This is a genomic window from Anaerostipes stercorihominis, from assembly GCF_057535655.1.
This window is the reverse complement of record NZ_BAAJCL010000001.1, coordinates 57,672-115,342: the sequence shown is the minus strand read 5'-3', so window position 1 is coordinate 115,342 and position 57,671 is coordinate 57,672. Positions and strand designations below refer to the sequence as shown.

Below are 57,671 nucleotides of genomic sequence, written 5' to 3'. Positions count from 1 at the left end.
CAGTCGGTCTGTTTACCACAGAGGTGGCAGTGATTTTGCTGGGAAGCCAATATCTCCGGGGCTATATATGGGACTGTATGTTTGCAGGAATACATTTTAGTTTTAGCGGATATTTCTGTGCCTATGGGCTGTCCGGAATATCCTTTTTCCATAATATAATGTCAATTCTTCTGGTACGGATTCCAGGAGCCTATTTTACATCAAAATATTTTGCAGATACATTGCTTCCGATGGGACTTACGGCGCCGGCAGGCTCTTTACTTTCTGTTATGATTTGTCTTCTTGCGTTTCTGTGGCTCAAAAACAGGCAGAAAAAACAGCGTTATTTTTTATAAAGTTCCATCTGCGATTTCTTGTTTTAAGACAAAAGAGAATATACTATATCGTAGCCATAAGACTTATGATGGCTGAAGGAGGAAAAATATGAATAAGATAAAGAAAAACGGAAAAGGAATTCTGTTATGTTTCCTTTTGGCAATTCCGGCTGCAATTTTGGGAGATTTGTTTCCGGTTGTGGGAGGACCGGTATTTGCAATTCTCATTGGTATGCTGTTTGCATCATTGATAAAAAAGCATCAGGATTTTGAGAGCGGCATCAAATTTACATCGAAAAAAATATTGCAGTATGCGGTGATTTTGCTTGGATTTGGAATGAATTTAAGAGTGGTTTTTGAGACAGGGAGGCAATCTCTTCCGATTATTTTCTGTACGATCACTACCTCGCTGGTGATTGCCTATGTGCTTCACAGAGCTTGGCATATTCCGGGAAATATTTCAACGTTGATTGGTGTGGGATCTTCCATTTGCGGCGGTTCTGCCATTGCTGCCACAGCTCCTGTCATTGATGCAGATGAAGAAGAGGTCGCCCAGGCAATTTCTGTGATCTTCTTGTTTAATATTTTAGCGGCCTTAATTTTTCCTGCCATTGGAGGGGCCATTGGATTTTCTACAACTTCCGGGGAAGCCTTTGGAATTTTTGCGGGAACCGCAGTCAATGACACGTCTTCGGTAACCGCAGCGGCCTCCACTTGGGACAGTATGTATCATCTCGGAAGCCAGACTTTGGATAAGGCAGTGACTGTAAAGCTTACGAGGACACTGGCGATTATACCGATTACGCTGGTTCTGGCATTTTTAAGAGTCAGAAAAGCTGAGATGAAAAAAAGCGAACGTGTTTCGCTGAAAAAAGTTTTTCCGTTCTTTATTCTGTTTTTTATGGGAGCCAGTCTGATGACAACCATAGCGATGGCAGCAGGAGTACCGGCAGAAGTGTTTCTTCCTTTAAAAAATTTATCAAAACTCTTTATTGTGATGGCGATGGGCGCCATTGGACTTCATACAAATCTTGGAAAGCTGATAAAAAACGGCGGAAGACCAATTCTTTTAGGCTTTTGCTGCTGGGCAGGAATTACAGCGGTGTCTCTTGGACTGCAGCATATGATGCAGCTTTGGTAAACGGGAAGAAATCGGCAACCAGGCAGTTTCTGTGGACTTGTTGATCTGATTCTGTTATACTATCAACAAAGAAATGATTTGAATCAAAGGGGGATTATACGATGGACTATAGACAAACGATTGCAAATAAATATTCTGTGCGCGATTACAAAGACAAGAGCATTGATGCAAAGACAGCCAAGGAGATTCGGGATTATGCGAAAACCTGCCCCAAGCTTGTGGAGGACATTGCAGTTGATATTCGATTTATGGATCATGATGTAGTGTATCGGCAGTTGGATGGGTTTGCAGGATATCAGGGAATTTTGATTGATGCGCCTCATTATGCGATTTTATTATCAGAAAAGAAAGAGCACTTTATTGAAAATGCGGGCTATGTCGGAGAGGGAATTTGTCTGAAGGCTCATGAACTCGGAGTTGATTCTTGCTGGATTACGTTTGAGGACAGCAAAACGGTCATTCATAAACTGAATATCGTGACAGATAAAGAAGTTGTGGGAATTCTTGCGCTGGGTTATGGAAAGAAGCAGAGGAAAATCACAACCGGAGGAATGCAGACCGGAGGAAATTATACGCAGGCAGATATGAAGAAGAAATCACTGGAAGGAGCTGGAAGAATGCCTCTTCAAAAGATGGTTTTTGTGGACCGATGGGGAGAAGAAGCAGATGTAGATACATTGACAGAGCGTGCTCTATACGATCCGATGGATTATGCCAGAAGAGCTCCTTCGACTTTAAATCGTCAGCCATGGAGGTTCATCATAGACGGCGCTAAAATTATTTTAACAGTCAGAGATGATAAGGAAACCAACGAGTACGAAGAACAGATTGATGCCGGAATTGCAATGCTGTATTTTGAAGGAGTGATCGAACAGAGTTTGTGTCAGATACAGTGGAAGCTTGGAACGGTGGAAAATACTTATGGAATTCCGCAGGAATATAAAATTGTAGCTGTTTGCGAAGTATAAAAAAGCAATGAAAATCTGTTTGAGGGAGAAGAAAGTGTAGAGATCGGAAGATCTCTATGCTTTTTGGTTGTTCAAAATGAATACTTTGAGTATGATGCATTGCTCGAAAAAGAAAGGAATCCAATGATAAAAGCGGTTTTTTTTGATGTCGACGGAACACTTCTGTCACATGAATTGGGAATGGTGCCGGAGAGTACCAAAAAAGCATTGATGCAGCTGCGCCGGCAGGGAATTAAAATTTTTATGGCAACGGGACGGCATACAACAGAATTTTTTGATCTTCCGTTGGAAGGACTGGAATTTGATGGCTATATTATTTTGAATGGTCAGATTTGTCTGGATCAGGATGGGGAAGTATTGGATCAAAGAGCCATACATTCAGAAGATGTGAAGAAATTGCTGTGGGAATTTGAGAAGAAAGAAGTTCCTGTAATGATAATAGAAAAAGACCGAATGTATATAAATAAGGTCAATGACAGAGTACGCACAGCACAACAGGAGATATCCACGTCAATCCCTAATATTGGGAAATATCAGGGGGATGTCATCAGTCAGTTTGTGATTTATCTGGGGGAGGACGAGGCGAAAGAACTTTTAAAATCGTTATCTCATTGCAAGATGAGCCGCTGGAATTCTTATGGATTTGATATCATTCCAAAAGAAGGGGGGAAGGTCTCTGGAATTGAGAAAATACTGGAACATTATGGATTTGGCAGAGAAGAAATCATGGCATTTGGCGATGGAGAAAATGATATGGAGATGTTAAAGTATGCCGGGATAGGAGTTGCCATGGGAAATGCAGAGGATGAAGTAAAACAGTGCGCAGATTATGTAACGACAGGCGTCAGTGAAGACGGAGTTCAGAAAGCGCTTTGTCATTTTCATTTATTAGAAAGCTGTGAGGAATATATTTTATGAGAAAAAAAGCGCTGCGGGCAGCATTTCCGCATACGCTTCCGATTATGGCAGGATTTTTATTTCTGGGAACGACCTATGGAATTTATATGAATGTTCTTGGCTTTCCCTTTTACTATCCGATGATAATGAGCGCGGCAATTTTTGCCGGTTCAGCAGAATTCGTCGTGGCAAATCTTCTCCTTGAATCTTTTCATCCAATCCATGTTTTGATGATGACTCTGATTTTAAATGCAAGACATTTGTTTTACGGAATTTCAATGCTGGATCGTTTTCAAAATACAGGATGGAAGAAATATTATTTAATTTTTGGAATGTGCGATGAGAGCTTTTCTGTAAACTATACGGCAAAAATACCGGAGGATGTTGATCATGGATGGTTTATGTTTTTTGTGACGCTGCTCAATCAGGTGTATTGGATTGTGGGAGCGTCGCTGGGCAGTGTTTTCGGATCACTGCTTCCAATTAATACAGAGGGGCTTGAGTTTGTCATGACTGCGATGTTTGTTGTGATTTTTATGGAACAGTGGCTGAAGGAGAAGAACCATACTTCGGCAGTTTGGGGAGTTGGAGTTTCACTCTTGTGTCTCATAGTGTTTGGTGCGGAATATTTTATGCTTCCTTCCATGATCGGAATTCTTGCAGCTGTCCTTTTATTGAGAAGAAGATTGGAAAGAGAAGAAAAGGAGGAAGAGTTTTCATGTCAATCAAACAACAAATCATTACCATCTTAATGGCTGTGGCAGGAACGATGCTGACACGCTTTCTTCCGTTTTTTCTTTTCCCTTCCGGGAAAAAGACGCCTAAATATATTCAATATCTTGGAAAGGTACTTCCAGCGGCAGTTTTTGGCATGCTGGTGATTTACTGTCTGAAGGACGTTCGTATTTTCTCGGGAAACCATGGTTTTCCGGAGATGCTTGCTATCGGATTGGTGGCGGTTTCCTATCTTTGGAAACGACAGATGCTTGTTTCCATTGCAGGAGGAACTGTGTTTTATATGTTTCTAATTCAGGCGGTATTTTGACTTTTATTTTGTGGTTAGGAGGAATATTTTGACTTTTTATCAGGAATTGCAGCTAAGCTCTGCGGGATCGAAACAATTAATTGATCAGACCGAGGATGCCAGGGAAAGGCGACGACACATCCTCCTTTATAATTTCAAAGTTTATCTTGTGGTTGCATTTTGTTTTGCGGTAGTTACAGCGTACAGTCTTGCTTTCGGAGCAAAAAACAGTGTCGTTGGTGTAGTGGTTTTGCTATCAATTATGATTTTGCGGCAGGTAGATTTCGGAATTCAGACATCTCATAGCATCGGCGTGATTTTTATGATTTTTGCAATTTTGGCATTGGGTCCCCAGTTATCCAATATGGTTGGTCCGATTCCTGCGTTTTTCATAAATTCTTTCGGGATACTCGGTATTTTAGTTTTAGGATGCCATAACGTTATCATGTCCAATCAATCTACCTTTGTTCTTTCCTATCTTCTGCTGCAGGGATATGAGGTGACCGGGCAGGATGTGGTTTTCAGACTGGCGGGATTGAGTCTGGGAGCAGTGATCTGCGCGGTCATATTTTACCGCAATCACAAAAACAGAGTTTACAAGAGAGGATTTCCAGATCTATTCAAAGAATTTCGTCCCGTCTCTCTGAGAACCGGATGGTACTTAAGATTTACTTTTGGAATTTCCACTGCAATGTTGATTGGAGATTTGCTTCATATGCAGAGAGTTATGTGGATCGGAATTGCGGTGATGTCTGTGATGCTTCCATTTTCCAAGGATATGAAAGACAGAGTGAAAAGAAGAGGTCCGTTCAACATTTTGGGATGCTTCATTTTTTCCATTTTATACCATCTGCTGCCGGATAAGATTTATGCATGGATCGGTTTGATCGGCGGAATCGGCGTGGGGTATTCTGCGGGATATGCCTGGCAGACTGTATTTAATACCTTTGGTGCGCTGGCAATCGCAGCGGAACTTTTTGGATTAAAAACAGCGATTTTACTTAGAATTGCAACAAATCTTTTTGGGTCATTGTATGCGATGGTCTTTGACAGAATCTTGCGGAAACTCTCAGAATGGTTGGAAACCTTACGAGCTTCGGTTTTTTTGGCAGAGGAAAGGCGTTAAAAACGAAATCGGAAATGAAAAATATCTTATTTGCATAAATTGCTGGAACCATTCGCTTCCTTGTTTTTTCGACTGTTACTCTTTATTGTAACAGTCTTTTTTTCGTGTATCCAACAAAGCCGCATGCATGGTTTAGATCGGGGGAAAACGTAGATGTTTTTACTATTTTAAACAGATCTTTTTCGTTGACAAAAAGAATCTTATCTGTTATTCTCTTTTGGGATTAGAAAAAACTAATCACCTCAAACGAGGTATTTTTCTTTTGTCTGTGGTTAGTTTTGACTAATTAAAAATCGGGATTGGATAGGTGAAGGGTATGATGATTAACAAGAGATTGATCGGTACGGTTAGAAAAAGTAAAAAATATATTGTCGGAAATGTATTCAGTCAATGGATTTCTTTGGTGGCGAATCTTAGCATGATGGCAGTTATTTCGAAAATGCTTCAAAGTTTATATGAGGGAGGCATTGAAGAGAGACAGCTGATTTTGACAGCAATTACTGCTGTCGCTGCGGTTGGTGTCCGCTTTCTGTGTTCGGTTATTTCCAGCAGACTGGGATACCTTTCTTCTAAGGAAGTGAAGAAAATCCTCCGTCAGATGATTTATAGGAAGCTGCTGCGACTTGGTTCTTCTTATAAAGAACAGACAAATACTTCGGAAGTCGTACAGGTTGCAGTGGAAGGCGTGGAACAGCTGGAAACATATTTTGGGGCATATTTGCCGCAGTTTTTTTATGCAATGCTGGCGCCGCTGACGTTGTTTGCTGTTTTGAGTTTTATAAATTTCCCAAGTGCACTGGTACTTCTGATATGTGTTCCGATGATTCCGGTGACGATCATTGCGATCCAGCGATGGGCAAAGAAACTTCTGGCGAAATACTGGAGTCAGTACATGACCCTTGGTGATACTTTTCTTGAAAATCTTCAGGGGTTGACAACTACAAAGATTTATCAGGCAGATGAGTTTAAGCATAAGGAAATGAATGAGCAGAGTGAGCATTTCCGAAAGATTACCATGAAAGTATTAACCATGCAGTTAAACTCCATCACGATCATGGATCTGATTGCTTATGGAGGCGCGGCCCTGGGAGTGATTTTGGCAACAACACAGTTTGGAGCCGGAAGAGTGGATTTGTCCGGCTGCATTATGATTGTCTTACTGGCAGCGGATTTTTTCTTACCTATGCGGCTTTTAGGTTCTTTTTTTCATATTGCGATGAATGGCATGGCTGCTTCTGATAAGATTTTTCGTTTACTGGATCTGCCGGAACCGGAGCAAAAAAATGCGGTTGTACCGGAGGATCCTTCGATTCAGTGTCGAAACCTTCGGTTTTCTTATGAGGAAGACCGGGAGATTCTTCACGGTGTGGATATGAATTTTCCAAAAGGAAGTTTTACTGCCATCGTGGGGGAATCCGGATGCGGAAAATCTACCATTGTAGCAATCCTTACGGGGAGAAATAAAGGCTATACTGGTGAAATCAAAGTTGGAGAAACGCTTCTTTCTGAAATCAGGGAAGCCAGCCTGATGGAAAAAATTACTTACATTTCACATCAGAGTTATCTGTTTAAAGGAACAGTCCGGGAAAATCTGTTAATGGCACAGCCTGATGCAGAAGAGGATGCTTTGTGGCATGTGTTGGAGAAGGTGAATCTTGCTGATTTTTTGCGCAGTGAGAAGGGACTGGATACGATGTTGAATGAAAAAGCGTCGAATCTTTCCGGTGGGCAGTGTCAGCGACTTGCTCTGGCAAGAGCTCTGCTCCATGACAGCCCGGTGTATATTTTTGATGAAGCCACTTCCAATATTGATGTGGAGAGTGAAAATGATATTATGGCACAGATTTATGAGCTTGCAGCAGCAAAGACCGTGATTTTGATTTCTCATCGTCTGGCAAATGTGACCGGGGCAGATAACATTTATGTCCTTGATCAGGGGAACCTTGCGGAAACGGGGAATCACAAAAGATTGCTTGCACAGTGCGGCACTTATGCAAAGCTTTGGAATGCACAGCAGGAACTGGAAAATTATGCGGAAGGAGGAAGGTACAATGAAACGAAGCGGATTTAAAGTAATGACCCGGTTGTCTGGTCTGGTCAGACCTTTGACCGGGTATATGATTCTGGCAATTATGATGGGGGTCATCGGACATTTATGTGCTTCTTTTATCACAATATTCGGAGGTTATGCAATTTTGCAGATTCTGCACCCGGAATGGTCTTTGCATTTGGGTGTTCTCTTTGCTGCAGTATTACTTTTTGCCTTACTTCGTGGATTTTTACGATATGCAGAGCAAGCGTGCAACCATTTTATTGCGTTCAAACTGCTTGCAATGATCAGAGATAAGGTATTTGATGCGCTGCGGCGCTTATGTCCGGCTAAGCTGGAAGGTCAAGATAAGGGGAATCTGATTTCGATCATTACCTCAGACATTGAACTGCTGGAAGTGTTTTATGCACATACAATCTCTCCGATTTTTATTGCAATTCTTTTCGGCATTGTTATGGTTTCTTTTATTGGAAGTTATCATGTAGTGCTTGGCGTGGTAGCTTTGACTGCATACGTGGTGGTTGGGGGAATGATTCCGCTGATCACATCAAGGCTTAGCGGTGATAGTGGCGTTCGATTCCGGACAAAATCAGGAATGCTTTCCGGATTTGTTCTGGATAGTCTGCGTGGTCTGTCAGAAACCATTCAGTATGGGCAGGGGGAGAAACGCATGGAAGATATCAACAGGCAGACAGAGCGTCTTTCGGAGGATGAGGAGCGGATGAAACAGACTGCCGGTCGAAATACTGCGGTAACCAATACGGTTATTCTGATTTTTGATCTGATCATGCTATTTTTGTCTGCGGTGCTCGTCGGTTTTGAAGGATGTCTGATTGTAACGCTGGCGCTGATGAGTTCCTTTGGACCTGCTGTTGCACTGGCATCTTTGGGGGCAACGTTACAGAATACATTTGCCGCAGGCAATCGTGTTTTGGATCTTTTGGATGAATCTCCGGTTGTGGAAGAAATTGCAGGGGAAGAGGAAATTGATTTCCATGGAGCTGCCGCCGAAAATGTTACATTTTCCTACGGTGAGGAATTGATTTTGGATTGTTTTTCTGTGAAGATTCCTGAAAATAAGATCATCGGAATCAATGGTCGGTCCGGTTCCGGGAAATCTACCCTGCTCAAATTATTTATGCGGTTTTGGCAGGTACAGCAGGGGAAAGTAGAAATCTCCGGCAGAAACGTTGAGAAGATTAATACGACAAATCTGCGTGATATGGAAAGTTTTGTAACGCAGGAAACATATTTGTTCCATGATACGATCCGAAATAATCTCCGCATAGCAAAGTTGGAGGCAACAGATGAAGAAATTATTGATGCCTGTAAAAAGGCGTCTGTCCATGATTTTATTATGAGTTTGCCGAAGGCGTATGATACGGAGGTTGGCGAGTTGGGCGATACGCTTTCCGGAGGGGAACGTCAGCGTTTGGGTTTGGCGAGGGCTTTCCTTCACGATGCGCCATTTCTTTTGTTGGATGAGCCTACTTCCAACCTGGACAGTTTGAATGAGGCAGTTATTTTGAAATCGCTCCACAAGGAATGTTCCAATAAGTCGGTTGTGCTCGTCTCCCATAGAAAATCTACCATGGGAATTGCGGATACTGTATATTCCGTAGAACACGGGAGAATGAGCTGATAGATGAAAAAGAAATGGAGGTTTGTCAATGAAAAAAATTTTGTATAGTATTCTTGGCTGTGTGGGTGTAGTTCTGGGAACAATGGGGGCAGTGCTTCCGGTGTTGCCCACGTTTCCATTTTTGATGCTGGCTGCGTTTTGCTTTGCGAGATCTTCAAAAAAGTTAGAAACTTGGTTTAAGAATACGAAATTATATAAAGATAATTTTGCGGATTTTGCGGCAGGTAAGGGTATGACAAAGAGAACGAAATTCAGGATCATGGCTACGGTAACTTTACTGATGAGCATTGGTTTTCTTATGATGGGATTAAAGGGGATTGTTACCGGCTGCATTGTGTTGATCGGTGTGTGGATCTTCCATCTGGTATACTTTATCTTTAACGTTAAGACAATTCCTGCGGCGGAGGGAAAGAATGTATGAAGAAAATGCTAAATATTTTATTACTGATCAGCCTTATCATTACGATGATGGCGCCGGTTACAGGAATTTATATTCATAAACTGGCTTCGACAGTATTTCTTCTGTTGAATGTAATTCATGTCATTATTTACCGAAAGAAGTTAACTTGGAAGCGATGGCTGCTGTCAGCGACAATCCTGATTTCCTTTGTCAGCGGACTGCTTGCTATGATTTTAGAACAGTATCCAGTTGCCCTTAATGTACATCGTGCGATTTCTATCGGAGCGATATGTTTCCTGGCGCTTCATATATATGCAAGGAGAAAATCTTTTTATAGACAAAACTACTAAAAAGTAAGTTATATATTTGTGTAAAACGCTAAAAAATAGTTATATTATTGAAAAGTATATAGAAACAAATTATAATATTTATAATCAAAGTTAATAAGCAGGGGAGTTCGTCACTACAATAAGATTAAGCCGGAAGATATCTGATGTAGGAATTGTTATAACAAGGATGGAAAACTTTTGAAACAGTAAATTGCCAAAAGCAGGAGGATCTTTATGAAAAAGTATTGTAGGATGTTCGCAAGTTGGCTGTTGACATTTGCTATGGTTTTTACATCAATCGAGTGGTCTGCAATTGTAAATGGCAACAGAGTGATAAGTGCGGCAGAAAAAACGGAGAAACAAGAAGAACAAAGAAAAGTTCTTGGAAAAGAAAGCACAAAGGATTCGACGACATTTCAATTGCCAGATGGAAAGAAACAGACCGTATTTTATGGACAGGATGTTCGTTTTGAAGATGAAAATGGAAAACTTCGAGACTATGATCCCAGTCTGGTTCAGGTAAAAGAACAAAAAAGTAATCAGGGTGAGGACTTAAGCGACTATCAGTATGAAAATAAAGAAGGAGATAAAAAGCATTATCTTCCGAAGAATCTGACAGAAGAAACTCCTATCTTAATGGAAAATGGAGATTATCAGATTTCCTTTGCACCGATTTATGGGAAGGATGTAAAGGAAGAGAAAGAAACGAAAATCAATCATTCAGTGACAGATTCTGTGGAAGATGCAGTCTCACAGGCAGAGAAAGCAGTCAAAGGTATTTCGGGGGATGAACCATCCGGGAAAGAAGGATCAGAAGCTGCAGAGGATATGGAAGATGCACTGACATCCGTCAAAGAGCTGGAACGAAAAGAGCTGGAAGATGCCCGTGTGGAAGATGCCGAGGAGAATCAGGAAGAAAAACCAGTGAAGGTCTCCTATGAATCCCAAAAGAAAGATTGTACATTTTCTTACCAGTCTTTAAATATGGGAGTGAAGGAAAGCATCGTATTAACAAAAGCCCCAGAGGGAAATGCACTAAGATTTCGCTTTCAGGCAAAAGGACTGGTTCCAAAGAAGAATGTAATGGACGGTGGAATTAGTTTTCTGGATGAAAAAACAGAAGACCTTGTTGCAACTTTGGAAGCTCCAAACATGAATGATAACACAGGAAAAGCATACAGTGAGAAACTTTCTTATGAGATTGAACCAGACGGAGAAGAAGATTCCTATCTGTTAACTCTTCATCTTGATGAAGATTATTTCAAAGAGAAGGATCGAAAATATCCAGTGACAATTGACCCCACCGTAACATGGACGGGATCTTCCGATTTTTGGGATGTCTATGTGATTAATGGATCTTATAAAGATACGAATTTTTATGATAGCGGAGTTACTGTCATGATGGCAGGAAAAGCAAAGCAGGGGGTGTATCGTACCTATCTTCGTTTTAAAGATTTTACAAAAAAGATTGATGGAAAGTATGTAGACAGTGCTAAACTTACGATGTATGAAACTGGAAGCAGCCAGAGTGGACAAACAATTGAGGCAAGAAGGGTTACGGAAAATTGGTCAAGACCAGGACTAAAATGGAGTAATCGCCCAGGGTATAGTACGAACTATGGAAGTGTCAAGACAACAGGGACAGCGAAAAAAGAGCGGACCATTAACTTGACTCAATATGCCAGGGAGTGTGCTTCTGGAAAGATCACGTCTTATGGAGTAATGTTAAAGAATGCTGATGAAACAAAAAGCTATGGACAGTTTTACAGTTCCAGAGCATCGGCAAACCGACCAAAGATGTCTGTGACATATTACGATGGACCAACGACTGCAAGCAGTGCAACGGTAACCCCATCCTATGTAGGAAAAAATGCACATAGCATTAAGCTTTTCTGGGCAGGAATTCAGTCAAAATCTTTAAACAGAGTAGAATATCGCCTTGCTACTTGGGTAAATAATGCAGAAGGAAATTCCAATTATGTTCCATATTCTTCCGCTACAAAGATCGGAACAACATCAAGTGGATCAGCAAATATCAATTGTGATAAATGGGCAGAAGGAAACTATAAGATTGTTGTTCGAGGAGTGGATAATGGATATATTAATGGCTATGGAAAAGGAGCATGGTTTACGATTGATCGAACGGCTCCAAAGATTACAGCCAAAAGTCTGGATTCTGGAAGAGTAAGCAGTGAACCATCGAGTTCAACGACTCCAAAATTAACGGTAAAAATGGATGATAAGAATGCATCTTATTTTAAATATAAAGTGGATGGTAGTTCATCTTATTTAAAGAGCGGGACAGCGGATGCGAATGGATCAGCAACAGCAGATGTTAAGATTCCGGCAGATGCAACAACCGGAAGAAAAGAATTTAAAATTTCTGTGATCGCAGTTGATAAAGCTGGAAATGAAAGTACTGCACAAACCATTACCTATTATTATACAGATGCTGCAAAAGCACGGGATTATACACCGGCAAACCTAAAGGTCAGAAAATCTTATGGAAAAACAGTGATTTCATGGGATAAGAAAGATCTTCCAGACAGTATTTATTATGCGGTTTATCGCGGAGAAAGCAAAGACTTTACGCCGGATGATACAACATTTGTGCGTGGAGCGATCAAAGATTCTTACTGTATGGATCCGAGAACAGGGGATGGAAAAGATTATTACTACAAAGTACGTGCACAGAAGCTTTCATCTGGCGGAAATGTCAATGAACAGAGTGATACGATAACATCTGAGAAGATGACACAAGATGATAAAAGTGAATATGAAAAACGCCTTGGAAGCAAGGATTATCGGGATACGATGGAGATCAGTACACCAAATGGAACTGGTGATGTCGAAAAATCAGAGGGAAACTTGATGTATGAAAATACAGATTTTTCAATCCCATCCTTCTTACTGGATTTGGGGCTTACAAGAACCTATAACAGTCAGTCAGATAAAACGGGAATGTTAGGACTTGGATGGTATGATAGTTTTCATAAAGAATTATATCAGGTTGGAGATAAGATCATCTTTCAGGATAGTGATGGAAGTTATCTTACCTATCGAAAGAGTACAGCAAAAAGCAGCCACACAGAATATGAAAATGAGGAAACAAAAGATTATCAGCTTGGATTTGAGCAGACAGAGTCTGCCAAAAAGTCTCAGGATAGTGACCAGAAAGCCATCGCTTATGTAAGCAGTATGGAGATTTCTTCTGAAAATGTGTTTGCAGCAGCAGTACCTTCAACAAAAACATACACTCCAGGACAGAAAGAAAATTCAAAAACAGAAACACAGGCAGGAAATGGCAACGAAGCAGTCTCAGTTTCAAAAGTTGTTCAGATCAAGATGAAAGATGGAACCCAATATGAGTTTGATGCCAATGGACAGATCACAAAGGCAACGGACAGCAATGACAATTATGTGATCTATCAGTATGATGACAGGGGAAGACTACATAAGATCATATCAAATCTGAAGAAAGAGCTTGCTTTTACTTATTATGAAAGTGGAGAAAGGGAAGACCTGGTAAAAGAGATCCAACTGCCTGACGGAACAAAAATGGTCTATACTTATGATGGAACAAAATTGATCGGAGTTTCTCACAAAGACAGCAGCGGATCTTCTTCCGTAGATCAGACATATGTTTATGGAAGCAACGGAAAAATGAATAAGATCCTGGATGCGAAAAAGAATGAGTATCAGATCATATATACAGGAGAAAAGGCAGAAAAATTTATCCGGCCAAATGGAGAATATCAGCAGCTTTCCTATGGAGATGGAACAACAACGGTATCGGTTCATAAAGCTGATGGAACAAAAACAGCACAAGATTCTGTAATCTTTGATAAGAGTACGGGAAAAATCCTAAAAAAAACGGATGCCAATGGAATGGAAAGCAGTTACAGTTATGAAGACGGAGTCGAAGATGGGAAGCCTGAAGACTGGGAAAATGAATATCTAGTAACAAAGATCAAAACAGAAATCAATTATCAGGATTTAGATGCGAATGGATTGGTACAATTCTTAAAATCGGAGAAAGAACAGGAAACGACATTTGCCATTGCAAGCATAACGTATAATCAGAATGATGATATCATGAAGGAAACGGAAGAAAACGGGGATGTTACAGAAATCGAGTATGGGGATTCTGATGATCCATATCTTCCAACTAATGAAATCACAACCAATGGAGATGAGTTCATTTCAGAGACAGATTATGAATATGATGACGACGGAAATGTCACGAAAGAAACGGATTTTGGAGAGAACCAAAAAGAAGAAACAAAGACAATCACATCTTATGATGATCATGGACAACCATTAATAGCCACGACAACGCAGGAAGGCAAACCAGATTCCATAGAGAAAAATACATATGAGGACAGTGTACAGGGAACAACGCAGATAACAACGATAACACAAGGAGAAGAGAAAGAGACATCGGTCACAAAAACGGATGCCATGGGGCGTGAAACAGAAACCGTCCATAAAGACAGCAAAGGAAATATTTTAAGCAGCACCGCAACAACCTATGACTTTATGGGAAGAGTGCTGCAGACAAAGACAACATCCTCTGGAATCACACAGACAGAATCAAAAACTTATGATGCAAATGGTACGGTACAAACAGAAACGAATGCATCTGGTGTCACAACTACTTACAGCTATGATTCTCTGAACCGTGTGATCAAGGCAATAGAATCTGCAGATGGAACAGATTCTGTAACAGAAACATCTTATGGATATGAAGATGCACAGATTCATACGTTAAATGGAACAAAGGATTATCAAAATTTAAGTGTCCAGACAATAAAGAGGAATGGGCGGGTCAGTGAAAAGACTTGGACGGATGCAGTTGGACGGACAGTGAGAAGTTTTAGCAATGGGCTATATACAGATCATGTGTTTACCGGAGATGGAAAAGAGATCGCAACGATCAGCCTTGGAACAAAGCCTTCCGGAGATGGAAAAATTTCTTTACAGTTATATGATAAAGAAGGGAAACAGACGGCAACGATCCAGAATCCAGAAATCACAAAGGGAACTTCGGATCCTGTGGTGAAGGCTGGAAACAGTTCCATCCTGCAGAAAACAGAGTATGACAGCAAAGGAAATGAGACAGCAAAAACCGACGGAAATGGAAATCAGATCTCCTATACTTATGATGATCAGGATCGTGTGACGGAGATCACACAGGGAGAAAAAAAGACAAAAGTTTCCTATCAGATCAATTCGGATGGTTCAACGACAACGAGTGTTACAGATGCAAATGGACATGTGAATCAGGAAGTGGCAAGTGCAGCCGGGTCTGTGACAGAGACGAAAGATCTTGGAGATGGCAGTGAATCCATTATAACAACATATGCTTATGATGATCGTGGAAACAAGCTATCTGAAACCTATGCAAATGGTGCGAAAAAGACTTATGAATATGATAATCGGAATCTGATGGTAAAAACACAGTCTTATGATAAGGAAGGAACGAAAACCCTGATCAGTAAATACCGTTATGATGATCAGGGGCAGCTGTCAGAGATGACAGACTACAGAGTATCTTCCGAGACAGAGACCGCTTATCGCTATACGGAATACACCTATGATCAAAGAGGACGTATTTCAGCGTTTGCGGAGATCAGCCGAGCACTCAGCCAACAGAAGATGATATCAAAGATCATCAAATCCGATATACTTATGATAACGATGGAAATCTCAGGAAAGTATCTTATCCAACAACCAAAGATGGCATTCATGCATTATCTTATGTTTATGATCAAAATGGCTGGCTCAACGAGATCAGAGGAGAAGTACACTCCAAAGGGCAGACAACAGAAAAGAGTATCCGAAGTTACAGCTACGACGCCTATGGAAAGGTAAAAGAAATCAAAGATCACAGGGATCTGTTAGACAGCAGTGACAAGGCAGTGAAAAAAGTCTATACTTATGATAGTTTTGACCGTGTCAAAGAGATGACTTATACAGATCTTGAGACAGGAAAAGAGATGGAATCTTATCAGTACAGCTATGATAAGAATTCTAATATCATAGAAAAAACAGAAGTTAATAACTATCCAAAGGAAGATGCAAAGAAAGTCCATGAGACAAAAGCATACACCTATGATACACTGGGACGCCTGGTCAAAACAGTGACAACCGATCATAAGAAAAATGACCAGGAAAAGACGGTCATATATACCTATGATAACGTTGGAAACCGGATCAAAGAAGATGATGGAACAACCAGGACATCGTATACTTATAACGGGCTGGATCAGTTAAAAACAGCCACCAAAGAAAAAGGAATTGCGGTGGAAGAAGTCCGTCAGTATGATTATGATGTCAATGGAAACCAGACGGATGTGAAGAATACAAAGACCGGAGAGATCCAAACCTATGCATATGATGCAGAAAATCGTTTAAGTCAGGTATCTGTGACAAAAGATGGGCAAACAGCTGTGCTCCAGCAGAATCTCTACAATGGAGACGGACAGCGGATTCAGAAGATGGATGGAGATGAAACCACTAACTATTATTATCAGGATGGAGTTGTAGCTTACACAACGGATGCAGCCGGAGAGCAGAACTCTCAGAATCTGATCGGAACAGAAGGGAACATCCTTGCGACCCAGAGATATCAGAAGGATACGACCCAGTATTATCTCTATAACAAAGATATCCAGGGAAGTACCACAAGTCTGATCAGAGCAGATGGAAGTGCTGATGCAACGTATCAGTATACAGATTTTGGAGAAACCACAATTTATGGAGATGATCAGGCGAAAAATGAAGTATGTTATACGGGCGGGATCTATGATCAGAGTACAGGACTATATTATCTGAATGCCAGATATTATCATCCGGAAGACGGAAGATTCTTAACAGAGGATACCTATCGTGGAGAGGTGAACGAGCCTGATACACAACATTTATATGTATATTGCGCGAACAATCCAGTGAATTATGTGGATCCTAGTGGGCATTGGATGGAAACTGCACTTGACATAGCGAATTTGGGCTATAGCATAGCCAAATTTATCAAAACGCCATCATGGAGTAATTTTGGATATTTGTTATGGGATGTAGGAGCAACAGTTATTCCGTTTGCGCCTGGTTCATATGTTAAAAGAGGAGGGAAAATAATATTAAAAGTTGCTAATAAGACTAGCGACTTTAAAAAAGGAAAAAAATGTTTAACCGTAGGAAAATATAAGGCATTGGCTAAATCAATAAAGAATCGGAAGAAATCTGGAATAGAGATTCATCATATAATAGAAAAACGATTTGGGAAATTAGATTTAAAACCAGGAGATTATCCGTCTGTACCAATAAGTAAAGAGTTGCATAGAAAGATAACTAACAGATGGAGAAAGGTTCAACCATATGAAAGAGGTAAAAAGAAATATAAAAACTTGACCAAAAAAAAGCTATTACAAGATGCACGTATTGTATATCATGATATGCCAGAACTTAGAAAAATAGCTACAGAAATAATTAATAAGTATTATAAATAAGATAAAGCAGCATCCACTATTATAATTAATATTGGATGCTGCTGAAAGGAGATAGAATTGGATATTAATGTTGAAATTATATTAACTTATGATAATGAAGAAGTAGATTGGAAAATAAAAAAACATATTTCTAGATTTTTATATAAATTAAAAAAATTTAAAACAGGAAATCGTTTTGCTGGATCATTTATATATAAAATCAATCAAGATTCAGAATTATATAAACAAATAGTAGAGTTTTATAAATTAAATAGGAAAGATGTAGAATTTATTTGTTTAAACTATGATGTTAAAGTTTCATATGAAGAGTTTGAAAAAGCAAAAGCATTTGTCTTATGTTTTCCGGAGTATTATTGTGAGGAGTATGAAGATATAGATAATGAGTATGATGAATGTGACGTATGTTATAGCAAAAGAAAAACAGATACAATATTTTATGCACAACCCAAAGGTTATATAAGAAAACATAAAAATGAATATGGAATGGCAGGATTAGATGGTACAGGAGAGATATTATTATTACCAAAATTGGCAGAAAAATTATGGGAAAATGGAATAAGTCAAAAGTATTTTCAACCTATTGTCAGTAAAAGTAAAAGTATACTAGGATATACTCTTATCACAGATAATATTTTGCCAAAGAAAAGTTATATAGACTATAATTATAAATTTAAAAATCAATGTAATAAATGTGGAAGAATTATTATGGAAGAAGATGAAGACGAATATATGTTTCAACAAAAATATATTACCAAGGATGGAATAAAAGAATTAGAAGACGTCAATTTAACATATGAATTTTATGATGAATTTCAGGAAATGATTGTTAGTAAAAAAGTTGCAACAATAATAAGAGAAATTGTTCCGTATGCAGAATTTTATCCGTTGTTTTTGAAAGATAATTAAAGAAGGTGATGAAGGTGAAATCACTAACTATTATTATCAGGATGGAGTTGTAGCTGGAAGATTCTTAACAGAGAATACCTATCATGGAGAGATGAACGAGAAATGATGATGTTGGAAATGTTCATTTTGGTTATGTAGGTACAGTATTATTTTCTAAAAACTTTTTATGTGCAGGAGCTGGAGTATATCAAATTAAATCAGGAACATCGAAATGGAAATATGCATTGTCGTATGGAGATGATCCTCACGATACAAGTATGATTAAGTTTGGTGTAGATTTATACAAAAGAACAAATAAACCTGTATATGGTAAAAAAATAAAAAGTATCTTATATTTAAACCTATGTTAGTTAAAGCGAGGAGATAAGAATGAAAAAGATTATTATAATTTTAATTTTTATAGTTGGAATAATATTTTTCTTATTTTATCATTTTATGTGGGATACTCAAAGTATTCCAAAAGGTGAAATGATTGAAAAGATAAATTCTCCTGGAAATAAGTACTGTGCCTACATATATCATGGGACAGGAGGGGCAACTGTTGACTATTCTACGATTGTCGAGATAAAAAATAATAAGACTCATCGAAAAAAAATTATTTATTTTCAATATCGTCAAGAATATGTAAATGTAAAATGGGTGGATGATACAAGGATAAAAATTGGAAATAAAGAGTTGAATGTTTTAAAAGACGTATATGATTCGAGACATTAAATAAGAACACATTGAATACGGGTGTTACAGAAATGCTTACAAAATATGCACGAGGGACCATAAAAGGATCTAATAGGGGTAAAAGAGGCTGCGCACTAATTACTGATATGCTCCCTTCTAGGTAGACAAGTGAAATAATAAAAATTTTCTAAAGATAATATTTAATTTTATAATTACATGTTATTAATGAAAATATTTGCGAAAGAATATATATGAATATAAATTTAGAAAGAATAATGTTGAGAAAATATATAAAATAGTGGTATGGTAATAAAATGAATTATTGTGATTTGAATGAATATGAAAATTATATTGAAAATATCGAATTTTTTTTCAAAGAAAAATGTTTGCAAATTTGTATCATAAATTCAGAGTTGAAGAATAGGAAAAAAATTTACATAAAGGATATTGAAGAGATATATTGGGAAAAGTATTTTTTTGATCAACAACAAAATAGAAAGATTAAAAGCATGTGTGATGAAAATTCATATAGCTTGGTGGTAAATAAAAGTAAATTAATATTGTATACATTAGAAATTGAAGAGATTAATGATAATAAAAAATTAATGAATGATTCAAGAAAATTTTTAAATAAAAAGGGAGATAATAATAAATTTAATTATGATGTATGGAATGGTATTTTTATGTTTAATTTAGAGGATGGAAAATATATATTTAAGAATATAGAAAAAGGGAAAGTTCATTATAGAAAATATGATGAACAAAAAGTTTTATTAAAAATTAGACCATTAAAAGATCCTCAATATAATATACTACTGTACAGTTCAACATGGGTATTAAAAGTTAAGGCAATATATTTTCATTGATTTATAATAATTCGTATATTATAATAAATATACGGAGGAATTGCTATAAAGAAGATAGGATTAATTGATGAGGGAAAGTACAAAGCTTTTTATTCCGCCAAAGGAAAATGTCTGTGGAAAGACTATGGAAAGAAATATCAGAGGAAATATATCTTTTTCATGCTTATCATATTTTGGCCAGTCAGTGTGTATTATGGAGTGAATAAAGATAAGTATATGAGAGCTGTGACAGGAAATATGAACTGGGCCGGAGGTATGAAATACTTTCATATTCTGGCAACATGGTTTTTTAGTATCTTTATGACTGTTTTATGGATATGGATTATATGCATCATTTTCAATATGATATAAATACAAAAAGAAAAGGCATTGAAAAGTGCCTTTTCTTTTTGTATTTTTGAAAATGAAAAATTTCTATACTATTGGTAGAGTGATAAAAATAAAGGATAATTATTTTTTGTATATCAATATTGTTATACAGTTACAGTGATTTGTATCGTGTCGGATGGAGAAATATTGAGTAGTTGAGAAGTTTTCTCAATAAGGATATATAACTGGATTAACCGCAGAGAAGGGCTTATAATAAACAAAGTTACCACAGGAAAGCAGAACACATGGAGGTGTTTCCCAATGAAAAAGCACAGATGTTGGGCATGGGCAATGATCTTTTGCCTGTTCATGACAATGTATACCGGGTACAAACATCAATAGAGTTACAGAATGAGGAGGACAAAACCATGGATTGTAAAAAGATTTTATCAGCGCTTCACAGCAAAAAGACAGGATTTTTTGCAGCCGGCGTATTATTTGGAACTGCAGGAGTAAAGCTTTTGGCAAGTAAGGATGCCAAAAAGGTGTATACCAATTGCACTGCTGCGATTTTGCGTGCAAAAGAATCTTTGATGAAAACTGCAGCAACAGTACAAGAAAATGCAGAAGATATTTACGCCGAAGCACAGCAGATCAATGAAGACAGAATGATGCAGGAAGAAACCTTTGAAAATGAAGAAGAAGTCGAAAAGGCTGCCGAAGAGGAAGCGTAATCTCGTACTGTGAAAAGCGCCTGCAGCAGAAGCTGCAGGCGCTTTTAAGAAAGAGGGAAGTTTATGAAATTTGTAATAAAACATGAAATCAGGGGAAGAATTCGCATTCATATTTGTCAAAAAGAGAAATTTGACCCAAAGACAACGGATGAACTTCAATATTATTTATCCTCTCGAGATAATGTGATTTCTACAAAGGTTTATGACAGGACGCAGGATCTTGTGATTTGCTATACAGGATCAAGAAAGGAAATTTTAAAGCTCTTAATCTTTTTTCAGAAGGGAACCGTTCAGATCCCAGAACATTATCAGGAACATAAAAGTCGGAGACTGAACCAGCAATATTGGGATCAATTGAGCAATCAGATCCTTTTTCATTATGGCAGCAAACTTTTTCTTCCGTATCCAATCCGGGCGGGGATTACAGTCATAAAATCTGTTCGCTATATTTATGAAGGAATCAAAACTCTTGCAAAGGGGAAAATTGAAGTTCCGGTATTGGATGGAACTGCCATCGGGGTTTCAGTTTTTCGAGGAGATATCAATACGGCGGCATCCATTATGTTTCTTCTGGGAATCGGAGAAACTCTGGAAAAATGGACTCATAAAAAGTCAGTCGATGATCTTGCAAAAAGCATGTCTCTGAATGTCACAAAGGTATGGAAAATCGAAGGAGACCATGAGGTTCTCGTTTCATCCGCCGATATACAGCCCGGAGATCAAATCTATGTCCATATGGGAAATATGATTCCTTTTGACGGAATTGTCGATGAAGGAGAGGCTCTCGTTAATCAGGCGTCTTTCACGGGAGAATCTCTTCCGGTCCGAAAACAAAAAGACGGATATGTCTATGCGGGAACCGTTGTGGAGGAGGGAAATCTGGTTATTCAGGTAAAAGAACTCAACGGAAGCAGTAAATTTGAGAAAATTGTTACGATGATTGAGGAGTCCGAAAAGCTGAAATCTTCGGTAGAAAGTAAAGCAGAACATTTGGCGGACCGCTTGGTGCCATACACTCTTCTTGGCACTGCCGCTACATATTTCCTAACTGGAAATATAACTAAGGCACTATCTGTCTTAATGGTGGATTTCTCATGTGCATTGAAGCTTGCGATGCCGATTTCTGTTTTATCAGCCATAAAAGAAGCCAACGGACGTCAAATTGTTGTCAAAGGAGGCAAGTATTTAGAGGCAATGGCAGAAGCGGAAACCATTGTTTTTGACAAGACAGGAACTCTGACGAAAGCCCAGCCGACAGTGAAAGACGTCGTATCATTTAATGGACAAAATTCAGAGGAACTTTTAAGAATTGCAGCCTGTCTGGAGGAGCATTTTCCGCATTCTATGGCAAAAGCAGTCGTTCAGGCCGCCAAGGATCAGGGATTGATTCATAAAGAGCTGCACTCTAAAGTTGAATATATTGTGGCCCACGGAATATCTTCTACCATAGATGGAAAAAAAGTAGTCATCGGTAGTCATCATTTTATATTTGAAGACGAAGCCTGCGAAATTCCAGCGGGAATGGAGTCTGTATTTGAGCAGCTTCCAGATGAGTGCTCTCATCTCTATATGGCGATGGAACAAAAGCTCGCAGCAGTCATTTGCATTGAAGATCCATTAAGAAAAGAAGCGGGAAACGTTATTTGCCGATTGAGAGAGGCAGGGTTCTCTAATATTGTTACGATGACCGGAGATAATGAGCGAACGGCAAGTGTCATTGCCGAGAGCGTCGGGGTAGATGAATATTATTCAGAAGTTCTTCCGGAGGACAAAGCAGCTTTTGTAAAAAGAGAGCGAAAGAGGGGGCGGAAGGTTGTTATGATTGGAGACGGAGTGAATGACTCTCCGGCGCTTTCAGCAGCGGATGTGGGAATCGCAATTAGCGATGGAGCTGAAATTGCCCGCGAAATTGCAGATGTAACCATTGAGGCAGACAGCCTTTACGAATTAGTTCGTTTGAGACAGCTAAGCCGGCAATTAATGAAGAGGATTCATCAAAATTACCGGGTAATTGTAGGATTTAATACGGGACTGATTGGAGCCGGGGTCATTGGCATGATTCAGCCAACAACTTCAGCGCTGCTCCATAATACATCTACCCTGCTGATTGGACTTAGAAGTATGAAAAATTTAATTCCGCAGGATCCCAAAAGGGTTCGTTTTGAGTAAGGAAAAATTTCAACGCTCGTATCGTCAAATATGTTTTGACCGGTACGAGCGTTTTGTTTCTAATATAGAAAACGTTCCGCGTTTTCTAATTCGATATAGTGGGGAATAATATCATCATAGGTTCCGTCATTTTTTTGAAACCCTTTGGGAATGATTCCCAGTGGAAGAAATCCAAGTTTTTTATAAAGTTTTAAAGCTGGGCGGTTGCTCGCAACAACAGCATTAAACTGTAAAATACGAAATCCGTGCTTGGGAGCTTCTTTTAAACAGTGCCGTACTAAGGTCTCTCCAATTTGTTTCCCGCGCTGGGAAGATGCGACGGCGTAGCTGGCATTGCAAATATGACCGCAGCGTCCGACATTATTGGGATGAAGGATGTAAAGACCAACCACCTGATTGGTATTTGTCTCCAATGCAACTGCGGTATAGGTTTGTTCCAGAAAGAACGAAAGACCGGTCTCTTCAGTCAGCAGTTCCGTTTGAGGAAACGCCTGTCCCTCAGATACAATCTCATTCCATATTTTTATGGCAGCGCTCCGGTCTTTTGTTTCAAATCTTCGTATCATAATCATTTCAAATTCGCCTCGTTTCTATCAGATCTCATTATTTTATCACGAAAAAATAAAAAATCCAATGACATGACAAAAAGATAATTCGGGAGATGATGAAAAAATTGTATCTTCACAACTCTTATGTTATGATAAAGTCGATAAGAAAAAGAGGGGGCACGTTTATATGAAATTTTGTTTGAAACAGGATGGAAAACGGCTGCTGATTGTCTGCGTTGTGTCATTTGTTATGGCGCTTAATATCAAATCCTTTGTAAGAACAGGCGGACTGTATCCGGGAGGCGCAACCGGTCTTGCACTTCTGATTCAGAGAAGTGCGGATTTGTTTTTTCATTGGGGCATTCCTTATTCTGTCATTAATATTCTTTTAAATGCAGTTCCGGTTTATATTGGCTATCGTTTTATCGGAAAAAAATTCACATTGTATTCCTGTCTTACCATCGTTTTGACGGGATTTTTAACGGATGTTCTGCCAAGCTATGCCATCACATACGATACGTTGTTAATCAGTGTTTTCGGCGGCTTGATCAATGGATTTGCAATTAGCTTTTGTCTGATGGCAAATGCAACCACAGGCGGAACAGATTTCGTTGCCATCTTTTTATCACAGAAAAAAGGAATTGATGCATGGAATCTGATTTTCGGTTTGAACAGTTTAATTTTGATTGCCGCGGGGCTTCTTTTCGGATGGGATAAGGCACTCTACTCCATTATATTTCAATATACTTCTACGCAGGTGCTTCATATGCTTTATACAAAATATCAGCAGCAGACTTTGTTTATTATTACCAATTGTGCATGGGATGTTTATGAAGCCATTTCAAAGGTTTCCAATCATGGGGCAACGATCATGAATGGAGAAGGACCATATGAACATCAGCAGAGACAGGTTGTTTATTCTGTGGTATCCAGAGCAGAGAGTAAAGCTGTCATCCGTGAGATTAAAAAAGCAGATCCGTGTGCGTTTATTAATGCAGTCAAGACGGAGCAGCTGGCAGGAAAATTTTATTTTAAGCCAAACGAGTAGGAGGAGATGAACATGATCATTGAAGGAAATCAGAAGGAATTGGATGCAATGAAAGAATTTCATCGAGGAAACCGTCAGGAGGGATTGAGATTGCAGGAAGAATTTGCAGCGCAGTTTCGAGAAGAATACAAAGAAAAGGATCACTGTTCCTGTCAAAAAGCCTGCCGGTATCATGGAAACTGCAAAGAGTGCGTGGCAATTCATCGGGCTCACCAGGAGCATGTTCCGAATTGTATGCGGCCTATTTTGAATCAAAAAATTAAAATTCTTTCTGAATTAACCGAACATACCATCGCCGATGAGATTGAAGCGCCAAAGGAAATTTTAAGAAAATAGCAGTATAAAGTTGTGATTCCAAAGGAGGGTATCAATGAAAATAGCAGTTGTTGGGAGTATCAATGCCGATATGATGGTAATTGCCGAGCGGATTCCGGGTAAGGGAGAAACTGTTTTTGGGAAAGATCTTTGTTACAGTCCCGGAGGGAAAGGCGCCAATCAGGCAGTGGCAATGCAAAAACTGGGAGCACAGGTTGAAATGTTCGGATGTGTCGGGCAGGACGAGCAGGGGAGACGAATGATTGAGAACTTGCAGAATATGGGAGTAACGACAGATCATATTGAAATTTTGGATCAGGTACCAACAGGGCTTGCAGTCATTACAGTGGGGGAACACGATAATTCCATTGTAGTGATCAGGGGAGCCAATGAAAGAGTGGATTGTGCTTATGTTGACCGTATAAAAGGCGCACTTAAAACATATGACATGGTCGTATTGCAGCATGAAATTCCATTTGATACGATCCATTCTGTGATTGAATTTTGTCATCAGGAGAATATACCGGTTGTTCTAAACCCGGCACCTGCGGCTGAGGTCCCTGTGGAACTGATGGACAAGATTGCTTATTTAACACCGAATGAACATGAGGCAAAACAGATCTTCGGGACAGACAGATCTTTGGAAGAATTATTGAGAGCATATCCGGAGAAGTTAATTGTGACACGAGGTTCCAGGGGAGTTGTGACCTGCTTGAAATCCGGGGAAATATTAAATGTGCCTGCGAAAGCCGTCGAAGTTGTTGATACGACCGGAGCAGGAGATACTTTAAACGGTGCCTTTTGCGTTCAAATTGCAAAGGGTGCGGGCTTGAGGGAAGCACTTTGCTATGCAAATACAGCAGCAGCGCTGTCCATCGGGAAATTAGGAGCTCAAAGCGGAATGCCAATGGCGGACGAAGTGGAAGAGGCTTTGAGGGAAGATTAAAGCAAGATTGTGAACTTGCTATTTCCATGCGAAGGGTATATAATATCTCAAGAAAAAGAAATCAAAGAGCTTGTGTAGCAGGCTGAACGGGAAACTGTCTGTCAGTTTCCCGTTTCTTTACGGTAGTAGGAAGGTTTTCCGTTCCCTACACCGCTTTGTTCGCGACAGATTGGGGGCACCACCTTCTGCCGCTTTATAAAAATAATGCAGATCAGATGAGAGAAAGGAAGAGAGACATTATGAAAACAGCATTATCAATCGCCGGAAGTGATTCTAGCGGAGGCGCCGGAATTCAGGCAGATTTAAAAACAATGACCATGAATGGCGTGTTTGCCATGAGTGCGATTACTGCCCTAACGGCACAAAATACCACAGAAGTTACAGGAATTTTAGAAGTAGAACCTGAATTTTTACAAAAACAGATCGACGCGGTCTTTGAGGATATTCGTCCGGATGCAGTGAAAATCGGCATGGTCTCTTCGATCGAATTAATTGAAAGAATTGCCGAACGCCTTACATTTTATCAGGCAGATCAAATTGTGGTGGATCCGGTGATGGTTGCAACCAGCGGGGCGCGGCTTTTGGATGAGGATGCCGTAGAAACTCTGAAGAAAAAATTACTTCCGATGGCCTCTGTGATTACTCCAAATATTCCGGAAGCGGAGATTTTATCAGAGATGGAAATACATACAGAACAGGAAATGACCATTGCGGCAGAAAAGATTTATAAAAATCTTGGCTGCTCCGTATTATTAAAAGGCGGACACAACGTCAATGATGCCAATGATTTGCTGTTTACCGACCAAGGCGCCTTTTGGTTTATGGGAAAAAGAATTAAAAATTCCAATACCCATGGAACCGGATGTACATTATCCAGTGCCATTGCCGCAAATCTGGCAAAAGGGTTTGATTTGAAAACCTCGGTTTACAATGCAAAAGATTATATTTCAAGAGCACTGGCAGATATGCTGGATCTTGGAAAAGGAAGCGGACCGATGAATCATGCATTTGATTTAAAAGATGTATGGAAAAAGGAGGCGGGAGAATCATGAAACGAAAAACTTCCGTTTTTGAAAATGGACTGATCTGGTTTGGAGCAGGGGTTTCGCTGGCTGAAATTTTGACAGGAACATATTTTTCCTCGCTGGGATTCCAAAAAGGCCTTCTTGCAATTTTAATCGGACATGTGATTGGATGTGCTATGATGCTGTTTGCAGGATTCATCGGAGGAAAATCAAGGAAAAGTTCTATGGAAACTGTAAAGATGAGCTTTGGAGAGAAAGGATGCCTGTTTTTTGTTGTTTTAAATATTCTGCAATTGGTCGGCTGGACTGCCATTATGATTTACGATGGCGCGCTTGCGGCGGAGGGCATCTGGAAAAGCAGCCACTGGATTTGGTGTCTGCTAATTGGCGGATTAATTCTATTTTGGATTTTTGTCGGTGTGGAAAACCTAGGAAAAATCAACACCGTTGCGATGACAGCATTGTTTATCTTAACGATCATTTTAAGCTATTTGATTTTTGGCGGAGATACGATGAGATCTGTTTCAAACGACGGTTTTACTTTTGGAGCGGCGGTAGAACTTGCCGTTGCAATGCCGTTATCCTGGCTGCCATTAATTAGCGACTATACGAGAGAGGCTGAGAAACCAGAAAAGGCTACGATAGTCAGTGTCGCAGTCTATGGTCTTGTCAGCTGTTGGATGTATGTGATTGGAATGGGAATTTCGATTTTTACAGGGACATCAGATATTGCGCAAATCATGGTAAAAGCAGGTCTTGGGATCGCCGGACTTTTGATTATTGTATTCTCGACGGTGACAACGACTTTTTTGGATGCATGGTCAGCTGGAATTTCCAGTGAATCCATCTCTAAAAAAATAAATGGGAAATGGGTTGCTGTGGCAGCGACAGTGATCGGGACCGTTGGAGCCGTATGTTTCCCGATGGACGACATTACAGATTTCTTATATTTCATCGGGTCTGTGTTTGCACCAATGATTGCGATTCAGATTGCAGATTTCTTTTTCCTAAAACAAGATTTCACAAGAAAAACCGTTTGTATCAAAAATATGATGCTTTGGGTGGTTGGATTTGCGATTTACCGTTGGCTCATGGGAGTGGATACCATCGTTGGAAATACCTTGCCGGATATGGCAATCACCATCTTTCTTTGTGTCATTTTAAATTTATTGATTGGAAATAGAAATGGAAACAAATATTTTAATCGTAGAGGATGATGCTGATATTCATCAGCTTTTATGTACAACACTTAAGAATGCCGGATATAAGGTTATTGGAGCATATTCCGGAACAGAAGCGGAATTAATTTTGAGAATTCAGGGCAAGCAAATAGATCTTGTACTATTGGATTTGATGCTTCCTGGAATTTCGGGAGAAGAAGTACTCCAAAAGATTCGCAAAATGGGGAATCTTCCGGTGATTGTTATTACGGCAAAGGATGAACTGGATGAAAAAATTTCTCTTTTGACTTCTGGAGCAGATGATTATATTACCAAGCCCTTTGAGCTGCCTGAGGTTCTTGCAAGAGTTCAGATACAGATTCGCCATGCGTCGGCTGGAAAAGAAGCAGATGCAAAACAAATTGTTTATCGGGATTTTATGTTAGATCCGGCAACTCATCATGTTTGGATCGGAGAAAAACGTCTTCCGAATATGACAAAACAGGAGTTTGCGATTCTAGAACTGCTTCTTAGACATCCCAATCAGGTATTTGCCAAAGAAGATATCTTTGAATATGCATGGGAAGAACCATATATGGGTGAGACAAAGACGCTGGATGTCCATATCAGTCATATCCGTAAAAAGATAAAAACTGTGACCGATGAAGAATATATAGAAACCATCTGGGGAATCGGTTATCGGATTGGCGGATAAATCTTTACTCTTTTTTTACTGTTTCTTTGCGTTTGATTAGGATTTCCCTGATACAATGATCTTAAATCAAAAAAAGGAGTGAGAAACCATTGAGTGAATTACTATTAGAGACCAGAGGATTAACCAAACAGTATGGTCATCAAAAAGCAGTAGATCACATAGATCTTCATATACCAAAAGGTGCGATTTATGGATTTATCGGAAGAAACGGAGCGGGAAAAACAACATGCCTTCGTATGATTTGCAATCTCTCCAAACCAACCGGAGGGGAGATTCGTGTGTTTGGATACAGCGGCAGGGAGCTGCGTTCTATGCGTTCAAGAATTGGCTGTTTAATTGAAAATCCCGGATTATACGGAAATATGACAGCCTATGAAAATTTAAAAATAAAATGTCAGCTGTTCGGCATTCATAAAAAAAATTATATTGAAACGATTTTAAGTCAGGTTGGATTACAGCATACCGGAAGAAAAAAAACGAAACATTTCTCACTTGGTATGAAGCAGCGTCTGGGGATCGGACTTGCACTGATTGGAGAGCTGGATCTCTTAGTTCTTGATGAACCGATTAACGGTCTGGACCCTCAAGGGATAGCCGAAATTCGGGATATTATCAAAAAACTGCAGGAAGAACGAAATATGACCATACTGATTTCCAGCCATATTTTAGAGGAACTTTCCAAAATTGCGACACATTATGGGATCATTCACAATGGAATGCTCTTGGAAGAATTGACGAGAGATGAGCTGATGAAGCGATGCAGTGAGAGAATTGAAATTTCATTAAAAAATCCCAACAAAGCACTTCCGGTTTTGGATCAGCTGGGGTTTTCCAACTATCAGGTGGTGGATTCAGAACATATTTATGTATTTGAACGGCTAAATGAGAGTGCCGCGCTGAATATGGAACTAGCCAAGAATGGAGTTTTGGTGGACGGAATTTCCATTGTCAGTGAGGAATTGGAAACCTATTTCTTAAAATTGACAGGAGGTGATTTGAATGCTGAACATCGTTAAAATGGAGTTGTATCGACTGCTTCATACAAAATCACTTTATATCATATGGATTGTTCTCGCGGCTGCCGTTTGGTTTAGCACAGCCATGTCCAAGGAAGACTATAAGATGATGCAGAAGGAAACTTCCGCGCAGACGGTTCAGGAAGAATCAATAAATCTCGGAATGAGCGTAACTCTGCCTACAAAAATCGGACAGAAGGTAACTTTCTTTGATCAGGTTTATGCGAATTTGCAGGGAAAATTTGTTTCTTTATTTCTTGTAATATTTGCGGTGATTTTTTCTACCGCGGATTTCAAAAGCGGATATATAAAACACATTGGAGGTCAGATTCACAGGCGATGGTATCTGATTCTTGCAAAATCAATGGTACTTATGGTTTATACGGCCTGTTCTATGATTTATTATCTTCTGGTGCAGGCATTGTTTCAAAGGATTTATTTTTCTGCGTGGGAGTTGGGAGATGTATCGGATTTTTGGAGCTATGTTGGAACACAATTTCTTCTTAACACAGCCCTGGTGTTCATCTGTATGGTGCTTGCAATACTCCTTGCCTCCAATGTATTTAGTATGACGTTGTCGGTATGTCTGTGTATGAATGTGCTGATCATTTTATATAGTGGAATTGACAAAATTCTGATGGCTGTAGGAGTAAAAGATTTTCATATGATTTATCACACGGTAACCGGAAAAATGTCATTGCTGCCAATGAATGCCGGGGCTTGTGAGTTGTATAGGGCAGTGGGGACAGCTCTGGTATTTGGAGCGGCGGCAATTTGTTTGTCCTGTATTGTATTTGAAAAACGGGATATTCGGTAAAGGTTTTGGGTACGATGATAAGGAACAAGAGGAAAGACAATGAAATTTTGGATTGGATTATGTTTGATTGTGATCATCATACAGTGGAGTATCTGGATTCAATACCGGCGGCAGATAAAAAAAATCTGCCGCCAAATGTCGTTTTTAAAAAAACATGACAGCAACATGTTGATTCAAACGGAAATTCGTTGGGGGAATCTGGGAGAACTGTCAGATCAGCTCAATGAACTTTTGGCGCGGCAGCGAAAGGAACATCAGGAATATTTAAAAAAGGAAGCTATGATCGCCGATACGTACACCAATCTTTCCCATGACATTCGCACGCCGCTGACATCTCTGGACGGATACTTTCAGTTGTTGGAGGAAACTTCTTCAAAAGAAGAACAAAAGAAATATTTGCATATGATTCAGGGGCGCATCCATAGTCTTAAAGAGATGCTGGAAGAACTTTTTTTATTTACCAAAGTAAAAAATACGGCATATCATTTGGAGTTGTCTGAGGTATGCATTGATTCCCTTTTAAAACAGACGATTTTCTCTTATTATGATGAGTGGACCAAAAACAAAATTCATCCTGAAATAGATCTTCCCAGTCATCGGCTGTATGTAATTGGAAATGAGGCGGGTCTTAGAAGAATTTTTGAAAATGTCATTAAAAATGGTCTGGATCACGGCATTCATCAGATTCGGATTCGGATGCGTGAAGATCAAGACCATGTTTATTTAAAAATCAGCAATGAAGTTCAGCGTCCGGAAGAAATTGATATTTCTCAGGTGTTTGAGCGGTTTTATAAGGCTGACGCGGCACGGAGCAAAACGTCCAGCGGGCTGGGGCTGTCCATTGCCCGGGAATTGGCGGTTCGGATGCAGGCAGAACTTTCTGCCGGGATGGAAAAGAATGAATTTTACATTCAGGCAATGTTTCAAAGGATTCGTCATAAGAGATCTGAATTGACGAATTGCAGCGATTAATGGTATAGTAGTTCTAACAAAAAAAGGAGGTCTGAACAATGGAAATGGAGAAAATATATTTGACGATGAAACGGACAGGGGCAGGAAATATTGTCTTGGGAGTTCTGTCCATTAGCGTTGGAATTATATCCGGGGTTATGCTGATTATATCCGGCGCAAACCTGTTAAGGAAAAAGAAACATTTGAGTTTTTAGGATGAAACTTACAAAATGTGTTTCCTCTTGTATAAGGAGGCATCATGGCATTTGAACAGATTCCGGTTTTGGAGTTATTATGGAATTTTATTCGACGAAAAACTGAAAATATCAGCAGGGTTACGTATTTCCCGCAAAAACCTGTGTTTCCCGGGGCGGAAAGAGAACAGGAAAGCCGCAACACATCTCCGGAGTCGCAGGGAGTGGAATCTCGAAGGCTGGAGCAGATGCTTGTTGAACTGGAGAGAGAAGAAGAGGTGAAAATGCATCAGATCACGGTAATGCGCCATGGAAAACTTTTGATGCAATGTGGATTTGCTCCGTATCACGCCAATCTTTGGCATGCTTCCTATTCTCTTTGCAAATCCATTACAGGACTTGCAATCGGAATGCTGATAGATGAGGGGCGGCTTTGTCTGGAAGATAAACTTTTGGATGTGATGAAAGGACCCAAAAGTTTGATGGGGTATGTTCGTCAGAGGGAAATTCGAATCAAACATTTACTGACCATGAGCAGTGGAGTGGCATTCAATGAAACCGGAGCTGTTTCCGGGAATGATTGGGTGAAAGGATTTTTAGAATCGCCTCTGCATTTTTCACCGGGAAGTTCTTTTGAATATAATAGCATGAACAGTTATATGCTTTCAGCCGTTGTCACTGAGATCACCGGAGAAACAATGATGGAGTACTTAAAACCAAGACTTTGGGAGCCTCTTGGAATAAAGGAGGTTTTCTGGGAAACCTGTCCCAGGGGGATCACCAAAGGAGGATGGGGGCTTTTTCTTTGTCCTAAGGATGCGGCAAACATCGGACAGTTGTTTCTTCAGTATGGAACATGGAATGGGAAATCTCTTGTTTCCGAGGAATGGATCAGGGCTTCAACATCGGAACAAATTCAGGTTCCCGATCATATGGGATATTCGGGATACGGTTATCAGATCTGGATGGGAGAGCGAAAGGGAAGCTTTGTTTTCAATGGAATGTTAGGACAAAATGTTTTTGTTTATCCGGATCTGGATATGATAATTGTGACCAATGCAGGATCTGGAATCCTGTTTCAGAAGTGCAGAATGCAGGAAATTCTTAAAAAATATTTTCCTTTAGAAGATTCTCTTCATAAAGTTCTTCCGGAAAATCCATCGGCATACAAAAATTTAAAGCGAACCATTCAAAGGATGGAAAAAGGAAACAGTCGGCCTTTGATTCAGAAAGATTTTTTTGCCTGGCGAAGATATGGTAAAAGAAAAAAGCATTTGATAAATTTATGTCAAAGACTCCATCAAAAAACATATCAGCTGAAAGAGCAGAATGTGGGAGTTTTTCCTTTGATGATGCAGGTATTTCATAATAATTATACGGATGGCATTTTAAAACTGGGATTTGAATTTTATGATTCTGATTTTTATGTAACTTTCTATGAGCGAGGACAAACCTATCGGTTCCCGGCAGGACTCATGGAATGGCGAGAAAGTACGATGGATTTTCATGGCGAGAAATATCATACGGCAGCCATGGTACAGGCGGCAACGGATGAAGACGATCGGGAAGTTCTGAAAATAGAAATTGCATTTTTGGAGGATGCCGGAAACCGCAATTTAAAAATTCATTTTACAGGAGAATCCTTATCGGAAATCTTAGTGTACTGGAATGAAACTCCGGGATATTCCTTAATTTTAAATGGATTACATTCTGTTTTGATGTCTGCCGGAGAATCTTCATTTATGAAAAATCTCCAGAAAAAAGGAATTACAGATGTTTTGTGGATGTTAGTAAAACAAACGATGGAGCCGGTGACCGAAGGAGTTCTGGAAACTGAGGAGGTCATTGAGAAACGGCTGTAGGTGGGGAAGAACCATTTACAGCCGTTTCTAAGCGATCCTAAACTATACGCGAAATACTGATTTAAATTATAGTTTAAGAGAAATCAAAGAAAAGCTGAGAAATTTCTCAGCCTCTCTCTGATTTTATAACTCTTTGGACGGGATTTGCAGCAAACAAATTCCTACAAAGAAAAAAGAAATCACGGTTAAAATCACTGGGAACATTATATTTTCTCTCAGAGAAATTCCCCCGATGTTTCCCTGCAGAAGGAAAATTAATAAAAACGATACAATGACTGCAGATTTGGAAGAGTTTAATTTTAAACCCACTGCCAGCGCAAGAAAACTAATGCTGATGGTGGCTGCGGATTGTAAAAGCATGATTCCATAAAAATGTAGGTCTGTCAGACTTACATCCATAGGAAACGCCGGATTTTCAAAAAATAATCCTCCTAATGCAATGCTTCCGTAACAGGCAATCTTCGCAATGATTAGTCCCCAAAAACAAAAAATCCAGACTGCCATCATCTGAGATGCAAGGATTTTTCTGCGATCTATGGGATAAGAAAACATTAATTCCATAGTTCGATTTTTTCGTGTGCTGATAATAAATGTTCCGTGCATGACCGCGGAAAAAATTAAAAAAGAGATTCCCGACAGCAATTCTACATTGGATGAAACTCCCATGTTGGAAAATGCCCGATCAGGGACTCCGGTATCCGGATCATTTGCGATTCCTAAATACGTCATGGCGAAATTAAAGCAAACCAGTATAAGGATTAAAATTCCTGCATTTCTTATATATTTCAAGATCTGGTGTTTTTGATATTCTAATTTTATTAATTGTATCATAACAGCTTCTCCCCCATTCTCTGTTTGGCGCCTGTGATCGTCAGGAAATAATCTTCTAAAGATTCATGAATTTTTTGCAATCCCTGAATATCTATGTCATGTGCCGCAAAATATTTAGAAATTTCGGATGGCTGTGCGGTTGTATCATAGATTCGGAAAGTTTCATGATCCATCAATTTAAAATTTGAGAAGTTCATTTGATCGGAAAGCAACCATGCAGCCCGCTTGGTATCTGTTGTTTTCAATTCCAAATAGGTCAGACTTTTTTTGGAAATTTCATCCATCGACAATTCATCCGCCATGGTTCCCTGATAAATAATTCCAATCGTATCTGCCAGATGCTCTACTTCTGATAAAATATGACTGGACATTATGATGGTAATGCCATATTCCGTACACAGGCGTTTCAAAAGATCGCGGATTTCTTTGATTCCGGAAGGGTCTAATCCATTGTAGGGTTCATCCAGAATCAGTAATTCCGGTTTCGTTAGAATGCTTCGGGCGATACCGAGTCTTTGGCGCATTCCAAGGGAATATTCTCTTACTTTTTGGTGGGCTGCATGAGTCAAATTAAGAAGTGCCAAAGCTTCCTGAATACCTTTTGGACGCTGGTATCCCATATATTCGCAGTGGAAATATAAATTTTGACTTCCGGTCAAGTCCTCGTAAAATACAGGAAAGTCGACCATACACCCCATTCTTTGCAGCAGGGAACGGTTGTTGGACAATGGTTTTTCAAATAATTCGATGACCCCAAAATCCGGTTTCCAAAGACCTGTCAACAGTTTCATCGTAGAGCTTTTTCCTGATCCGTTTGGACCGAGAAATCCGTAAATTTCTCCGGGTCTGACATGCATATCTAATGAGTTCACAATGGTTTTGGAATGAATTGTTTTTGTAATCCCTTCGGCTTTTACAAGATACTTCATAGATTTCTCCTTTTTTCTTTTTACAGAGATCATTTTTCAAAACTCTTGAATAAATCTTACGTTTTTCTTTCTTGGGAGAATCTATCGGGCAGCTCTCTTTAACTTTAGAAGGAAGCTTGTTTTCTGATTCGGGATACTGGATACTTCAAGATCCCCCTTCATCTCCAAAGCCAGAGCTTTGGAGATTGCAAGACCCAAACCACTTCCTCCCGATATTGGGTTTCTGGAATCTTCCATAACATAAAGGCGGTCAAAAATATAAGGAAGATCTTTAGCAGGAATTCCTTTTCCATGGTCAATTACTTCTAAAAAGACAGACGCTTCTTCTTCTCTGATGAAAAATCCCAGATAGTTTCCGTCAGCGCCATATCGCAGTACGTTGGTCACTAGATTGCTTAGAATACGTTTGACTGCATCGGGATCTGCGGAAACAAAAATGGGCGTTTCCGGGATGATAAGATCAACCTCAAAGGATTGTTTCGTGAGAATTTCATAAAAATCAAGAAGCGTTTGACGGCAGAGCTCGCAGATGTCTTGTACAGAAATCTTTAAATTTGCATCACCGGACTCCAATTTGGAGAGCTGAAAAAATTCATCGACTAACTGATAAAGCTGCTGTGATTTCTTTTGAATTTTTATTAAATTGGGTGTTTGAGAAGACGATTCTCCGGTTAGAAGTTCTAAATATCCTAAAATAACAGTGAGCGGAGTTTTGATGTCATGAGAAATATTAGAAAGCATTTTTTGGGAAGCATCCTGGGATTTTATAAACTCAGCCTTGATTTTTTGCCGATCCTCTAAGATATTATTTAATTGACCAATGAGAATCTTGATTTCTTGTGCATCTGTAAATAACATGATTTTTTGGCTGGTCCGATTTTTTGTGATTTCGGAAAGCTGTCTGCTGAGATTTTTCAAATTGCTCTGGTACTTCTTCTTTTGATGTATTTGCCAGAGTAAAAAAAGCAAAAGAATTCCGAGAATCAAATATAACATTGGATCTATCATAAGTTTTCTCCTAATTTATATCCGATTCCCCATACCGTTGTGATATAGTGTGGGTCTTTAATTTTATTGCGCAGACGGCTGATGTGAACATTGACTGCATTTTCATCTCCGAAGTATGTGTCGTTCCAAACCAGAGAATAGATTTCTGCCTTTGTAAATACCTTTTTCGGATGGCGCAGAAATAACTTTAAAATCTCAAATTCCTTCTGCGTTAAATCAATAAATTCTGAGCCCTTAGAGACGGTATGTTCTTCAAGACTCATAACAAGAGTTCCTGCTTTCAGGCATTTGATTGTCTGGGAGGGGGGAGAGGAATATTGAGTATTCCGCCGGATATTGGCACGGATTCTTGCCAGAAGTTCTGTCATGGAAAAGGGCTTTGTAAGGTAATCGTCGGCTCCCAATCCCAAACCGAGACTTTTGTCAAGATCTCCATCTTTTGCAGAGAGGATCATAACAGGAACGGTACTGGTTTCTCGGATTCTTGAAATAACCTCCATTCCATTTAGTTTTGGCATCATCAAATCCAAAAGAACCAGATCATAGGGCTTCTCAGTAAATTTTTGAAGCCCTGTTTCTCCGTCCAACACAAAATCCAGTTCAAATGCTTCTTTTTCTAAGAATTCCTGCAGCATCTCACATATTTCGATGTCATCTTCGATCAAAAGAAGTTTCATTCATTCTTCCCCCTTGTGTTTATGATAAAATCGCACTTCCGATCTGATAGATCAGAAAGGTTATAATCCATGCAGTTGCCAATTGAAAACAGGCAGTCAAAATCATCCATTTTGTGCTGTTTGATTCCCTGCGAATGGTGGCAAGTGTTGCCGCGCATGGGATGTACAGTAGGCAAAAAACCATAAGACAAAATGCATGAAGCGGACCGAAGCCCTTTGTTCCGAGTATTTCAGTTAAGGCCTGCATGCCGGATGCGGAGTTGATATTGGAAATTCCAAAGAGAACTGCAAAGCTTGAGACTACCACTTCTTTTGCCGAAATGCCAGCAATCAAAGCAACCGTAATCTGCCATAATCCAAGCCCCAAAGGTGCAAAAAACGGTACCAGAAATTTCCCGATGACTGCGCCGAAGCTGTCAGCCATATTTGCTGTATAGCCATGAACTCCGAAGTTTAGGATCACCCACATGAGAATAGAAGCAATAAAAATAGTGGTCCCTGCTTTTGTCAGGTAATCTTTGATTTTTTCCCACACATAAATTGCAACCGTTCTGGCGCTTGGCGCCTTATATTCCGGAAGCTCAATCAATAAATAATTTGGTTCTGCTTTTCGGTCTATGAAATGAAGAATTGCTGCAATCAGCACCGCCACAATTAACCCGATAACGTACATAGAATAGGCTGCCAGCATTGCATACTGCTGAAAAAACATACCGGAAAACAAGATGTAAATGGGAAGTCTCGCACTGCAACTCATAAATGGAGTAATCAACATCACTTTATAGCGGTCTCTTGGGTTTTCCAATGCTCTGGAAGCCATAATTGCCGGTACCGTACATCCAAATCCCAGGATCATAGGAATAAAGGCGCGTCCGGAAAGTCCAAGTTTACTCATAATTCCTTCCATAACATAGGCGACTCTTGCCATATAACCGCTGTCTTCCAGAAAAGCCAGCGCTAGAAATAAAATAAAAATATTCGGCAGAAATGTCAGGATTCCACCGACACCTGCAATGATTCCGTCAACAACGAGAGATTGCAGCACATTTCCCACGTGGGCCGCAGAAAGTCCATGAGAGACGACATTTGAAAACCAATCCAGCCATAGTTCAAAATAACCTTTCATCCAGTCTCCAATTACAAATGTGAGGCAAAATACCAATGCCATAATTCCAAGAAAAACAGGAACCCCAAAAATCCGATGAGTTAAAATATGATCAATTTTTTCCGTCAAGGCTTCCTGCCGGCTTTTGTTCACAAGAACTTCATCAATGATTTCCTGAATAAAGTCATATTTTTCATTGATGATATCTGATTCATAATTACGGTCTAAAACTTCCGGAAGATTTAGGGGATATTTTTTTATAATTTCCTGATCCTGCTCTAACTGTTTTAATGCCAGCCACCGATAATTCTCCAATCCAGGATACATCGCCTGCATATGCTGCATGACCGCGTCAATTTTATCTTCCAGTTGATCAGAATACACCATAGCAAAGTCTTTATGATGATTATGTATATGCCCGAAAGAGGGATGATCATGGTGATTGTGAATCAAAATATCAGGTTTCACGGCGTTGCGGTGATGAACCGCCGCGTGTAAGAGAATATCCAAACCGGTTCTGTTTCTTGCAGACACCGGAATCACTGGAATACCAAGCATTTCCGGGAGTCTGTGGGTATCAATTTCCATACCGCGCTTTGCCACAATATCCATCATATTCAATGCTAAAACAACTGGTTTTCCAAGTTCCAGCAATTGAAGCGTCAAATAGAGATTTCGCTCCAAAGAGGATGCATCCGCTACGTCTACAATTACATCCACTTCATCACTTAAAATAAACTGCCGCGATACCTGTTCTTCCATTGTATAGGAAGTCAAACTGTAGGTTCCCGGAAGATCAACGAGACGAATGTTAATGTCGTGGTCTTTGATGGCGCCCTCCATTCGCTCTACAGTAACTCCCGGCCAATTGGCAACCTTTAAGTTTGCTCCGGTATAAGCATTAAATAACGTTGTTTTTCCACAATTTGGATTTCCAATAAATCCGATGGTTAAATCTTCTTTCACTGCTCACACCTCACTTGTATGTTCTTTGTAATATTTTTTCCCAATGCGAATCTGGTTCCGCGAATTTTTACTATTAAAATTCCGTGATGTTTACTATTTAAAACAGTAATCGTGGTCCCCTGTGTCATTCCCAGCGCTTCCAATCGCTTTTCTATTTTCAAAGGAAGATGGAAGGACAGGACCCGATAGTCGGCTCCAATCCTCCCATGGCTCAGTGCTATTGTTTGCTTCAAAATTTCTGCCTCCTAACAAATTAAGATAAACTAACTGTATTATATCAGATTTCGGCAATAATTGATAATTTTTTTCAGTGATTAAGGAGGATTTTGACAATCAATTTAAAGAGTATAAAAGAAATTAACTCTTCTATACTCTTCATCTGCCTTTTGATTCACAGCACGTTGATAAATAAAATATAACAATTTTGATTTTATCTTGTCTGTTTTTGTTTTAAAATCTTATTTTTTATAACAATCATTGTAAATCCTAATCAGACGATTTTGGAACGGAAATCTTTTCTACTATGGTTCCTTTAATTCGATGGCCGGATACCTCGCAGATTTTAATTTTAATATTTTCATATTCACATTCAAAGGATTCTCCGTCATCCGGCACCCTTCCGATCAGTCCGCATAGAAATCCGTTGTAGGTGTCATATTCTTCAATTGGCATCGGCACCCCGACTTCTTCCTGGACATCTTCCAGATCTGCTGTTCCCTGAATTTGCCACTGGCTGGCGCTCATCCGTTCAATTTCAATTTCATCGTCATCAAATTCACCTACCAGTTCTTCCATCAAATCATGTAGTGTGATAATTCCGGTAACCCCACCGTATTCATCCAGAACGACCGCAAAGAAGTGTTGATTTCTTTTCATATTTTGAAACAAAATATTTGCCTTCATATTTTCCGGAACATAAAAGGCTTTTTCAACGGCTTCGCTCATAATCGTTTGTTTATCTTTTTGATCTAATCGAAAATAATCTTTTGTATTTAAAATCCCCAGAATGTCATCTTGATTTTCACCGCAAATCGGATAATATGTATGTCGGCTGTTATGAATATCATTTTCCCAGACCTCCACATCATCTTCATTGCGCAAGAATACGACTTCTTTTCTGTGCGTGCAGATTTCTTCTAAAGAAAGATCGTCAAATTCAAAAATATTTTGAATCATTTCGTTTTCTTCTTTTTGAATGGTTCCTTGTTTCTTTCCTTCTGCAAGCATCATTCGGATTTCTTCTTCCGATATGGTCTCATCTTCCTGAGTTGGATCAATTCCGAACAGTTGTAAAATCCCATTTGTGGAAATTGTCAGCAGCCACACAATCGGTGCAAAAACTTTAGAAACCGAATATAAAACTCCGGACATTCCAAGCGCTAATGTTTCTGCTTTTTTCATAGCAATTCGTTTTGGAACGAGCTCGCCGAAAACCAGACTGAAATATGCCAAAATCAGTGTGATTGCAAAAACAGAGATGGTATTTAAAATATGTTTTGGAATCGAGGCACCGTGGTCTGTGAAAAACTGTACCAGCGGTTCCGCAAAGTTATCTGCGGCAAAGGCACTTCCTAACAATCCTGCCAGTGTGATGGCAACCTGTATGGTTGCGAGAAATTTAGCGGGCTGCTGTATAAGAAGGTTTAATTTTCTTGCTTTTTTGTTGCCCTCTTCTGCCATATTTTTCAATTTTGTTTCATTTAAAGAGATTACCGCAATCTCAGCGCTAGCAAATGCAGCGTTTAAAAAGATTAAAAGAATTTGTAAAATGATTGCTCCGATCATAATGTGAATTTCCTCCATAAAAAGTATGATACATAGTATAAAAGCATGAAAGGGTACAGTCTGCATAAAATACAGACTGTACCCTCTATTGATTCATAATACTACATGGAGCCCATCTCATGGTCGAGACAGTATCTGTCTCGTCTTTTCTGTTGTCTGCCATGTATTTCATCACATCCTTCCTGTCGATGTGATTAAGATAACATATTTTATAGTTAGAGGCAAGAGATTTTTGCATGACGGAATCATTGAATTTTCAATACGTTATAATCTTTTTCTTCCACCGCCTTTTTTAACTCTTCATTGGAAACTTCTGCAGACATCTTCACTGTGGCAATTCCGTTTTCATGGCTGACAGACGCTGTTTCTACGCCGGTTAATGCCTCCAGAGCCTTTTTGACCGCTGCTTCGCAGTGTGCACACATCATTCCTTCAATTTCCATTGTTTTTTCCATAAGAAAGTCCTCCTGTTTTGTTGAATTGTTTTTATTGTTTTCCTGAATTTGTTCAAGATCTTTCAATGTAACGCCATGTTTTTGTTTTTTGTCCTTCTTTGCATTGTGTATTTGAAACAGATTTAGTCTTAAAGCATTGGTTACAACACAAAAGCTTGAGAGACTCATGGCTGCCGCGCCGAACATAGGATTTAGTTTCCATCCAAGTAAAGTATACCACACACCCGCTGCCAGTGGAATTCCGATGATGTTATAAATAAATGCCCAAAATAGGTTCTCATGAATGTTTTTCAAGGATGCCCGGCTCAGGCGTATGGCAGCCGGAACATCACTCAGGCGGCTTTGCATTAAAACAACATCTGCCGCGTCAATGGCAATATCGGTTCCGGCGCCAATGGCGATTCCCATATCTGCTCTGGTAAGCGCCGGCGCGTCATTGATTCCATCGCCGACCATTGCCACTCTTCCGATTTCCTTTAATTTGCGAATGATTTTTTCTTTGCCTTCCGGCAAAACTCCGGCAATGACTTGATTTACTCCCGCCTGTCTTCCGATTGCTTTGGCAGTCCGCTCATTATCTCCAGTCAGCATTACAACTTGAATTCCCATTTCCTGAAGTTCTTTTACCGCCTGAGGGCTGTCTTCTTTGATTATATCTGCGACAGCGATGATTCCTAAAAATTCGTCTTTCCGACTGAAAAATAAAGGAGTTTTTCCTTGCTCAGCCATGGCAGCTGCGGTTTCTTTCGCTGTTTCTGGCACAGAAGCATATTGCTCAATATAGTTTAAATTTCCGCCGTACATCGACATGCCGTCAAGAAACCCGGATAGACCGTTTCCGGGAACTGCCTGAAAGTTAAGAATTTCTTTGGAAGTTTGTATGCCGGCCGCTTCGGCTTCCTGCAAAATGGCATGGGCAAGGGGATGTTCACTCTTTCGTTCCAGAACATATGCCAACGCTAAAAATTCTTCTTTGGAAAGATCTCCGGACGAAGGCAGAATATCCGTAACCTGAGGTTTTCCGCTGGTGATTGTCCCTGTCTTATCCAGCGCCACAATCTGTGTTTTCCCGGTTTCTTCCAGAGAAACCGCAGTCTTGAACATAATACCATGTTTTGCACCCATTCCGCTTCCAACCATAATGGCCACCGGAGTTGCAAGCCCCAGAGCACAGGGACAGCTGATCACAAGAACGGAAATTCCTCTTGCAAGAGCGAACCCGGCGGTCTGTCCTGCTGCCAGCCATATAAAAACAGTTGCCAGAGAGATGGCGATCACGGTTGGTACAAAGATTCCAGATACTTTGTCTGCAACCTTAGCAATGGGAGCTTTGGTTGCCGCAGCATCACTGACCATCTTAATAATTTGAGAAAGTGTCGTATCTTCTCCGACTCTTGTTGCCTCACATTGTAAGTATCCAGAAGTATTTAAGGTTGCTGCCGAAACCAGATCGCCTTCTTTTTTGTCGGCGGGAATGCTTTCTCCGGTTAATGCCGCTTCATTGACGGCACTGTTTCCTTTTACAATAACGCCATCAACTGGAATGGTTTCTCCCGGTTTTACGAAAAAAAGATCTCCGATTTTTACCTGTTCAATTTCAACCTCTGTCTCCATATTATTTCGCAAAACCACCGCAGTTTTCGGAGCTAATTTCATAAGACTTTTTAGAGCATCTGTAGTGCGTCCTTTTGATCTTGCCTCCAGCATTTTTCCAAGTGTAATCAATGTCAGAATCATTGCGGCAGATTCAAAATAGAATTCGTGCATATAAGCCATAACTTGAGTCATATTTCCGCGCATCTGCGCATCAGTCATCGCAAACAAGGCGTAGACACTGTAGCCATAAGAAGCACCGGCGCCAAGAGCTACCAGAGTATCCATATTCGGAGCACGATGCCACAGACTTTGAAAGCCGCTGATAAAAAATTTCTGATTTATAAGCATTACAGCTGTTGTAAAAAGTAATTGAAATAATCCCATTGCCACATGATTTTCAGCCATGATTTTCGGCAGAGGCCAATTCCACATCATATGTCCCATTGAGACATACATCAGGGGAACTAAAAAGCAGAAAGAAAATGTCAGGCGTTTTTTTAAGACTGGCGTCTCCCGGTCCTTTAATAGATCATCATTTGATGTTGTCTGTTGTTTTGTTCCTTTTTTTGAAGCGCCATACCCTGCTTTTTCTACGGCAGAAATAATGGCAGCAGGCTCCGCGCTTCCTTCCACTCCCATTGAATTGGTTAATAGACTGACCGAACAGGATGTAACTCCTTCCACATTGGAAACCGCTTTTTCTACGCGAGTGCTGCAGGCAGCGCAACTCATACCTGTAATTTGATACTGTTCCATTGGCTTCCTCCTTTTTCTATTTCATTAATTTTTGCAGAACTTTCACAAGTTCATCCACAGTTTCTTCTTTTCCCGCGCGAATATCATCAGATACGCAGGTGCGAATGTGGTTGGCAAGAAGAACTTTATTAAAGCTATTTAACGCTGCGTTCACAGCAGAAACTTGAATTAAAATGTCGGTACAATAAGTATCGTTTTCTACCATCTTTTTTATTCCTCGGACTTGACCTTCTATTCGGTTTAGTCTGTTTATTAAATCTTTATACTCTTTATCAGGGCGTTCTTTTGATTTATGCGAACAGCAATGTCTTGTATGATTTTCCATAAAAATCTCCTTTCTATGCGATATTATATACCTTGGCGGGGTATAATTCAATAGAAAAATATTAAATGAAAAAAATTTTTATTTAGAGTCATTTTTTATCAATTTTTAGTCATCAAAGAATGCAAGAATTAATAAGAAAAGTTTTAAGTGTATACCTTATTTATAAAGAATTTATAAAGAAAAGACCAGAAGATTATCTAATCTTCTGGTCCTTGGTTTGAAGAATTAGAGAAGATACACTTAAGTGCCTCTCTAAATATATCTTTTTGTGTTATATTTCAATCGTCACAAAACAAAAATACATAAAGGAAAGTGATTTTATTAGTTTTCTTCTTTTTCGATCGGTCGGCGTTCCTTCTCCTCAATTTCCTTTTGAATAGAATTTAAGAAATCCTTCAGCTTCATCTGACCTTCATCCCCTTGAAAGCGGCTTCTGACAGAAACGGCATTCTTCTCTTCTTCTTTCTCTCCGACAATTAGCATATATGGAATCTTATGAAGCTGTGCTTCACGGATTTTATATCCCATTTTCTCTGCGCGCGTATCAATTTCCGCACGAATTCCAGCAGCTTTTAAAGTTTCCAGCACTTTCTTTCCATATTCCAGATGTTTGTCGGAAATCGGGATGACTTCTACCTGAACCGGAGACAGCCATGTCGGGAATGCTCCTGCAAAGTGTTCAATTAAAATACCGATGAATCGTTCAATTGATCCAAATGCAACACGATGAATCATGATTGGGCGATGCTTTTCTCCATCTGCTCCGGTATAGTGGAGATCAAAACGAAGAGGAAGCTGGAAGTCAAGCTGAATGGTTCCGCACTGCCAGGTTCTTCCAATGGAATCTTCCAGATGAAAATCAATTTTTGGTCCATAGAATGCGCCGTCTCCTTCGTTGATGACATAGTCCAGTCCGAGATCATCCAGAGCGCCTCTTAAAGAATCTGTTGCAAGATCCCAGTCTTCATCGCTTCCCATACTGTCCTCCGGGCGAGTAGAAAGCTCTACATGGTATTTAAATCCAAATAGGTTATAAACCTGATCGATCAGTCCCGCAACGCCTTTGATCTCATCTTTAATTTGATCTGGCGTCATAAAAATATGTGCATCATCCTGTGTAAAGCAGCGAACACGCATCAATCCATGTAACTGACCAGATTTTTCATGACGATGAACCAGTCCAAGTTCTCCCATGCGCAGCGGAAGATCACGATAAGAACGAGGCTCTGACTGGTAAACCAAAACTCCTCCCGGACAGTTCATTGGCTTAATTGCAAAATCTTCTTCGTCAATGACCGTTGTATACATATTCTCTTTGTAGTGATCCCAATGACCGGATGTTTCCCATAAATGCCTGCTTAACATAATCGGAGTTGCAATCTCAACATAGCCTGCTTTGGTATGAATTTCACGCCAGTAGTCAAGCAGCGTATTTTTCAGAACCATTCCTTTTGGAAGAAAGAATGGAAATCCAGGTCCTTCTTCCCGCATCATAAACAGACCCAGTTCTTTTCCCAGTTTTCTATGGTCACGTTTTTTTGCTTCTTCCATCATTGTAAGATATTCTTTTAACTCTGCTTTTTTTGTAAAAGCAGTTCCGTAAATTCTGGTCAGCATCTGATTGTGTTCATCACCGCGCCAGTAAGCGCCGGCAATGCTGGTCAGCTTAATTGCTTTGACGGGTTTTGTACTCATAAGATGTGGTCCTGCACAAAGATCCACAAATTCACCCTGCTGATAAAAACTGATGACAGAATCTTCTGGAAGATCTTCAATCAGTTCTACTTTATAAGGCTCTTTGCGTTCTTTCATAAAAGCAATCGCTTCTTGTCTCGGTTTTGTAAAACATGTAATTTCCAGATTTTCCTTTACAATTTTTTTCATTTCCGCTTCGATTTTTTCCAAATCATCCTGTGTAAAAGGAGTATCCTTTTCCATATCATAGTAAAATCCATTGTCAATGGATGGTCCAATGGCAAGCTTTGCTTCCGGATATAAACGTTTGACCGCCTGAGCCAAAATGTGAGACGCTGTATGGCGGAACGCATGTTTTCCTTCATCGGAGTCAAAGGTTAAAAGATTCAACTCGCAGTCCTCTGTTAAAATGGTTCTTAAATCCACAACCTCTCCGTTAACCTCACCTGCGCAGGCAACTCTTGCAAGTCCTTCACTGATATCTTTTGCGATATCAATGACAGACATATTGTTTTCATACTCTTTTATAGATCCATCTTTTAATGTAATCTTCATTTTTTTCATCCTTTCTTGATATACAACGTTTTACTTCATCCTCCAAATAAGGAAATCTGGACTTTAGCTCATTGCTAACATAAAAAATCCCATGGATTCATTCAAAATCCATGGGACGAGTTATCGCGGTTCCACCCAATTTACCTGTCTTTGATAAAACAGATCGCTCATTATGACAATAACGGCGTCAACCGGGCTGGTTTGCAGCCACTTGGAGGTGGTCTTCCCATATCCCGATACTTAAGATGCTCGCAGCAACTGCATCTCTCTCTGAAAGCCGCAGATAAGGTACTCTTCTCTTCAACGTTTTTTCTTATTTCTAAGTTATTATAGCAAAGCTGTTTTGTAAAATCAATAGGAAGATGCAAAAACTACAATACTTTAAAAACAGATGCCTGATGGTTCATTGGATTTCGTTTTTGATAGTCAAACAAAAGAATGGTTTCCTTCTGTCTGAAATCTCCTGCCACATCGAATGAAAATCGTTCCATATGGATCATTTTTTTCATATGCTTTTGTGCATAATGTTTCAGGGTTGCATGCTTGGGAAGAAAACTTTCATAAAGCCCCCTCAGATCTTCTTTTTTCAGAGAATATTCTCCTGCAAATGCCGGACGGTTTTTAACATTTTCTCTTAAATAAAGGTCATAAGTCAAAAGCTCACGATAGAGAGCTAAAGTTTCTTTTCTGCCGCGATACTGACAAAGAAATTCATAAAGGATTTCGTACCGGGCAATTCTTGTATGCTTCACTTTGTCATATCCCTGTTGTTCATAAAATTCTCCCAGCGTGCGATACATGGAAAATGCCGATGGAAACTCGTGTTCCATCTGACGGATCGTATGGGTAAATTGTCCGCTGTTGTAATAAACCTCTACCATTTCTTCTACTTTTTTTAAGATTAGCACATCGTCGTAGGACAACCATTTTGTAGAAAGGACTTCGTAGGGAGGGGTGTCTTTGCAAAGCAATCCGTAAGCTTCTTTTTGCTCTTCTATATAGGAGCCTTTTAGAACTTTTAAAAATCCAAGCTGCAGCTGATCCGGTTCGGCTTCGTAAACATCCTGAAAAGAACGTTCAAAGCTTTCAAGATCTTCATAAGGAAGTCCGGCAATTAAGTCTAAGTGCTGATGAACATTTCCATTTTTATGAATTCTTTTGACAATTTCAGCCACTTTTGAAAAATCCATTTTTCTGCGAATTTCTTCGATGGTGTATGGATTGGTGGACTGAACTCCAATTTCCAGTTGAATCAATCCGGGACGCATCTTGGCAATTTGCACAAGTTCTTCTTCGTTTAACAAATCTGCCGCAACTTCAAAATGGAAGTTGGTCACTTGATTATCATGTTCTGTGATGTAATTCCAGATTTCCATTGCATGACGATGATTACAGTTAAATGTCCGGTCGACAAATTTTACCTGGGGGACCTTGTGATCCAGAAAAAATTGCAGTTCTTGCTTTACAAGAGAAAGCTTGCGGAATCTTAAACATTTGTCAATAGAGGAAAGACAATAGCTGCAGGAAAAAGGACAGCCCCGGCTGGATTCATAATAAATAATTTTATGCTGAAATTTTTCAATCGGTTCATAAACAAACGGCACTTTGCTTAAATCCATGACTTTCCGCCATGGAAGTTCCAGAATTCTGTTATTTTCCCGGTAACTAATTCCCTTGATTTTCCTAAGGGATGGTATGTTGCCATGGTAATAATCCAGAACCTCCCGAAAGGTTTCTTCTCCCTCTCCCTTCATAATTCCGGTGACTTGAGGAAGCTCTTGCAAAATTGTCTTTGCATCATAAGAAACCTCCGGTCCGCCAAGCCAGATCGGCGTTGACGGAAATAGCTTTGCAGCTTCCCGAAGGATTCGCTTTACAGATGAAATATTCCATATATAACAGGAAAAACATAAAAGCTCCGGCTGCCTCTTGTATAGATCCATCAAAATTTCATCTTCCTGTTGGTTGATCGTATACTCCGCAATGGAAATTTCCGATTGATAAGGCTGCGCGTAAGCCTTCAGACAATACACTGCCAGATTTGAGTGAATATATTTTGCATTGATTGCGGCTAAAACAATGTTCATCTCCGGTTATCCTTCTATAGCTTCTCAAAGTCTTCTGCACCATGCTTGCAGATTGGACAAATAAAATCTGCCGGAAGTTCTTCCCCCTCATAGATATAGCCGCAAATTTTACATCTCCATCCAGTCTTTTTGGTTTCCTGTGGCTGCGGTTTTATATGTTTATGATAATATGCATAAGTGACCGAAGGAACATCATTTAATAGATCTCCGTCTGTAACATCCGCAAGAAACAGCGTGTGACTTCCAAGATCTGTGGTTTGTGAAACCTTAGCGCTGATATAGGCGTTTGCGCCTTTGGTCAGATAAATAATACCGTTGTCTGCACGATCATAGGTTTTCAGACCTCCCATCTTATTTACATCCCGGCCGCTTTGGAATCCAAAATGCTGAAAGATATCAAAACCGGCGTCCTCAGACAAAACAGATGCATTGAACTCACCGGTTTTTAAAATCATATCATGGGTATAATTTCCTTTGTTAACTGCCACAAGAATCCGGTTCGGAGAAGTTGTAACCTGTTGGACTGTATTGACAATACATCCGTTATCCTTCGTTCCGTCCTTAGCGGAAAGAACAAAAAGACCATAACTTAATTGGAACATCGCTGCTTGATTTTTCATAATTGCCTCCTTTTGTGCAATGCACGTTGATTTGTAGGTTTCTTTTTTCTGCTATGAAAATAAAGAAATGAATCCGCCGCATTGAGAATATCCTGAAAGTCTTCTCTTGGCGCCGTTTGAATATATCTCTTTAATATTTCCTTTTCTTGCTGTTTGTAAGGTCCGTAAAAAATATCGAATAAATTATGACCTCTCAGATAAATTTTTATTTCTTCGATATGCTGCTTCATATCTTCCGGTGATTGAAAATCTCTCCCCAGAATTTTCTGAAGGTGCTGACCGCTTCTTAGACGGTGAAGGTACTCCTTCCATTTTTCAAATAAGATTTCAAAAAATGAATCTTCCGAAGACAAGATCCCAATTTTTGTCATCACCGATGGGTTTAAAAAATAATTTTCAAAAGAATAATACTTTAAAATCAGCACATTTTTTCTTGTAACCTTCGGAAGCTGATCCGGATCTGTTAAATTTCTCTCATCGTAATAGCGGCAAAGTTGTTTTCCAAGCTCTTCCGGGTCTTTTCCGTCACTGTCCCGAATCATTAAAAACTGATCCTTCATATAGATCTGATTCATATATTTCAGATTAGCATAAGTTTTAATATTCGTACAGCTATTTGTAGTAATAATTGCGATTCGGTTTAAATTTCCTTGCTCATCGTACATCTCCGAATAATAATGATTTAAAAGCATTGGAAGTCGATATTTATCTTGCTTCCCTTCCACAATAAAAACAAAATTTACATTTAAAAGATCTGCAGCGCTATAGCCAAGATCGCAAAGAATTGCGCTAAGATCTGTTTTTTGTTTGGCAGTGGAACAGAAATTTTCATCCAGTACAATTTGACGTATTTGGCGGCTGTTAAAATTCGACAGCAAATGAGGCGAGTGGGTGGTAAAAATAATCTGGTTTTTTTGAGACAGACGATAGAGAATATCACTGGAGGTTTTTTGAAGCTGTGGATGAAGGAACATTTCCGGTTCTTCCATCATAAGAATGGACGGAAGACGGTTTTCATCGGTTACATAAGCTTCCAGCAATGAAAGCATATAAATGCTCTTCATGCCTCTTCCGAGACGTTCCACCGGAATGGAGCTGTCTTTTTCCTGATTATAAGCGTCTGCATTGACTTGGAGCATTTCATTGACATCGCAGTTCATGGAGAAAAGAATATCTTCATACCCACCGTTTTTATGAAAACTTTCGTTGATTCTTTTTTCAAAATAATCAATGTTCATTCGGTAGAGTTTATACTCAAATAATTTTGCAGCTTCAAAAGCATTGAGCTCCTGAGGGGTCTTTTGATTAATCAAGCCGATACAGTGAAAACAGTGCCTGCATGGTTTTGCTTGATCAAACATACAACAGTTGGTTCGCATGATTTTCAGAAGATTATTTTCCTGTAATAAAAAAAGATCGTCCTGAATTTGTTTTAAATTCCTTTCAGTACCGATAAAATATATGGTTGGAAAAATTTCCCGAATGTATGGATTGTGTTTTCTCGTCCCATCATGAAATCGTTGTTTGCCTTCTTTATTCGCGATAAAACAAAAGGAAAGGACACCGTCTCGATAGGACGGCAGTTTCGTGCAGAAATCTTTCTTCCAAAGGTCATATTTTTTATATTGACTGACAAAGCCATTTTTGTGAAGAATCTGCAAGTCCTCTTCGGTAATGGATAATTTTACTTCAATTTCGATATTTTGCATGGTCTCATTAAAGTCATTATGAGTAATCTCATAAGATCCTTCGACTGCCCGAAGAGCATGCAGAATGGAAGATTTCCCGGCGTTGTTCTTTCCGACTAAAATTAAAGCATTTTCAATGGAAGAAAGCTCCAAAAAGTGTATGGATTTGAAATTTTGAATCGAAAGATAGGCAAGTTCCATAAGAAGCCTCCTTTTCCGGATATTTATGTTATTTTCATTCTCTCATATTTTCATAGGATATTCAAGTAACAAGGAGCAACAAAAAATATTGCGTTCATCCAGCTGTATTTGATACAATAGAAAGCAGAATAGAAAGAAATCAGGTGAACTATTTATGAATTCATTATCATATTATGATGCTTTAACTGCAAAACAGACCTTAAAACTTCGAGAGGTCTTAAAGACACTTCCTCCGTTTGCAAAGGATTTCTTCCGTGCCATTGATTCCACGACTCAGGTGCGAACCAGAATTGCCTATGCTTATGACCTGAAAGTTTTTTTTCATTTCTTGATGGATGAAAATCCCGCTTACCGAAATTATTCCATTCAGGATTTCAAGGTTACAGATTTAGATTGTATTGAATCTGTGGACCTGGAAGAATATATGGAATACTTAAAAATTTACCAGTCAGATGAGAAACATATGCAAAATACAGAACAGGGAGTTTTCCGAAAAATGTCTGCGCTTCGTTCCTTCTATGCTTATTTTTATAAACGTCAAATGATTCAGAAAAATCCAACCTTGTTTGTCGATATGCCCAAAATCCGCGAGAAAGAAATTATTCGTCTGGAGGCAGATGAGGTGGCTCTGCTTTTGGACTATGTAGAACATGCGGGGGATCAATTAACCGGTCGGCAGCGTTCTTATTACGAAAAAACCAAAGAACGAGATTTTGCCATTATCACATTGCTTCTGGGAACGGGGATTCGTGTTTCAGAGCTAGTCGGATTAAATTTGACTGATATTGATTTTAAAAATCAGGGACTGCACTTGATCCGAAAAGGCAGGAAAGAAATGACCGTTTATTTTGGAGATGAGGTTGCCGATGCATTGCTTCAGTATATTGAAGGAAGCAGAAGTCATATCATTGCTTTGGAGGGACATGAGGATGCCTTGTTTTTTTCCATGCAACGAAAAAGGATCGGTGTGCAGGCGGTACAAAACTTGGTAAAAAAATATGCCAGGGCTGTAACTCCTCTGAAACGAATTACACCTCATAAACTACGCAGTACTTATGGAACCGCACTGTACCAGGAAACAGATGATATTTATTTAGTTGCGGAGGTACTGGGACATTCTGATGTCAACACCACAAGAAAACATTATGCGGCGATGTCAGATGCCAGACGCCGTCAGGCAGCAGGAAAAGTCATTTTGCGCGAAAAAAAATAGGCAGATATTTATCTGCCTATTTTCTGCCCTAACTCTCAGCCTTGCTTATTTTCCGGTATCTCTCATGGCTACAACCTTCTGAATCAATTCAACGCTGCCTTCAATGCCAAGATAGCTGCTGTTGATGCACAGATCATAAGATTTAGCGTCTCCCCATTTATTAGAACTGTAATAATTGTAATAGCTGGAGCGCTGTTTATCTTTTTTCATAAGCATTTCTTTGCTTTTTTCCTGCAAAATTCCGTATTCATTCTCAATTCGTTTGATTCTGTCTTCAAATGGCGCATGAATATATACACTTAAACAGTTGTCAAAATCTTCCAATGCATAATCCGCACATCTTCCAATGAAAATACAGGGACCTTTGGATGCCAATTCTTTGATCGTATCAAAGGCAGCTAAAAATACCTTATGATTTAATGGGAGATCAAAAGAATTTGAATTATATCCCAGTGAATATGGGTCCATAACCAACGAGTAAAGAAAGCTGGTCGTTGGTTTTTCATCAAAGCTTTCAAAAATCTCTTCACAGATACCACTTTCCTTTGCGGCAACTTTGATCAACTCACTGTCATAAAAAGGGATCCCAAGAGCTTTGGAAAGTTTCTCTCCGATGACATGTCCTCCACTTCCATATTGCCTCTCAATTGTTATAATTGTATTTGTACTCATATGAATCGCTCCCTTCCCCAAAAGGGTAAAATCAAGATATTCCTTGTTAATATTAGTATACAATATTTTTTGTTTTTGTACAAGGAAATAAAAGAATCATGAAAAATGTTTTTTTACATAAGTTCTTGCAAAATCAGCATCTTCATGCATTTGTCGAGCTAAGGAATCCAAAGAATCAAATTTCATTTCCGGGCGTTTATAGTAAAGTAGCTCCACTGTAAGCTCCTTATGATAAATATTTTTATGAAAGTCAAAGATATAGGTTTCCACTCCCATATGTTTTTTCCCTTCGATGGTTGGTTTTACGCCAATATTACTGATTCCATAATATATTTGCTCTTTATAATAAATCCGTGAAATATACACCCCATTAGGAGGAAGCAGTTTTTCTTCTTCCGGAATTTGATTGGCTGTAGGCATGCCTAAGACTTCAGCTCCAATTTGATTTCCATGTACCACAGGACCACAAATCATAAAAGGTGTCTCCATCAGCCGATTTGCTTTTAAAATCTCTCCCTGCGCAATTAAATTCCGAAGCCTTGTGCTGGATACAATTTCTCCTTCAAGCTCAAGTTTTGAAATTACAATTAACTGAAAATTATACTCTTTGGACATTTTCTGTAAAAGCTCTACATTTCCCCGGCGTTTATATCCGAAGCCGCAGTCATCCCCCACAACTAAGATCTTCATTCCGGTCTTTTCAAGTAATACTTTGATTACGAAATCCTCTGGAGACAGGTGGGAAAACGCATCTGTAAATGGATGTTCAATATAAATATCAATCCCCCGTTTTGAAAGGAGTTTTGTTTTTTCCTTTGTGGTATAAATGACATTAAAATTCTGATGTTTTAACATCGTAAGCGGCGGACGGTCAAACGAAAAGACCGTTGCCCGATATCCTAATTTTTTATATTGAATCAACTGATCAAAAATTAACTGATGTCCTTTGTGCATTCCGTCGAATTTTCCAAGGGCAACCACTGTATTTTGAAATTGAAATTGTTCTGTATTATGAATGTATTCCATGGCTTCCTCTCATTGGTTCTTGTCATAAAAAATTTTATCAGGGAAAAACAGATGGTTTTTCCAGTAATAAACGCCGATAAAGTTCTCTTCTTCGTCATATACCCGCAATTTTTTGTCTGTGTTCAGAGGCTGTTCCCAGAAAGCAGAAAGCTTCAATGGATTTCCATTGAATAAAATTTTGTAATATTGTTTCTTTACCGTACCCTTTGGGAGATCGAAAAAAATGTTTTCAACCGGAAGAATCAAAGATTCAATGGTTTGATTTTTTACCGCTGCTTCAATTTGCCCCAGAGTATAGGAATCCTCAACAGAAAAACCACTGGATTTTGTTCGGATCAGACTGGTCATACAGGCTCCATTTTGAAGTTTATGACCGATGTCTCTGCAAAGACTGCGGATATAAGTTCCTTTGCTGCATGTTACCGTCATTTTTATTTGAGGATAGGAAATCGAAATGTCTGAAATATCATATATTTTGACATTTTGAGGGGTTCTTTCAATGGTTTTTCCTTCCCGCGCAAGTTCATAGAGTTTTTTCCCCTGCACCTTCTTGGCAGAGTACATCGGCGGAATTTGAGCGTAATCTCCGACAAAAGATAAGATCGTCTCCCGAATTGGTGCGTCATTTTCTAAAGAGGGATATGTTTGAACTACAGTTCCCCAGATATCTTCCGTATCCGTTTCTTTTCCCAGCTGAAATGTAACCTCATATTGTTTCTGGGTACCTGTCAGCATGTCGCACAACTTGGTTGCCTTTCCAAGACAAATGGGAAGAACTCCCACTGCATTTGGATCCAAAGTTCCGGTATGCCCAATCTTCTTCTGCTTTAAAATTCCGCGGAGTTTTGCAACAACATCGTGAGATGTATAGTTTTTTTCTTTATAAACATTCAACAATCCACTGTACATAAAAACCTCTACAACTGCTCTTTTATGTTTTCTATGAGCTCTGCTAAAATTTCATCTTCTGTGCCGCTAATACTAAAACCTGCCGCTCTTTTGTGTCCGCCGCCGCCGAAAGACTGGGCAATGTCTGCGACATTGACAATCTCGTTGGAGCGCATACTGACTTTCCATTCCACTTCTGACAGAGGATAGAGAAGAACGGCCGTTTCGATCCCTTTTGTGATACGTAGCTGATCAATGATGCCGTCGGTATCTGAATGATGTGCCTGACATGCCCGAAAATCCGCCTGTGTTAAAACAGAAACGATAATCTTTCCGTCAGCCTCCAATCGGCTGTTTTGCAGAGCATTTCCCAACAAACGATTCTGAGAAAATGTTTTCTGATAGAAGGTTTCATCAATAATTTTCGTATTGGATGCTCCGCGTTCGATTAACATCCCGGCATAGGACATCGTAGCCCTGGTGGTGTTGGAATGTTTAAATACACCAGTGTCATGTACGATTCCTGTAAAAAGACACTGGGCACAATTTTCTGAAATTTTCTCTTCTTCAAAAAGATCGCATAATATTTGGCTGGTAGCGCTTGCGTCTGAATCAATCAGGAATTCATCTCCATATCCGGAATTACTGATATGATGATCAAAACAAATCACTTTGGATGACTGATTTACCATTGACGCAAATGGTGCGAAGCGATCCTCTGATCCGCAGTCCAGTACAAAAAACAGATCGTAAACGATATCTTTAGGCTGGGATAAAATTTCCTCTGCATGGCTTAAAAAAGTAAATTCCGGGTGAATGGGCTCCAGATACACGTCGACTGATTTTCCGGGATAATTATCTAAAATATATTGTTTCAGAGCCAGACAGCTGCCAATACAGTCCCCATCCGGATGGATATGGCCTGTAATGGCAATTGTTGCTGCCTCCACGATTCTTTGATTAAAACGTTTCATTTTCACTCCCATGATTCAACTGGTCGATTTTGTGAGACATTTCGACTCCATATTCAATGGAATCATCTAAAACGAAAGTGATTTCCGGTGTGTTTCTAAGATTTATGGAATGTGCCAGTTCCCGGCGGATATACCCGACGGCGCTCTGCAGACCTTTCATAGTCTCTTCTTTTTCTTCTTTGGTTCCGAGAACGCTGATATATGCCTTGCACTGTTTCAAATCAGAAGTTACAACAGCATTGACAACCGATGTCATCGGCGCGATTCTTGGATCTTTGATCTCACGACTGATAATCCGGCTTAATTCTCTTTGAACTTCACCGTTAATTCTTGTATTTTTGATACTGTTTTTTCTCATAGCTGCTTCCTTTCCGGAAGTTATCTTGGAACTTCCTCCATAACGAAGGATTCAATCTGGTCTCCTTCTTTGATGTCATTAAAGTTTTCCATAACAAGACCGCATTCAAAGCCGCTGCGGACTTCCTTAACCGCATCTTTTCCTCTCTGAACAGAGCCGAGTTTTCCTTCATGTACGACAATTCCGTCACGAATAATTCTGGCGGAGCTGTCGCGCCGAATGGTTCCGTCTGTAACATAAGATCCTGCGATGGTTCCGATACCAGATGCTTTAAAGATCTGGCGGACTTCCGCATGCCCTGTGACTTTTTCCTCAAACTCAGGATCTAACATTCCCTTCATCGCAGATTCAATATCTTCAATCGCATTATAAATTACACGATAGAGACGAAGATCTACTTTTTCCGCAGAAGCTGCTTCTTTTGCCGCAGGTTCTGGGCGGACATTAAATCCAATAATAATTGCATTGGAAGCTGAGGCAAGATTCACGTCAGATTCCGTAATTGCACCAACGCCTCCATGAATCACTTTTACGGCGACTTCATCATTGGAAAGCTTGGTCAGGCTTTGTTTTACTGCCTCAACAGAACCCTGTACGTCCGCTTTGACAATAATATTTAACTCTTTAACACTTCCTGCTTGAATTTGGTTAAACAGATCGTCCAGAGATAACTGAGATTTTGTCTCAGATAACATTTTTTCCCGTCCATAGGCGATGAATTTTTCTGCCACAGATCTGGCTTCTTTTTCACCATCCATTACCATAACAACTTCACCGGCAAAAGGAACTTCACTTAATCCAAGAATTTCGACCGGTGTAGATGGTCCTGCAGATTTGATTCTTTTTCCCTTGTCATTGATCATTGCACGAACCTTCCCGTGGGCGCTGCCAACTGCAACAGCATCTCCTACATGAAGCGTACCTTTTTGAACCAGAACCGTTGCAACCGGACCTCTTCCTTTATCAAGCTGCGCTTCTAAGACAATTCCTCTTGCCTTGCGATTTGGATTTGCTTTTAATTCCAATACTTCTGCAGTCAATGATACCATATCCAAAAGTTCCTCAATTCCTTCTCCGGAATGGGCAGAAACCGGACAGAAAATAGTACTGCCGCCCCAATCCTCCGGAACTAATTCATATTCAATCAATTCCTGTTTTACGCGCTCAATATTTGCACTTTCTTTATCAATTTTGTTGATTGCAACAATGATTTCAATTCCTGCAGCCTTGGCGTGATTAATTGCCTCGATTGTCTGCGGCATAACGCCATCATCTGCGGCAACTACCAAAATTGCAATATCTGTAGACTGAGCGCCTCTCATACGCATAGAGGTAAACGCCTCATGTCCCGGCGTATCTAAAAATGTAATTTTTCCATTGGATGTTTCAACCATATAAGCGCCGATATGCTGTGTAATTCCTCCGGCTTCTCCGGTTGTAACATGCGTAGACCGAATTTTATCAAGAAGAGAGGTTTTTCCATGGTCAACGTGACCCATAACACAGACAACCGGAGGTCTCACTACCATATCTTTTTCATTTTCCTCGTCTTCTTTTAAAATTTCTTCGATAACATCAATTTGTTCTTCTATTTCGACTAGACGGT

50 protein-coding genes, 1 pseudogene and 1 other annotated feature (2 of these 52 cut by a window edge) are annotated in these 57,671 nt (G+C 39.6%); of the genes and pseudogenes, 31 read left to right on the top strand and 20 right to left on the bottom strand.

Annotated elements, in window-relative coordinates; genetic code table 11:
- The 19 genes and pseudogenes from AC27EF_RS00550 to AC27EF_RS00460 all read left to right on the top strand — a co-directional run.
- On the top strand, window positions 1-335 hold the 3' end of the coding sequence (locus AC27EF_RS00550) for an MATE family efflux transporter (protein ID WP_487108219.1). Its footprint begins 1,012 nt before the window's first position; only the last 335 of its 1,347 coding nucleotides appear in the window; its start codon lies beyond the left edge, outside the window; its stop codon occupies window positions 333-335.
- Window positions 336-423: 88 nt separating this feature from the next.
- Window positions 424-1,455, top strand: coding sequence for a YeiH family protein (locus AC27EF_RS00545; RefSeq protein ID WP_487108218.1), 1,032 nt, complete (start codon window positions 424-426; stop codon window positions 1,453-1,455).
- 101 nt (window positions 1,456-1,556) lie between these two features.
- The gene (locus AC27EF_RS00540; protein WP_487108217.1) at window positions 1,557-2,423 is read left to right on the top strand and encodes a nitroreductase family protein; all 867 of its coding nucleotides are present in this window, start codon (window positions 1,557-1,559) and stop codon (window positions 2,421-2,423) included.
- A gap of 123 nt (window positions 2,424-2,546) precedes the next feature.
- The gene (locus AC27EF_RS00535; protein WP_487108216.1) at window positions 2,547-3,341 is read left to right on the top strand and encodes a Cof-type HAD-IIB family hydrolase; all 795 of its coding nucleotides are present in this window, start codon (window positions 2,547-2,549) and stop codon (window positions 3,339-3,341) included.
- The gene (locus AC27EF_RS00530) at window positions 3,338-4,072 is read left to right on the top strand and encodes an AzlC family ABC transporter permease (protein WP_487108215.1); all 735 of its coding nucleotides are present in this window, start codon (window positions 3,338-3,340) and stop codon (window positions 4,070-4,072) included. The genes AC27EF_RS00535 and AC27EF_RS00530 overlap by 4 nt, the downstream gene beginning before the upstream one ends.
- Window positions 4,039-4,365 carry a branched-chain amino acid transport AzlD family protein gene (locus AC27EF_RS00525; protein WP_487108214.1) on the top strand — a complete coding sequence of 109 codons (327 nt, stop codon included), beginning with the start codon at window positions 4,039-4,041 and terminating at the stop codon, window positions 4,363-4,365. The genes AC27EF_RS00530 and AC27EF_RS00525 overlap by 34 nt, the downstream gene beginning before the upstream one ends.
- 28 nt (window positions 4,366-4,393) lie before the next feature.
- Window positions 4,394-5,470: an FUSC family protein gene (locus tag AC27EF_RS00520; RefSeq protein ID WP_487108213.1), complete on the top strand. Its 1,077-nt coding sequence runs from the start codon at window positions 4,394-4,396 to the stop codon at window positions 5,468-5,470.
- A 316-nt stretch (window positions 5,471-5,786) separates the two neighbouring features.
- Entirely contained in the window at window positions 5,787-7,541 is a 1,755-nt protein-coding gene (locus AC27EF_RS00515) for an ABC transporter ATP-binding protein/permease (RefSeq protein WP_487108212.1), read from the top strand.
- Window positions 7,522-9,162, top strand: a complete 1,641-nt coding sequence (locus AC27EF_RS00510) for an amino acid ABC transporter ATP-binding/permease protein (protein ID WP_487108211.1) — start codon at window positions 7,522-7,524, stop codon at window positions 9,160-9,162. Before AC27EF_RS00515 ends, AC27EF_RS00510 begins: the two co-directional genes overlap by 20 nt.
- 28 nt (window positions 9,163-9,190) lie before the next feature.
- The gene (locus AC27EF_RS00505; RefSeq protein WP_487108210.1) at window positions 9,191-9,583 is read left to right on the top strand and encodes a YbaN family protein; all 393 of its coding nucleotides are present in this window, start codon (window positions 9,191-9,193) and stop codon (window positions 9,581-9,583) included.
- On the top strand, window positions 9,580-9,912 hold the full coding sequence (locus tag AC27EF_RS00500; protein ID WP_487108209.1) for a heme transporter CcmB: 333 nt from the start codon (window positions 9,580-9,582) through the stop codon (window positions 9,910-9,912). Before AC27EF_RS00505 ends, AC27EF_RS00500 begins: the two co-directional genes overlap by 4 nt.
- Window positions 9,913-10,125: 213 nt before the next feature.
- Window positions 10,126-15,765 (top strand): DNRLRE domain-containing protein, encoded by a 5,640-nt coding sequence (locus AC27EF_RS00495; RefSeq protein WP_487108208.1) that lies wholly within the window; start codon window positions 10,126-10,128, stop codon window positions 15,763-15,765.
- Between the two features lie 47 nt (window positions 15,766-15,812).
- Window positions 15,813-17,399, top strand: a complete 1,587-nt coding sequence (locus AC27EF_RS00490) for an RHS repeat domain-containing protein (protein ID WP_487108207.1) — start codon at window positions 15,813-15,815, stop codon at window positions 17,397-17,399.
- Between the two features lie 57 nt (window positions 17,400-17,456).
- Window positions 17,457-18,305: a hypothetical protein gene (locus tag AC27EF_RS00485; RefSeq protein ID WP_487108206.1), complete on the top strand. Its 849-nt coding sequence runs from the start codon at window positions 17,457-17,459 to the stop codon at window positions 18,303-18,305.
- A gap of 110 nt (window positions 18,306-18,415) precedes the next feature.
- Window positions 18,416-18,655: pseudogene (locus tag AC27EF_RS00480) on the top strand (polymorphic toxin type 44 domain-containing protein); the annotation flags it as partial.
- Between the two features lie 19 nt (window positions 18,656-18,674).
- The gene (locus AC27EF_RS00475; RefSeq protein WP_487108205.1) at window positions 18,675-19,019 is read left to right on the top strand and encodes a DUF5412 family protein; all 345 of its coding nucleotides are present in this window, start codon (window positions 18,675-18,677) and stop codon (window positions 19,017-19,019) included.
- Between the two features lie 275 nt (window positions 19,020-19,294).
- Window positions 19,295-19,846: a hypothetical protein gene (locus tag AC27EF_RS00470; RefSeq protein ID WP_487108204.1), complete on the top strand. Its 552-nt coding sequence runs from the start codon at window positions 19,295-19,297 to the stop codon at window positions 19,844-19,846.
- A gap of 737 nt (window positions 19,847-20,583) precedes the next feature.
- Complete coding sequence (locus AC27EF_RS00465) at window positions 20,584-20,889, top strand: DUF6110 family protein (RefSeq protein WP_487108203.1); 306 nt, start codon at window positions 20,584-20,586, stop codon at window positions 20,887-20,889.
- Window positions 20,890-20,952: 63 nt separating this feature from the next.
- Entirely contained in the window at window positions 20,953-23,058 is a 2,106-nt protein-coding gene (locus AC27EF_RS00460; RefSeq protein ID WP_487108202.1) for a heavy metal translocating P-type ATPase, read from the top strand.
- Between the two features lie 59 nt (window positions 23,059-23,117).
- Here AC27EF_RS00460 and AC27EF_RS00455 read toward each other — a convergent pair whose 3' ends face one another.
- On the bottom strand, window positions 23,118-23,630 hold the full coding sequence (locus AC27EF_RS00455; RefSeq protein WP_487108201.1) for a GNAT family N-acetyltransferase: 513 nt from the start codon (window positions 23,628-23,630) through the stop codon (window positions 23,118-23,120).
- Between the two features lie 163 nt (window positions 23,631-23,793).
- Here AC27EF_RS00455 and AC27EF_RS00450 point away from each other — a divergent pair, with 163 nt between their 5' ends.
- The 11 genes from AC27EF_RS00450 to AC27EF_RS00400 all read left to right on the top strand — a co-directional run bounded on the left by AC27EF_RS00450 (window position 23,794) and on the right by AC27EF_RS00400 (window position 33,655).
- Window positions 23,794-24,654, top strand: a complete 861-nt coding sequence (locus tag AC27EF_RS00450; RefSeq protein WP_487108200.1) for a YitT family protein — start codon at window positions 23,794-23,796, stop codon at window positions 24,652-24,654.
- Window positions 24,655-24,666: 12 nt separating this feature from the next.
- Window positions 24,667-24,990, top strand: a complete 324-nt coding sequence (locus tag AC27EF_RS00445) for an LPS biosynthesis protein (RefSeq protein ID WP_487108199.1) — start codon at window positions 24,667-24,669, stop codon at window positions 24,988-24,990.
- A gap of 34 nt (window positions 24,991-25,024) precedes the next feature.
- Window positions 25,025-25,915: a ribokinase gene (rbsK, locus tag AC27EF_RS00440; RefSeq protein ID WP_487108198.1), complete on the top strand. Its 891-nt coding sequence runs from the start codon at window positions 25,025-25,027 to the stop codon at window positions 25,913-25,915.
- A gap of 239 nt (window positions 25,916-26,154) precedes the next feature.
- Window positions 26,155-26,967, top strand: a complete 813-nt coding sequence (gene thiD / locus AC27EF_RS00435; protein WP_487108197.1) for a bifunctional hydroxymethylpyrimidine kinase/phosphomethylpyrimidine kinase — start codon at window positions 26,155-26,157, stop codon at window positions 26,965-26,967.
- Window positions 26,961-28,157: a putative hydroxymethylpyrimidine transporter CytX gene (cytX, locus tag AC27EF_RS00430; RefSeq protein WP_487108503.1), complete on the top strand. Its 1,197-nt coding sequence runs from the start codon at window positions 26,961-26,963 to the stop codon at window positions 28,155-28,157. The genes thiD and cytX overlap by 7 nt, the downstream gene beginning before the upstream one ends.
- Window positions 28,126-28,815: a response regulator transcription factor gene (locus AC27EF_RS00425; protein ID WP_487108196.1), complete on the top strand. Its 690-nt coding sequence runs from the start codon at window positions 28,126-28,128 to the stop codon at window positions 28,813-28,815. Before cytX ends, AC27EF_RS00425 begins: the two co-directional genes overlap by 32 nt.
- A gap of 89 nt (window positions 28,816-28,904) precedes the next feature.
- Window positions 28,905-29,831: an ABC transporter ATP-binding protein gene (locus AC27EF_RS00420; protein WP_487108195.1), complete on the top strand. Its 927-nt coding sequence runs from the start codon at window positions 28,905-28,907 to the stop codon at window positions 29,829-29,831.
- On the top strand, window positions 29,815-30,648 hold the full coding sequence (locus AC27EF_RS00415) for a DUF2705 family protein (protein ID WP_487108194.1): 834 nt from the start codon (window positions 29,815-29,817) through the stop codon (window positions 30,646-30,648). The genes AC27EF_RS00420 and AC27EF_RS00415 overlap by 17 nt, the downstream gene beginning before the upstream one ends.
- 39 nt (window positions 30,649-30,687) lie before the next feature.
- Window positions 30,688-31,620 (top strand): sensor histidine kinase, encoded by a 933-nt coding sequence (locus AC27EF_RS00410; protein WP_487108193.1) that lies wholly within the window; start codon window positions 30,688-30,690, stop codon window positions 31,618-31,620.
- Between the two features lie 38 nt (window positions 31,621-31,658).
- The gene (locus AC27EF_RS00405) at window positions 31,659-31,814 is read left to right on the top strand and encodes a hypothetical protein (RefSeq protein WP_487108192.1); all 156 of its coding nucleotides are present in this window, start codon (window positions 31,659-31,661) and stop codon (window positions 31,812-31,814) included.
- 44 nt (window positions 31,815-31,858) lie between these two features.
- The gene (locus AC27EF_RS00400) at window positions 31,859-33,655 is read left to right on the top strand and encodes a serine hydrolase domain-containing protein (protein ID WP_487108191.1); all 1,797 of its coding nucleotides are present in this window, start codon (window positions 31,859-31,861) and stop codon (window positions 33,653-33,655) included.
- 123 nt (window positions 33,656-33,778) lie between these two features.
- On the opposite strand, the gene AC27EF_RS00395 is transcribed toward AC27EF_RS00400, so the two are convergent.
- From AC27EF_RS00395 to AC27EF_RS00335, 13 genes are all read right to left on the bottom strand, one after another.
- Window positions 33,779-34,486: an ABC transporter permease gene (locus AC27EF_RS00395; protein WP_487108190.1), complete on the bottom strand. Its 708-nt coding sequence runs from the start codon at window positions 34,484-34,486 to the stop codon at window positions 33,779-33,781.
- Entirely contained in the window at window positions 34,483-35,415 is a 933-nt protein-coding gene (locus AC27EF_RS00390) for an ABC transporter ATP-binding protein (RefSeq protein WP_487108189.1), read from the bottom strand. The genes AC27EF_RS00395 and AC27EF_RS00390 overlap by 4 nt, the downstream gene beginning before the upstream one ends.
- 81 nt (window positions 35,416-35,496) lie before the next feature.
- Window positions 35,497-36,423, bottom strand: a complete 927-nt coding sequence (locus tag AC27EF_RS00385) for a sensor histidine kinase (RefSeq protein WP_487108188.1) — start codon at window positions 36,421-36,423, stop codon at window positions 35,497-35,499.
- Entirely contained in the window at window positions 36,420-37,100 is a 681-nt protein-coding gene (locus AC27EF_RS00380) for a response regulator transcription factor (protein WP_487108187.1), read from the bottom strand. Before AC27EF_RS00380 ends, AC27EF_RS00385 begins: the two co-directional genes overlap by 4 nt.
- A 19-nt stretch (window positions 37,101-37,119) precedes the next feature.
- Window positions 37,120-39,171 (bottom strand): ferrous iron transport protein B, encoded by a 2,052-nt coding sequence (gene feoB, locus AC27EF_RS00375; RefSeq protein ID WP_487108186.1) that lies wholly within the window; start codon window positions 39,169-39,171, stop codon window positions 37,120-37,122.
- Entirely contained in the window at window positions 39,168-39,404 is a 237-nt protein-coding gene (locus AC27EF_RS00370) for a FeoA family protein (protein ID WP_487108185.1), read from the bottom strand. Before AC27EF_RS00370 ends, feoB begins: the two co-directional genes overlap by 4 nt.
- 253 nt (window positions 39,405-39,657) lie before the next feature.
- Window positions 39,658-40,956, bottom strand: a complete 1,299-nt coding sequence (locus AC27EF_RS00365; protein ID WP_487108184.1) for a hemolysin family protein — start codon at window positions 40,954-40,956, stop codon at window positions 39,658-39,660.
- A 245-nt stretch (window positions 40,957-41,201) separates the two neighbouring features.
- Entirely contained in the window at window positions 41,202-43,763 is a 2,562-nt protein-coding gene (locus AC27EF_RS00360) for a heavy metal translocating P-type ATPase (RefSeq protein WP_487108183.1), read from the bottom strand.
- Window positions 43,764-43,779: 16 nt separating this feature from the next.
- The gene (locus AC27EF_RS00355; RefSeq protein WP_487108182.1) at window positions 43,780-44,088 is read right to left on the bottom strand and encodes a metal-sensing transcriptional repressor; all 309 of its coding nucleotides are present in this window, start codon (window positions 44,086-44,088) and stop codon (window positions 43,780-43,782) included.
- Between the two features lie 321 nt (window positions 44,089-44,409).
- Window positions 44,410-46,338, bottom strand: a complete 1,929-nt coding sequence (gene thrS, locus AC27EF_RS00350) for a threonine--tRNA ligase (RefSeq protein ID WP_487108181.1) — start codon at window positions 46,336-46,338, stop codon at window positions 44,410-44,412.
- A gap of 108 nt (window positions 46,339-46,446) precedes the next feature.
- Window positions 46,447-46,651 (bottom strand) — a binding site (T-box leader).
- A gap of 58 nt (window positions 46,652-46,709) precedes the next feature.
- Entirely contained in the window at window positions 46,710-48,425 is a 1,716-nt protein-coding gene (locus tag AC27EF_RS00345) for a B12-binding domain-containing radical SAM protein (RefSeq protein ID WP_487108180.1), read from the bottom strand.
- Window positions 48,426-48,439: 14 nt separating this feature from the next.
- Entirely contained in the window at window positions 48,440-49,045 is a 606-nt protein-coding gene (locus AC27EF_RS00340; RefSeq protein WP_487108179.1) for a flavin reductase, read from the bottom strand.
- Window positions 49,042-50,934 (bottom strand): ATP-dependent nuclease, encoded by a 1,893-nt coding sequence (locus tag AC27EF_RS00335; protein ID WP_487108178.1) that lies wholly within the window; start codon window positions 50,932-50,934, stop codon window positions 49,042-49,044. The genes AC27EF_RS00340 and AC27EF_RS00335 overlap by 4 nt, the downstream gene beginning before the upstream one ends.
- A 154-nt stretch (window positions 50,935-51,088) precedes the next feature.
- Between AC27EF_RS00335 and AC27EF_RS00330 the strand changes: the two genes are divergently transcribed.
- Window positions 51,089-52,147 carry a tyrosine-type recombinase/integrase gene (locus AC27EF_RS00330; protein ID WP_487108177.1) on the top strand — a complete coding sequence of 353 codons (1,059 nt, stop codon included), beginning with the start codon at window positions 51,089-51,091 and terminating at the stop codon, window positions 52,145-52,147.
- Between the two features lie 45 nt (window positions 52,148-52,192).
- Here AC27EF_RS00330 and AC27EF_RS00325 read toward each other — a convergent pair whose 3' ends face one another.
- The 6 genes from AC27EF_RS00325 to infB form a co-directional block, all read right to left on the bottom strand.
- Complete coding sequence (locus AC27EF_RS00325) at window positions 52,193-52,819, bottom strand: cytidylate kinase-like family protein (protein ID WP_487108176.1); 627 nt, start codon at window positions 52,817-52,819, stop codon at window positions 52,193-52,195.
- Between the two features lie 96 nt (window positions 52,820-52,915).
- Window positions 52,916-53,845: a bifunctional riboflavin kinase/FAD synthetase gene (locus AC27EF_RS00320; RefSeq protein WP_487108175.1), complete on the bottom strand. Its 930-nt coding sequence runs from the start codon at window positions 53,843-53,845 to the stop codon at window positions 52,916-52,918.
- A gap of 9 nt (window positions 53,846-53,854) precedes the next feature.
- Window positions 53,855-54,754: a tRNA pseudouridine(55) synthase TruB gene (gene truB, locus AC27EF_RS00315; RefSeq protein WP_487108174.1), complete on the bottom strand. Its 900-nt coding sequence runs from the start codon at window positions 54,752-54,754 to the stop codon at window positions 53,855-53,857.
- 8 nt (window positions 54,755-54,762) lie between these two features.
- A complete protein-coding gene (locus AC27EF_RS00310) occupies window positions 54,763-55,707 on the bottom strand; it encodes a DHH family phosphoesterase (protein WP_487108173.1) in 945 nt (314 codons plus the stop codon).
- Complete coding sequence (gene rbfA / locus AC27EF_RS00305; RefSeq protein ID WP_487108172.1) at window positions 55,694-56,065, bottom strand: 30S ribosome-binding factor RbfA; 372 nt, start codon at window positions 56,063-56,065, stop codon at window positions 55,694-55,696. Before rbfA ends, AC27EF_RS00310 begins: the two co-directional genes overlap by 14 nt.
- Before the next feature lie 20 nt (window positions 56,066-56,085).
- Window positions 56,086-57,671, bottom strand: partial view of a translation initiation factor IF-2 gene (gene infB, locus AC27EF_RS00300; RefSeq protein ID WP_487108171.1) — the 3' portion only. Its footprint extends 715 nt past the window's final position; 1,586 of the gene's 2,301 nt are visible here — the last part of the coding sequence; its start codon lies off the right edge, out of view — the gene reads right to left on this strand; its stop codon occupies window positions 56,086-56,088.

What these genes read in the sequence shown, in the direction of transcription:
- AC27EF_RS00545 (WP_487108218.1), top strand. Translation starts at nt 424, where the DNA reads ATGAATAAGATAAAGAAAAACGGAAAAGGAATTCTGTTATGTTTCCTT.
- AC27EF_RS00540 (WP_487108217.1), top strand. Translation starts at nt 1,557, where the DNA reads ATGGACTATAGACAAACGATTGCAAATAAATATTCTGTGCGCGATTAC.
- AC27EF_RS00535 (WP_487108216.1), top strand. Translation starts at nt 2,547, where the DNA reads ATGATAAAAGCGGTTTTTTTTGATGTCGACGGAACACTTCTGTCACAT.
- AC27EF_RS00530 (WP_487108215.1), top strand. Translation starts at nt 3,338, where the DNA reads ATGAGAAAAAAAGCGCTGCGGGCAGCATTTCCGCATACGCTTCCGATT.
- AC27EF_RS00525 (WP_487108214.1), top strand. Translation starts at nt 4,039, where the DNA reads ATGTCAATCAAACAACAAATCATTACCATCTTAATGGCTGTGGCAGGA.
- AC27EF_RS00515 (WP_487108212.1), top strand. Translation starts at nt 5,787, where the DNA reads ATGATGATTAACAAGAGATTGATCGGTACGGTTAGAAAAAGTAAAAAA.
- AC27EF_RS00510 (WP_487108211.1), top strand. Translation starts at nt 7,522, where the DNA reads ATGAAACGAAGCGGATTTAAAGTAATGACCCGGTTGTCTGGTCTGGTC.
- AC27EF_RS00505 (WP_487108210.1), top strand. Translation starts at nt 9,191, where the DNA reads ATGAAAAAAATTTTGTATAGTATTCTTGGCTGTGTGGGTGTAGTTCTG.
- AC27EF_RS00500 (WP_487108209.1), top strand. Translation starts at nt 9,580, where the DNA reads ATGAAGAAAATGCTAAATATTTTATTACTGATCAGCCTTATCATTACG.
- AC27EF_RS00495 (WP_487108208.1), top strand. Translation starts at nt 10,126, where the DNA reads ATGAAAAAGTATTGTAGGATGTTCGCAAGTTGGCTGTTGACATTTGCT.
- AC27EF_RS00475 (WP_487108205.1), top strand. Translation starts at nt 18,675, where the DNA reads ATGAAAAAGATTATTATAATTTTAATTTTTATAGTTGGAATAATATTT.
- AC27EF_RS00470 (WP_487108204.1), top strand. Translation starts at nt 19,295, where the DNA reads ATGAATTATTGTGATTTGAATGAATATGAAAATTATATTGAAAATATC.
- AC27EF_RS00465 (WP_487108203.1), top strand. Translation starts at nt 20,584, where the DNA reads ATGGATTGTAAAAAGATTTTATCAGCGCTTCACAGCAAAAAGACAGGA.
- AC27EF_RS00460 (WP_487108202.1), top strand. Translation starts at nt 20,953, where the DNA reads ATGAAATTTGTAATAAAACATGAAATCAGGGGAAGAATTCGCATTCAT.
- AC27EF_RS00455 (WP_487108201.1), bottom strand. Translation starts at nt 23,630, where the DNA reads ATGATTATGATACGAAGATTTGAAACAAAAGACCGGAGCGCTGCCATA.
- AC27EF_RS00450 (WP_487108200.1), top strand. Translation starts at nt 23,794, where the DNA reads ATGAAATTTTGTTTGAAACAGGATGGAAAACGGCTGCTGATTGTCTGC.
- AC27EF_RS00445 (WP_487108199.1), top strand. Translation starts at nt 24,667, where the DNA reads ATGATCATTGAAGGAAATCAGAAGGAATTGGATGCAATGAAAGAATTT.
- rbsK (WP_487108198.1), top strand. Translation starts at nt 25,025, where the DNA reads ATGAAAATAGCAGTTGTTGGGAGTATCAATGCCGATATGATGGTAATT.
- thiD (WP_487108197.1), top strand. Translation starts at nt 26,155, where the DNA reads ATGAAAACAGCATTATCAATCGCCGGAAGTGATTCTAGCGGAGGCGCC.
- AC27EF_RS00425 (WP_487108196.1), top strand. Translation starts at nt 28,126, where the DNA reads ATGGAAACAAATATTTTAATCGTAGAGGATGATGCTGATATTCATCAG.
- AC27EF_RS00415 (WP_487108194.1), top strand. Translation starts at nt 29,815, where the DNA reads ATGCTGAACATCGTTAAAATGGAGTTGTATCGACTGCTTCATACAAAA.
- AC27EF_RS00410 (WP_487108193.1), top strand. Translation starts at nt 30,688, where the DNA reads ATGAAATTTTGGATTGGATTATGTTTGATTGTGATCATCATACAGTGG.
- AC27EF_RS00405 (WP_487108192.1), top strand. Translation starts at nt 31,659, where the DNA reads ATGGAAATGGAGAAAATATATTTGACGATGAAACGGACAGGGGCAGGA.
- AC27EF_RS00400 (WP_487108191.1), top strand. Translation starts at nt 31,859, where the DNA reads ATGGCATTTGAACAGATTCCGGTTTTGGAGTTATTATGGAATTTTATT.
- AC27EF_RS00395 (WP_487108190.1), bottom strand. Translation starts at nt 34,486, where the DNA reads ATGATACAATTAATAAAATTAGAATATCAAAAACACCAGATCTTGAAA.
- AC27EF_RS00390 (WP_487108189.1), bottom strand. Translation starts at nt 35,415, where the DNA reads ATGAAGTATCTTGTAAAAGCCGAAGGGATTACAAAAACAATTCATTCC.
- AC27EF_RS00385 (WP_487108188.1), bottom strand. Translation starts at nt 36,423, where the DNA reads ATGATAGATCCAATGTTATATTTGATTCTCGGAATTCTTTTGCTTTTT.
- AC27EF_RS00380 (WP_487108187.1), bottom strand. Translation starts at nt 37,100, where the DNA reads ATGAAACTTCTTTTGATCGAAGATGACATCGAAATATGTGAGATGCTG.
- AC27EF_RS00365 (WP_487108184.1), bottom strand. Translation starts at nt 40,956, where the DNA reads ATGATCGGAGCAATCATTTTACAAATTCTTTTAATCTTTTTAAACGCT.
- AC27EF_RS00360 (WP_487108183.1), bottom strand. Translation starts at nt 43,763, where the DNA reads ATGGAACAGTATCAAATTACAGGTATGAGTTGCGCTGCCTGCAGCACT.
- AC27EF_RS00355 (WP_487108182.1), bottom strand. Translation starts at nt 44,088, where the DNA reads ATGGAAAATCATACAAGACATTGCTGTTCGCATAAATCAAAAGAACGC.
- thrS (WP_487108181.1), bottom strand. Translation starts at nt 46,338, where the DNA reads ATGAAGATTACATTAAAAGATGGATCTATAAAAGAGTATGAAAACAAT.
- AC27EF_RS00345 (WP_487108180.1), bottom strand. Translation starts at nt 48,425, where the DNA reads ATGAACATTGTTTTAGCCGCAATCAATGCAAAATATATTCACTCAAAT.
- AC27EF_RS00340 (WP_487108179.1), bottom strand. Translation starts at nt 49,045, where the DNA reads ATGAAAAATCAAGCAGCGATGTTCCAATTAAGTTATGGTCTTTTTGTT.
- AC27EF_RS00335 (WP_487108178.1), bottom strand. Translation starts at nt 50,934, where the DNA reads ATGGAACTTGCCTATCTTTCGATTCAAAATTTCAAATCCATACACTTT.
- AC27EF_RS00330 (WP_487108177.1), top strand. Translation starts at nt 51,089, where the DNA reads ATGAATTCATTATCATATTATGATGCTTTAACTGCAAAACAGACCTTA.
- AC27EF_RS00325 (WP_487108176.1), bottom strand. Translation starts at nt 52,819, where the DNA reads ATGAGTACAAATACAATTATAACAATTGAGAGGCAATATGGAAGTGGA.
- AC27EF_RS00320 (WP_487108175.1), bottom strand. Translation starts at nt 53,845, where the DNA reads ATGGAATACATTCATAATACAGAACAATTTCAATTTCAAAATACAGTG.
- truB (WP_487108174.1), bottom strand. Translation starts at nt 54,754, where the DNA reads ATGTACAGTGGATTGTTGAATGTTTATAAAGAAAAAAACTATACATCT.
- AC27EF_RS00310 (WP_487108173.1), bottom strand. Translation starts at nt 55,707, where the DNA reads ATGAAACGTTTTAATCAAAGAATCGTGGAGGCAGCAACAATTGCCATT.
- rbfA (WP_487108172.1), bottom strand. Translation starts at nt 56,065, where the DNA reads ATGAGAAAAAACAGTATCAAAAATACAAGAATTAACGGTGAAGTTCAA.